General features: G+C 69.8%; 52 protein-coding genes and 1 tRNA gene (2 of these 53 only partly in view). 26 read left to right on the top strand and 27 right to left on the bottom strand.

The window, feature by feature from the left end; genetic code table 11:
- Together VF632_RS07110 and VF632_RS07115 are read right to left on the bottom strand one after the other, a co-directional pair.
- On the bottom strand, positions 1 to 1,168 hold the 5' portion of the coding sequence (locus VF632_RS07110) for a serine/threonine protein kinase (protein WP_331022173.1). It extends 653 nt beyond the left edge of the window; only the first 1,168 of its 1,821 coding nucleotides appear in the window; the start codon lies at positions 1,166 to 1,168; its stop codon lies beyond the left edge, outside the window.
- A gap of 110 nt (positions 1,169 to 1,278) precedes the next feature.
- Positions 1,279 to 1,773, bottom strand: a complete 495-nt coding sequence (locus VF632_RS07115; protein WP_331022174.1) for a carboxypeptidase-like regulatory domain-containing protein — start codon at positions 1,771 to 1,773, stop codon at positions 1,279 to 1,281.
- A 359-nt stretch (positions 1,774 to 2,132) separates the two neighbouring features.
- Between VF632_RS07115 and VF632_RS07120 the strand changes: the two genes are divergently transcribed.
- Positions 2,133 to 3,299, top strand: coding sequence for an acyltransferase family protein (locus VF632_RS07120; RefSeq protein ID WP_331022175.1), 1,167 nt, complete (start codon positions 2,133 to 2,135; stop codon positions 3,297 to 3,299).
- Between the two features lie 61 nt (positions 3,300 to 3,360).
- Here VF632_RS07120 and VF632_RS07125 read toward each other — a convergent pair whose 3' ends face one another.
- From VF632_RS07125 to VF632_RS07135, 3 genes are all read right to left on the bottom strand, one after another.
- The gene (locus VF632_RS07125; RefSeq protein ID WP_331022176.1) at positions 3,361 to 3,567 is read right to left on the bottom strand and encodes a hypothetical protein; all 207 of its coding nucleotides are present in this window, start codon (positions 3,565 to 3,567) and stop codon (positions 3,361 to 3,363) included.
- Entirely contained in the window at positions 3,568 to 4,179 is a 612-nt protein-coding gene (locus tag VF632_RS07130) for an oxidoreductase (protein WP_331022177.1), read from the bottom strand.
- Positions 4,180 to 4,265: 86 nt separating this feature from the next.
- Entirely contained in the window at positions 4,266 to 5,159 is an 894-nt protein-coding gene (locus VF632_RS07135) for a hypothetical protein (protein ID WP_331022178.1), read from the bottom strand.
- 231 nt (positions 5,160 to 5,390) lie between these two features.
- On the opposite strand from VF632_RS07135, the gene VF632_RS07140 reads away from it, so the two are divergent.
- The gene (locus tag VF632_RS07140; protein WP_331022179.1) at positions 5,391 to 5,822 is read left to right on the top strand and encodes a hypothetical protein; all 432 of its coding nucleotides are present in this window, start codon (positions 5,391 to 5,393) and stop codon (positions 5,820 to 5,822) included.
- 58 nt (positions 5,823 to 5,880) lie between these two features.
- On the opposite strand, the gene VF632_RS07145 is transcribed toward VF632_RS07140, so the two are convergent.
- Entirely contained in the window at positions 5,881 to 8,268 is a 2,388-nt protein-coding gene (locus tag VF632_RS07145) for a transglycosylase SLT domain-containing protein (protein WP_331022180.1), read from the bottom strand.
- A gap of 138 nt (positions 8,269 to 8,406) precedes the next feature.
- Here VF632_RS07145 and VF632_RS07150 point away from each other — a divergent pair, with 138 nt between their 5' ends.
- Positions 8,407 to 8,781 (top strand): DUF1622 domain-containing protein, encoded by a 375-nt coding sequence (locus VF632_RS07150; protein WP_331022181.1) that lies wholly within the window; start codon positions 8,407 to 8,409, stop codon positions 8,779 to 8,781.
- Between the two features lie 923 nt (positions 8,782 to 9,704).
- On the opposite strand, the gene VF632_RS07155 is transcribed toward VF632_RS07150, so the two are convergent.
- Complete coding sequence (locus VF632_RS07155) at positions 9,705 to 10,292, bottom strand: phosphatidate cytidylyltransferase (RefSeq protein WP_331022182.1); 588 nt, start codon at positions 10,290 to 10,292, stop codon at positions 9,705 to 9,707.
- A 24-nt stretch (positions 10,293 to 10,316) separates the two neighbouring features.
- Positions 10,317 to 11,210: an alpha/beta hydrolase gene (locus tag VF632_RS07160; protein WP_331022183.1), complete on the bottom strand. Its 894-nt coding sequence runs from the start codon at positions 11,208 to 11,210 to the stop codon at positions 10,317 to 10,319.
- 182 nt (positions 11,211 to 11,392) lie between these two features.
- On the opposite strand from VF632_RS07160, the gene VF632_RS07165 reads away from it, so the two are divergent.
- Both VF632_RS07165 and VF632_RS07170 read left to right on the top strand, forming a co-directional pair.
- The gene (locus VF632_RS07165) at positions 11,393 to 11,806 is read left to right on the top strand and encodes a hypothetical protein (protein WP_331022184.1); all 414 of its coding nucleotides are present in this window, start codon (positions 11,393 to 11,395) and stop codon (positions 11,804 to 11,806) included.
- A gap of 206 nt (positions 11,807 to 12,012) precedes the next feature.
- Positions 12,013 to 12,086 (top strand) — tRNA-Met (locus VF632_RS07170).
- A gap of 58 nt (positions 12,087 to 12,144) precedes the next feature.
- On the opposite strand, the gene VF632_RS07175 is transcribed toward VF632_RS07170, so the two are convergent.
- From VF632_RS07175 to dnaA, 6 genes are all read right to left on the bottom strand, one after another.
- Complete coding sequence (locus VF632_RS07175; protein ID WP_331022185.1) at positions 12,145 to 13,008, bottom strand: DUF4105 domain-containing protein; 864 nt, start codon at positions 13,006 to 13,008, stop codon at positions 12,145 to 12,147.
- Positions 13,009 to 13,023: 15 nt separating this feature from the next.
- Positions 13,024 to 14,913, bottom strand: a complete 1,890-nt coding sequence (locus VF632_RS07180) for an SEC-C domain-containing protein (RefSeq protein WP_331022186.1) — start codon at positions 14,911 to 14,913, stop codon at positions 13,024 to 13,026.
- A 28-nt stretch (positions 14,914 to 14,941) separates the two neighbouring features.
- Positions 14,942 to 15,796: an LpqB family beta-propeller domain-containing protein gene (locus tag VF632_RS07185; protein WP_331022187.1), complete on the bottom strand. Its 855-nt coding sequence runs from the start codon at positions 15,794 to 15,796 to the stop codon at positions 14,942 to 14,944.
- Positions 15,797 to 15,819: 23 nt separating this feature from the next.
- Entirely contained in the window at positions 15,820 to 16,743 is a 924-nt protein-coding gene (locus tag VF632_RS07190) for a hypothetical protein (protein WP_331022188.1), read from the bottom strand.
- Positions 16,744 to 16,824: 81 nt separating this feature from the next.
- Positions 16,825 to 17,937 (bottom strand): DNA polymerase III subunit beta, encoded by a 1,113-nt coding sequence (gene dnaN / locus VF632_RS07195; RefSeq protein WP_331022189.1) that lies wholly within the window; start codon positions 17,935 to 17,937, stop codon positions 16,825 to 16,827.
- A 482-nt stretch (positions 17,938 to 18,419) separates the two neighbouring features.
- A complete protein-coding gene (gene dnaA / locus VF632_RS07200; RefSeq protein ID WP_331022190.1) occupies positions 18,420 to 19,859 on the bottom strand; it encodes a chromosomal replication initiator protein DnaA in 1,440 nt (479 codons plus the stop codon).
- Between the two features lie 479 nt (positions 19,860 to 20,338).
- Here dnaA and VF632_RS07205 point away from each other — a divergent pair, with 479 nt between their 5' ends.
- From VF632_RS07205 to mnmE, 7 genes are all read left to right on the top strand, one after another.
- Positions 20,339 to 20,533, top strand: a complete 195-nt coding sequence (locus VF632_RS07205; protein WP_331022191.1) for a hypothetical protein — start codon at positions 20,339 to 20,341, stop codon at positions 20,531 to 20,533.
- Positions 20,533 to 21,144, top strand: a complete 612-nt coding sequence (locus VF632_RS07210) for a hypothetical protein (RefSeq protein ID WP_331022192.1) — start codon at positions 20,533 to 20,535, stop codon at positions 21,142 to 21,144. The genes VF632_RS07205 and VF632_RS07210 overlap by 1 nt, the downstream gene beginning before the upstream one ends.
- A gap of 135 nt (positions 21,145 to 21,279) precedes the next feature.
- On the top strand, positions 21,280 to 21,432 hold the full coding sequence (rpmH, locus tag VF632_RS07215; protein ID WP_331022193.1) for a 50S ribosomal protein L34: 153 nt from the start codon (positions 21,280 to 21,282) through the stop codon (positions 21,430 to 21,432).
- A gap of 38 nt (positions 21,433 to 21,470) precedes the next feature.
- Positions 21,471 to 21,860 carry a ribonuclease P protein component gene (rnpA, locus tag VF632_RS07220; RefSeq protein WP_331022194.1) on the top strand — a complete coding sequence of 130 codons (390 nt, stop codon included), beginning with the start codon at positions 21,471 to 21,473 and terminating at the stop codon, positions 21,858 to 21,860.
- A complete protein-coding gene (yidD, locus tag VF632_RS07225; protein ID WP_331022195.1) occupies positions 21,857 to 22,054 on the top strand; it encodes a membrane protein insertion efficiency factor YidD in 198 nt (65 codons plus the stop codon). The genes rnpA and yidD overlap by 4 nt, the downstream gene beginning before the upstream one ends.
- A 35-nt stretch (positions 22,055 to 22,089) precedes the next feature.
- On the top strand, positions 22,090 to 23,850 hold the full coding sequence (gene yidC / locus VF632_RS07230; protein WP_331022196.1) for a membrane protein insertase YidC: 1,761 nt from the start codon (positions 22,090 to 22,092) through the stop codon (positions 23,848 to 23,850).
- Between the two features lie 332 nt (positions 23,851 to 24,182).
- Positions 24,183 to 25,556 (top strand): tRNA uridine-5-carboxymethylaminomethyl(34) synthesis GTPase MnmE, encoded by a 1,374-nt coding sequence (gene mnmE / locus VF632_RS07235; RefSeq protein WP_331022197.1) that lies wholly within the window; start codon positions 24,183 to 24,185, stop codon positions 25,554 to 25,556.
- A gap of 149 nt (positions 25,557 to 25,705) precedes the next feature.
- On the opposite strand, the gene VF632_RS07240 is transcribed toward mnmE, so the two are convergent.
- Genes VF632_RS07240 through VF632_RS07255 form a run of 4 tightly spaced genes read right to left on the bottom strand, consistent with a single transcriptional unit; the run spans position 25,706 to position 27,862 of the window.
- Positions 25,706 to 25,981: an acylphosphatase gene (locus VF632_RS07240; protein WP_331022198.1), complete on the bottom strand. Its 276-nt coding sequence runs from the start codon at positions 25,979 to 25,981 to the stop codon at positions 25,706 to 25,708.
- Between the two features lie 4 nt (positions 25,982 to 25,985).
- Positions 25,986 to 26,819 carry a hypothetical protein gene (locus tag VF632_RS07245; RefSeq protein WP_331022199.1) on the bottom strand — a complete coding sequence of 278 codons (834 nt, stop codon included), beginning with the start codon at positions 26,817 to 26,819 and terminating at the stop codon, positions 25,986 to 25,988.
- A complete protein-coding gene (locus VF632_RS07250) occupies positions 26,816 to 27,271 on the bottom strand; it encodes a phage holin family protein (RefSeq protein ID WP_331022200.1) in 456 nt (151 codons plus the stop codon). Before VF632_RS07250 ends, VF632_RS07245 begins: the two co-directional genes overlap by 4 nt.
- A 12-nt stretch (positions 27,272 to 27,283) precedes the next feature.
- Positions 27,284 to 27,862: a hypothetical protein gene (locus tag VF632_RS07255; RefSeq protein WP_331022201.1), complete on the bottom strand. Its 579-nt coding sequence runs from the start codon at positions 27,860 to 27,862 to the stop codon at positions 27,284 to 27,286.
- Positions 27,863 to 28,013: 151 nt separating this feature from the next.
- On the opposite strand from VF632_RS07255, the gene mnmG reads away from it, so the two are divergent.
- The 6 genes from mnmG (at position 28,014) to VF632_RS07285 (ending at position 34,225) form a co-directional block, all read left to right on the top strand.
- Positions 28,014 to 29,885, top strand: coding sequence for a tRNA uridine-5-carboxymethylaminomethyl(34) synthesis enzyme MnmG (gene mnmG, locus VF632_RS07260; RefSeq protein ID WP_331022202.1), 1,872 nt, complete (start codon positions 28,014 to 28,016; stop codon positions 29,883 to 29,885).
- 349 nt (positions 29,886 to 30,234) lie between these two features.
- Positions 30,235 to 31,047, top strand: a complete 813-nt coding sequence (locus VF632_RS07265) for an AAA family ATPase (protein ID WP_349263979.1) — start codon at positions 30,235 to 30,237, stop codon at positions 31,045 to 31,047.
- A gap of 3 nt (positions 31,048 to 31,050) precedes the next feature.
- Entirely contained in the window at positions 31,051 to 31,959 is a 909-nt protein-coding gene (locus VF632_RS07270; RefSeq protein ID WP_331022204.1) for a ParB/RepB/Spo0J family partition protein, read from the top strand.
- A 125-nt stretch (positions 31,960 to 32,084) separates the two neighbouring features.
- Positions 32,085 to 32,888 carry a M23 family metallopeptidase gene (locus VF632_RS07275; protein WP_331022205.1) on the top strand — a complete coding sequence of 268 codons (804 nt, stop codon included), beginning with the start codon at positions 32,085 to 32,087 and terminating at the stop codon, positions 32,886 to 32,888.
- A gap of 4 nt (positions 32,889 to 32,892) precedes the next feature.
- On the top strand, positions 32,893 to 33,330 hold the full coding sequence (locus VF632_RS07280) for a polymer-forming cytoskeletal protein (protein WP_331022206.1): 438 nt from the start codon (positions 32,893 to 32,895) through the stop codon (positions 33,328 to 33,330).
- 136 nt (positions 33,331 to 33,466) lie between these two features.
- Positions 33,467 to 34,225, top strand: a complete 759-nt coding sequence (locus tag VF632_RS07285; RefSeq protein WP_331022207.1) for a Nif3-like dinuclear metal center hexameric protein — start codon at positions 33,467 to 33,469, stop codon at positions 34,223 to 34,225.
- Positions 34,226 to 34,526: 301 nt separating this feature from the next.
- Here the strand turns inward: VF632_RS07285 and VF632_RS07290 are convergent, their stop codons facing one another.
- Positions 34,527 to 35,273 carry an HD-GYP domain-containing protein gene (locus VF632_RS07290; protein ID WP_331022208.1) on the bottom strand — a complete coding sequence of 249 codons (747 nt, stop codon included), beginning with the start codon at positions 35,271 to 35,273 and terminating at the stop codon, positions 34,527 to 34,529.
- 44 nt (positions 35,274 to 35,317) lie between these two features.
- Here VF632_RS07290 and VF632_RS07295 point away from each other — a divergent pair, with 44 nt between their 5' ends.
- Positions 35,318 to 35,977, top strand: coding sequence for a TIGR04282 family arsenosugar biosynthesis glycosyltransferase (locus VF632_RS07295; RefSeq protein ID WP_331022209.1), 660 nt, complete (start codon positions 35,318 to 35,320; stop codon positions 35,975 to 35,977).
- Positions 35,978 to 36,082: 105 nt separating this feature from the next.
- Here VF632_RS07295 and VF632_RS07300 read toward each other — a convergent pair whose 3' ends face one another.
- From VF632_RS07300 to VF632_RS07315, 4 genes are all read right to left on the bottom strand, one after another.
- A complete protein-coding gene (locus tag VF632_RS07300; RefSeq protein WP_331022210.1) occupies positions 36,083 to 38,785 on the bottom strand; it encodes a DUF5916 domain-containing protein in 2,703 nt (900 codons plus the stop codon).
- A gap of 713 nt (positions 38,786 to 39,498) precedes the next feature.
- Positions 39,499 to 40,560 (bottom strand): VOC family protein, encoded by a 1,062-nt coding sequence (locus VF632_RS07305; protein WP_331022211.1) that lies wholly within the window; start codon positions 40,558 to 40,560, stop codon positions 39,499 to 39,501.
- Between the two features lie 71 nt (positions 40,561 to 40,631).
- A complete protein-coding gene (locus tag VF632_RS07310) occupies positions 40,632 to 41,189 on the bottom strand; it encodes a YceI family protein (protein WP_331022212.1) in 558 nt (185 codons plus the stop codon).
- A gap of 135 nt (positions 41,190 to 41,324) precedes the next feature.
- Positions 41,325 to 41,789 (bottom strand): MarR family transcriptional regulator, encoded by a 465-nt coding sequence (locus VF632_RS07315; RefSeq protein WP_331022213.1) that lies wholly within the window; start codon positions 41,787 to 41,789, stop codon positions 41,325 to 41,327.
- A gap of 137 nt (positions 41,790 to 41,926) precedes the next feature.
- Here VF632_RS07315 and VF632_RS07320 point away from each other — a divergent pair, with 137 nt between their 5' ends.
- Positions 41,927 to 42,757: an alpha/beta hydrolase gene (locus tag VF632_RS07320; protein WP_331022214.1), complete on the top strand. Its 831-nt coding sequence runs from the start codon at positions 41,927 to 41,929 to the stop codon at positions 42,755 to 42,757.
- 75 nt (positions 42,758 to 42,832) lie between these two features.
- Here the strand turns inward: VF632_RS07320 and VF632_RS07325 are convergent, their stop codons facing one another.
- The gene (locus VF632_RS07325; protein ID WP_331022215.1) at positions 42,833 to 43,879 is read right to left on the bottom strand and encodes a L,D-transpeptidase; all 1,047 of its coding nucleotides are present in this window, start codon (positions 43,877 to 43,879) and stop codon (positions 42,833 to 42,835) included.
- Positions 43,880 to 43,996: 117 nt separating this feature from the next.
- On the bottom strand, positions 43,997 to 44,980 hold the full coding sequence (locus tag VF632_RS07330) for a quinone oxidoreductase (protein WP_349263980.1): 984 nt from the start codon (positions 44,978 to 44,980) through the stop codon (positions 43,997 to 43,999).
- A gap of 314 nt (positions 44,981 to 45,294) precedes the next feature.
- On the opposite strand from VF632_RS07330, the gene VF632_RS07335 reads away from it, so the two are divergent.
- The 3 genes from VF632_RS07335 to VF632_RS07345 all read left to right on the top strand — a co-directional run bounded on the left by VF632_RS07335 (position 45,295) and on the right by VF632_RS07345 (position 48,818).
- A complete protein-coding gene (locus tag VF632_RS07335; protein ID WP_331022217.1) occupies positions 45,295 to 46,074 on the top strand; it encodes an amidase domain-containing protein in 780 nt (259 codons plus the stop codon).
- A gap of 372 nt (positions 46,075 to 46,446) precedes the next feature.
- A complete protein-coding gene (htpG, locus tag VF632_RS07340) occupies positions 46,447 to 48,474 on the top strand; it encodes a molecular chaperone HtpG (protein WP_331022218.1) in 2,028 nt (675 codons plus the stop codon).
- 71 nt (positions 48,475 to 48,545) lie between these two features.
- A complete protein-coding gene (locus tag VF632_RS07345; RefSeq protein ID WP_331022219.1) occupies positions 48,546 to 48,818 on the top strand; it encodes a hypothetical protein in 273 nt (90 codons plus the stop codon).
- A gap of 130 nt (positions 48,819 to 48,948) precedes the next feature.
- On the opposite strand, the gene VF632_RS07350 is transcribed toward VF632_RS07345, so the two are convergent.
- Positions 48,949 to 49,323 (bottom strand): response regulator, encoded by a 375-nt coding sequence (locus VF632_RS07350; RefSeq protein ID WP_331022220.1) that lies wholly within the window; start codon positions 49,321 to 49,323, stop codon positions 48,949 to 48,951.
- A gap of 248 nt (positions 49,324 to 49,571) precedes the next feature.
- Between VF632_RS07350 and VF632_RS07355 the strand changes: the two genes are divergently transcribed.
- The 3 genes from VF632_RS07355 (at position 49,572) to VF632_RS07365 (ending at position 53,511) form a co-directional block, all read left to right on the top strand.
- Entirely contained in the window at positions 49,572 to 51,857 is a 2,286-nt protein-coding gene (locus VF632_RS07355) for a hypothetical protein (RefSeq protein WP_331022221.1), read from the top strand.
- Positions 51,858 to 51,916: 59 nt separating this feature from the next.
- Positions 51,917 to 52,312 (top strand): cupin domain-containing protein, encoded by a 396-nt coding sequence (locus VF632_RS07360; protein ID WP_331022222.1) that lies wholly within the window; start codon positions 51,917 to 51,919, stop codon positions 52,310 to 52,312.
- Positions 52,313 to 52,440: 128 nt separating this feature from the next.
- On the top strand, positions 52,441 to 53,511 hold the full coding sequence (locus VF632_RS07365; RefSeq protein ID WP_331022223.1) for a hypothetical protein: 1,071 nt from the start codon (positions 52,441 to 52,443) through the stop codon (positions 53,509 to 53,511).
- A gap of 194 nt (positions 53,512 to 53,705) precedes the next feature.
- On the opposite strand, the gene VF632_RS07370 is transcribed toward VF632_RS07365, so the two are convergent.
- Positions 53,706 to 54,854, bottom strand: partial view of a thymidine phosphorylase gene (locus VF632_RS07370; protein ID WP_331022224.1) — the 3' portion only. The gene runs 171 nt beyond the window's last position; only the last 1,149 of its 1,320 coding nucleotides appear in the window; its start codon lies off the right edge, out of view — the gene reads right to left on this strand; it ends in the stop codon at positions 53,706 to 53,708.

Raw genomic sequence — 54,854 nt, forward strand, 5'->3', positions numbered from 1 at the left:
CCATGGCCCACATGCCACCCGCGCCCAGCACCAGCGCGGCGATCAGCACGATCAGCCAGGTGTTGCTGCGCTTCGGCTTGGCCGCCGCGGTGCTGGGCGGCGGCAGCGGATCGCGGTGCTCGGACCCCGTCGCCACGACTGTGGCAACCGGTCGCACCGGCGGAGCAGCGGGTGCCAGCTCAGGCGCTGAAGACGGTGCCGCGGGCGCCACCACGGTGCCATCATCCACGTCGTCGTCCATCGCCGCGACACCCATGGCGCCACCGGCCATCGCCGCGGGGGCGATCGCCGTCTCGTCGTCCTCGCGCACCGCCGCGTCCAGTGCGTCGGCGAACGAGTCCGCGTCGGGATAGCGGTCGGAGGCGCTTTCCGACATCGCCCGCATCAGCACCTCGTCCACCGCGCCGGGCACCTCGGCGTTCAGCTCGCGGATGGGGCGGCGCACCGTCCACGTGGTGGGCACCTGCCCCGCCTCTTCCACGAACGGCCGCTCGCCCGTCAGCAGCTGGTAACCCACCACGCCCAGGCTGAACACGTCGGACGCGGCCGTCAGGTTGCGGTCGCCGCGCAGCTGCTCCGGCGAGGCGAACGCGGGCGAAAGCGGGGTGGAGCCCATTCCCCGGGTGACCGTCTGGTCGTCCTCGATCACCTGGGCGATGCCGTAATCCACCAGGCATACGCGCGGCTCGCCCCCGTGCGCCTCGGCCAGGAAGATGTTCCCGGGCTTGACGTCTCGGTGGATCAATCCCTCGCGGTGCCCCACCGCCAGCCCCTCGGCGGTGTCGCGGAGGATGCGGATTGCCTGTTCGGTCGGTGGCGGCCCGTGTGTGGCCAAGTACTGCGACAGGTTCTCGCCGACCAGCAGCTCCATCACCAGGAAGTCCAGCCCCAGCTCCGGGTCGGTGCCCACGTCGTGCACCGTCACCAGGTTGGGGTGGTGCGGCAGGCTGGCCGCCGCCTGCGCCTCCTGGTGCAGGCGCTCGCGAAGCTGCTCGCGCGCCGCGGCATCCACGGCGGTGAGCGTGATGACCTTTACGGCCACGGGACGGCTCAGGCGAAGGTCGGTGGCGCGGTACACCACCGCGAACCCTCCCCGGCCGATCACGTCTTCGATCTCGTAGCGCTTCACCAGCGTGTGGCCGGTGAGCAGGCCTTCCAATCCAGCCATGGTCTCCTGGCGGGTTTCGCCGCCGGCTCCGCTGCCGGCCAGCCCTTCCCGTTCGGCAAGATGCGAACCGGCGCGCAGCAGCCGTTTACGAACCCCTTCGTTGTGCGCGCCTACCCGCGGCAGCGGAAGGGGTTTTCGTCGGGATTGGCGCTGGTCAGGTCCACGCGCGCGGTGTCGCCGCCACGCACGCGCACGTCGGCCAGCCAGGTCCAGCGCTCGCCGACGACGGTGGTGTCGGCCCAGACGCGGTACTCGCCGGGAGGCACGCTGTCGAACGCGAAGCGGGCCTGCGCGCTGGCCCGGGTGGACCGTGTGCGACGCGCCTGCAGGATGCGCCCGCGCTCCTGCCAGGCGCGCACGTGGGCCGCGGCGAGGGCCGCCGAGTCGGCTGCCTGGCGCGGGGGGCACAGCTTCGCGAGCGCCGAATCGATCTGCAGCTCGTCACCCGTCACCAGGTGAACGGGCATGCCGGCCAGGTTCACCTCCGATTCCAGCTGCACCAGGAACGCATCCCCGGCAATGACACCCGGCCCGTCGTCCCCACACGCCGCGAGGGCGATGACGGTTCCGGCGGCGGCGAGGGAGAGACGTGTGATCGATCGCATTGGTCTGTTGAGACAATCGAGTGAAGGTCGGCGCGTCCTCGATGGACGATCCTGCACGATCCGGGCAACGTATCAGACCGCCGGAATCTCGTCATGCGGTCCCCCCTCCTCCGTGTCCTCCGTGCCCTCCGTGTGAGACCGCCGTCGCAGAGCTCGCAGGTGCGTGTGAGTTCGGGGCGGGGCGCGGAGTGTGTGGCGGATCCCTCGGTCGCTGCCGTCTCCGGCGAACGGGCAGGTTCGGCGTGGCCGCTCCTCGGGATGACATCCCGCTGCTCCCGCGCTCGAACGAGGACGCTTGCGGGGGAGGGTGCAAGGATGCAGAGTGCAGCATCCGCCACGCTCCTCCCCCACGAGCCGCCATGACCGACACGCTTGCCGCACCCCGCCCCCTGGCGCCCGCCCTCGAGCCCGCCGTGCCGCCCAGGCCCGAGCGGCTGGTGTCGCTCGACGTCTTTCGCGGGGCCACCGTCGCGGCGATGCTGCTGGTGAACAACCCGGGAACGTGGAGCGCCGTCTACGACCCGCTGGAGCACGCCGCGTGGCACGGGTGGACGCCCACGGACCTGATCTTTCCGTTCTTTCTATTCATCGTGGGCGTGTCGATGGCGTTCTCGGTGCTCCCGCGCCTGGAGGCAGGCGACGCGCCCGGCGGGCTGTTCGCGCGTGCGGCCAAGCGCTCCGCCATCCTGGTGCTGCTGGGCCTGCTGCTGACGGCTTTTCCCTACTACAACCTGGACGTGGTGCACCTGCGGCTACCCGGCGTGCTGCAGCGCATTGGCCTGGCGTTCCTGCTCGCCTCCGCCGTGGTGCTCTTCACCCGCCACCGCGCGCTGGTCGGCATCACGGCGGCGCTGCTGCTGGGCTACTGGGCGGCGATGATGCTGGTGCCCGTCCCGGGCTACGGCGCGGGCAACCTGAGCAAGGACGGCAACCTGGCGGCGTACGTGGACCGCGCGGTGCTGGGCACCGACCACCTGTGGAAGTCGGCGAAGACGTGGGACCCCGAGGGGCTGCTGAGCACCCTTCCCGCCGTGGCGACGGTGCTGCTGGGCGTGTTCGCGGGGCGGTGGATGAGGTCGGGGCGGTCCCCGGCCGACCGGCTCGTCGGCCTGTTCCTGGCGGGTACCGCAGCTGTGACGCTCGGGTGGATGTGGAACGAGGTGTTCCCCATCAACAAGGCGCTGTGGACCAGCTCGTACGTGCTGCTGACGGCCGGGCTGGCGCTGCACGCGCTGGCCGTCTGCTACTGGATGGTGGACGTACGGGGTTGGCGGCGCTGGGCCGCGCCCTTCGTGTGGTTCGGGATGAACGCCATCGCGGCGTTCTTCCTGTCGGGCATCGTCGCGCGCCTGCTGGGGATCATCAAGCCCGGGGGCGTGGCCCTCAAGCAGCGGATCTTCGACGCGGCGTTCGATTCGTGGCTGCCCGCGCACGACGCGTCGCTGGCGTTCGCCCTGTGCTTCGTGGCCCTCTTCACCGGGCTGATGGGGCTGATGTACCGCCGCCAGCTGTTCATCAAGGTCTGATCGCCGCACCTCCGCGTGGACGACAAGGGCGCGCATCCTTCGAGGGATGCGCGCCCTTCGCTCATCGCGGCGCCACGACGGGCGTGATCCACTCGCGGGTGATAAGCCCGAACACCAGCAGCGCCATCAGCAGACTGAAGACGATGATCACCATCCACATGCAGCCGCTGAATCCGCATCCGCCGGGCGGTCGGTACGCCTCCGGTGGAAGAGGTACCGCGCCGTCCGGCAACTCGTGCTCCCCGCGCCCATCCCCACGATCCGCCATCTACACTCCGCCGATTTCCTGGATCTCGTTAGATTCCATCACGCGCACGCCCGACGGCGCCTGCCTTGCCAGCCGCACCATGGCCCGGGCCACCACCGCCGCGTCGATCGCCCGGTAGCGCCGCAGCGGCCCCACGAACGCCGGCCCAAGCGCCGACATCACCCGCTGCGCCACCGCCTCCAGGGGCCGCCGCTCTCCGCGCTCCCCCAGCAGCTGAGACGGGCGCAGGATCACGGTCGACCCGAACGGAAGCGCGGTCACCGCCTCCTCGGCCTGGCCCTTCACGCGGCTGTAGAAGAAGGGCGAGCGCACGCCCGCGCCCGCCGCCGTCACCAGAAGATAACGCGTGGCGCCCTGCTCCGCCGCCAGCCGGGCGCTCAACGCAACGGCATCCAGGTCCACCGCGCTGAACGCCTCGCGCGAGCCGGCCGTGCGCAGCGTGGTGCCCAGGCAGCAGAACACGTCGTCCACCGCGAACGCGCCGGCGTGCTCGGCAATGCGGTCCAGGGGGGCGACGTGCTCGGTCAGCTTCGGATGACGGAGTCCGGTGGGGCGGCGGCCCAGAACGGCGATCCGCTCGTACGCGGGGACGTTCAGCAGCAGGCGAAGCACGTGGCCACCTACCAGCCCCGTGGCGCCCAGGAGCAGCGCCGACGCGGGCCGGCCGGCGGCCGGTGCAGGGGACGTGTCGGACAGGTTCAGCTCTCCCCGGCGGTGGACTGGGCCTCGGGCTTTTCGGGCTCCATCCCCGGCGTCACGCGGTTGGCGAGCGCGTCGGTGTACACCTGGCGCCACTCGTTCAGCTGCCGCTGCGCGGTGGTGTCGGAATCGGAGGTCATGCTCGCGGGCAGCGCCATCAGCCCGGTTGCGCCGGCGAAGGAGACCGTCATCCACATCTCGTCCGTCACGTTGGGCCGGGCTTGGCGCAGCACCTGGAAGTTGCGTACGGCCGATCCGCCGGCCTGCATCTGCTCCTTGGCCTGCCGCTCCATGTCGTCGGCGTTGCGGATCATCTCGGCGATCTGCTCGTCGCTGAAGCCGGGCTGGCCACGGTACGATTCGGCGCTCTGCCGCATGGTCTGCGCCTGCTGCACCATGCTCTCCAGCATGGGCTTGGTCATGATGTACGCCGAAACCTCGCCCATCCTCGCGCGCGCCCACTCCATCTCGGCGGGGTTGTAGCCCAGCGTGCGAGAGGCGCGCGGGTAGCTGCCCACGATCAGTTGGCTGTAGTCGTTGATCAGGTTGCCCGCCGCGGCCACGTTCCGCAGCCCGTTCATCACCCCGCCCTTCTGCTCGCGCTGCTCCATGGCCATCGCCTGCTTCCGCAGCCCCGGGGCCTCGTCGCGGATCAGATCGTACTGCAGCAGGCTGGCCTTCAGGTACGCCTCCACCTGCCGCGGTGTCAGCACGCTGTCGGCGGGGGCCTGGAAGCTGGCGACTTCCTTTTCCGTGGGGGTGATCGACGTGGTCTGGTCTACGTCCGACGGCTTGGCCGTCATTTCGCCGGGCTCGTCGCCACCGCAGGCGGCGGCAAGGAACAGCAGGCCCGCGGCGGCGGCGCGGCGGGAGAAGAGGGCGGAATCGTGCATGGCGAGGGACCTCTGCCTTCGGGGGAACGGTGCCCGGAACCGGGCGGGAAGGAACGCACGCCGGCCTGGCGCGCGCGTGGAACGAAAACGAACTCGCTAGGGTGCGTGCGGCGGGCCGCGCTGTCAAGTGTTTTCGTTGCAGCCCTGTTCCGTTTCCGGCCGGGCGCGTACAATGCGCGACGCCGGCGGCATCACTCCCGACGGCCGTCCTCCTACCCCACATCGAATCTCATGAAATCGATCCTTGCCGCCACCCTGAGCCTGGGCCTTGCCGCCTGCGCCACGGCAAACACCAGCGCCCCCGAAGCGGCGGCCCCAGCCACCGCTACCACGACCATGACGACCACCGTGGCCACGTCGCCATCGGCCGCGCTGAACCCGGTGGGCGAGTACGAGTTCGCCACGCAGGTCAACGGCGAGGCGGTGACGGGTACGATGGAGATCACCGGCACCCCGGGCGCGTACGGCGGACGCGTCGTCACCCTCAAGTTCCCCGAGTTCACCGTGCGCTCGGCGTCAGCCGCCGGGCAGGAGCTGACGGTGGTGGCCGAGACGCCCACCGGCAACCTGACCCTCCGGATGACGTTCACCGGCGACACCTTCACCGGCGGCTGGACGCTGGGCGGCGACACGGGCGCCATCACCGGCCGGCGGACGCGCTGATCCAGCGGTCGGCCGATCGACGGGGGCGGCTCCAGGTCGGAGCCGCCCCCGTTTGCTTCTATTCCCCTCCCCCTCCGTACAGTCCCCGGTAGATGGCCGTGTTCCGGGTGAGGATCTTCACGTAGTCGCGCGTTTCCTGGAAGGGGATGCGCTCCGTGAACAGCTCCTCGTCGCGGTACTCCGGCAGCTGCCGCCACCGCGTCACCCGCGCCGGGCCCGCGTTGTAGGCGCTGAAGACGCTGGGGAGCGAACCGCGGTAGGCGCGCATCTGGTCCGCCAGGAACCGCGTGCCGAGCGCCACGTTGATCTCGGGGTTGTACAGCAGCTCGGCGTTCCACTGCCGCAGCCCGGCGCCGGTGGCCAGCCCGCGCCCGGTCTCGGGCATCACCTGCATCAGCCCGCGGGCGCCGGGGCCGCTGGTGGCCTTGTGGTTGAACCACGACTCCTGGCGGATCATGGCCGCCACCAGCGCCGGCTGCAGGTTGGTGCGGCGCGCCTCGCCGTCGATGATCCCCCGGTACGGCAGCGGATACAGGATGCGGAGCAGGCGCGCGCTCACCGGCTCGTCCGCCGCCTGCATCTTGATGGCGACGCGGATGCCCGCCGACGTGTATCCCCGCTCGTTGACGGCTTCGGCCAGGGGATACAGGACGGCGCGGTCGTCGCCTGCCTCGCGGATCCGCCGGTCCACCTCGGCGGCGGCCTCGGTGTCCAGCCCGGCCGCGCGCAGCAGGTCCACGCCGTACATCCACCCGGCCACCTTGTCGCGCGCCGCCGCGTCGTCCGCCGGGTCCGGCCGCAGGGGGATGGGCCAATACGGCTGCCGCAGGCGCTCCGCGGACTGCAGGGCGTAGTACGACAGCGGCTCGCGGGTGCGCACCTCGCGGTACAGCACGCCGGCCCCGGCGCTGTCGCCCCGGGCGGCGCGGGCGCGCGCGGCCCAGTACGCCGCCTGCGGCCAGAAGCTGCCGGACGGCGTGCGCGTGCGGTACTGGTCGTACGCAGCCGCCGCCCCCGCGTAGTCGCGCGCCAGGAACGCCATCCCGCCCAGCCGCATCAGCGCCAGCCCTGCGCGTTCCGTGGCGGGAAAGCGGTCCGCCACACGGCGATACGCGGCGCGCGCCCCGGCCGCGTCTCCCGCGTCGTGGCTCATGTCGGCCACCATGAACAGCGCCTCGGCGGCCGGGGCCACGCCGGGAAAGCGCTCCGCCGCGCTCACCCACGTCTGCCGCGCCTGGTCGCGCGCGCCGCGCCGGAACTGCGCGCGGCCGGTGACGTACATCGCCTGCGCCGCCGTCTCGGGCGCGGCGCCGAACAGCGGGCGTGCCGCCGCGTCGACCTCCGCGTACCGCCCGGCCGCGAACAGCGCGTTCGCCAGCCGCAGCCTCACCACCGCGTCCGACGGGTTGGCGGCCAGCCACGCACGGTAGCCGTCCGCCGCGCGCGCCTTGTTGCCGTGCCGGTCGTACACCGTGGCGATCGCCAGCCGGTCCGCCGCGGTCAGCCCCGCCATCCCGCCGATGGTCCGCGCCGCCTCGATGGCGGGCGCGCTCGCTGGCGCCTCGCGCATGGCCGCGCGCAGCAGCTCCATCGCCGCGGCCGCATCGCCCGCCGCCCGCGCCCCGCGCGCCGCCGCCACGGCCATCTCCGCACGCTCGCCCGGCTCCGTCGCCTGCTCGCGGAAGCGCAGGGCCAGGACGCGCGCACCCGCCGGGTCGTTCGCCACCAGGTGCGCCCGAAGCCGCGCCCCCCGCGCCCGAGTGGGCGAGGGAAGGTCGTCGGCGCCATCCAGGAAGGTGCGCACCCGGGCCGTGTCGCCGCGGCTGGCCAGCGCCTCCGCCGCGAGGATGGTCACCCAACCGGACACGGCCGGCACATGGGTGCGAGCGTGGTCCAGCGCGCGGATGCCATCGTCAGCGCGGCCGGCGCGCAGCAGCGCCAGCGCGTGCCTCAGCTCGCCCACGGCGCGCTCGCCGCGCAGGGCGGCCGTTCCCGTGTCGGCGCGCAGCCGCACGTAGCGGGCGTAGGCCTCGGCGGCCTCGTTCCACTTTCCCTGCTCTTCACGCGCGCGGCCCAGCAGGTACCACCCGTCGCCGCCGCCCACGCGCTCCAGCCAGGGCTTTCCCTCCAGCAGCCCGCGGACGTTGTCCCATCCGCCCCACCCCGCCTCGGCCTTGGCGGCCACGAGAAGAAGCTCGGGATCGCTGCCCGGACTGGTGAGCTCGCGCAGCCGGCGAGCCGCGCGCCAGTTTCGGCCATCGCGCAGCAGCTCGGCCACGTCGGGCGGCACGGCGACATGAAGTCCCTGCACGGCCTCCGCGGCGGCGGCCGGGGCGCGGGGGCGCTCGGGTGTGTCGCGCGCGTCGCCCAGGCGAACGGCGGCCCACACCAGGATGGGCACGAGCAGGATGCAGACGGCGGCGACGATCTGGTGACGACGGGTCATGGGCTTGCGCGCGGGTGACTGCTTTCGGTGCGCGCGGCGGGCTGCGAATCGTGTGCCCGGGTGGGCGCGGCACCGTCGTTGCCCGGCTGGACGGTGGGCGATGCACCCGAACAAAGGGGGGAGACCATGGGGGAGCGGATGCCGTGGGTTGAGGCCGCGGCGCACCAGGTGGCGGTGTGGGTGGAGATCGGCGGCGTGCTGATGCTGGTGCTGACGGCCATGGTGGCATCGGTGCTGATGCTGCACGACTGGCGGGCGGGCGGGTTCGCGAAGGCGTACCAGGGCTATCGCCGCAACCTGGGGCGGGGGATCCTGCTCGGGCTGGAGTTCCTGGTGATCGCCGACATCATCGGCACCGTGGCCGTGGAGCCGTCGTTCCACAACCTGGGGGTGCTGGGGCTGATCGTGCTGATCCGGACGTTCCTGAGCTTTTCGCTGGAGGTGGAGATCGAGGGGCGGTTCCCCTGGCAGGGTACGCATCCGCACCACGAGGCCAAGCAGGACCAGATCTGAAGGATGCCCCTCCCCCGGCCCCTCCCCGCACAAACTGCGTGCGGAGAGGGGGGAAGTTCGGTCGTGGTTCGACAGGTTGTTTCGCGGCCCGCCGACGCCCCCCATCCCCAGCCCTTCCCCCGCAAACCCCCGCGGGGGAAGGGCGCCAATCTGGTGCGCTTCGGATGGATGGGAGCCAGGGCGGACTTCGCACGCGTCTCGACCAGGTCCGGCGCACTCCGCGGCTGCCCTCACCCCCGGCCCCTCTCCCGCAAGCGGGAGAGGGGCGAATTCGATCGCGCTTCGGCCGAGGCCGGCGCGGGGGCCTGTCATCCTGAGCCCCAAGCGCACCGTACCGGCCCGTACTCCACCCTCCGCGGGGCGAAGGATCTAGCCGCGGACACCTTGAAGCCGGAGCGCGGCAGCGGGCACCCAGACCCGAGACGCGACCGGAACCACGCGGAACGACGGAGTTTGGCGCATGCCGCGGCGCCCCCCATCCCCAACCCTTCCCCCGCAAAACCCCGCGGGGGAAGGGCGCCAGCCCGGTGCGTCTTGGGACCTCCGGCGCAGCCCCCGGCTACCCACTTCTGCGTTCCCGGCGCACATCCTCGGTGTGCCGCGTGTCAGCGCGGTGGGTGGATGCAGTCCGCGAAGGCGGACTTCGGGCCGTCGTTGCCGCGACTTTAGTCGCCCCAGCGGGGCCGAGGTCCACGGATCGGTGACCGCTGCCGCGCCCGGGCTGAGAAGTGACGCAGGCAAGATCCTTCGGCCCGCGTAGAATCGTGGGCGGGCAAGTGCGGCGTGGCTCGGCCTCAGGATGACAAGCTATCGTGCACCAATGGCTTGAGTGCACATCTCTACTGAAGTGTACCCCCTCTCGCACGCTGTTTGTGGGCGAGGGTGGACGAGCATAAGCGAGGACGGGTGAGGGCCTCCCGGCACTACGACAGCAGCACCATCCCCAGCACGATCGCCGCGCCGCCCGCAAGCGTCACGCGTACGTTGTCGTCCAGCGGCAGCGGGGCGAACTCCACGGTGGAGGCGACGAGCGCCCCGAACGCGGCGGCCGCGAACGGGACTGAGGGGGCCACCAGGCAGACAGCTCCTGCGACCCCCAGGTCCGTCACCAGCCCCGCCGCGAATCCCTCCCAGCTCTTCCCCCACGACGTGCGGTGCCGCCCCCACCGCTTGCCGACGAGCGCCGCCGCCGCGTCGCCCAAGCCGTTGAACAGCATCGCGGCGACCGCAACGGGCTTGGGAAACAGCACCAGCGCCGCCGCGTACGCGACGGCCATGTACGTGGCCCCCGCCAGCCCGTGCCGCTCGTGCGTGCGCAGCATGGTGCGCGTGCGGCGAAGGAAGTGGTAGCGAAAGCCGCGGTGCCGGTGCCGCGCCAGGTCGATCCCCAGCGCGACGGCGGCACCGGGCAGCAGCACCGCCAGCGCCACCGGGCGCGGCACCACCCACACCAGCAGCGGCAGCGCCGTCGACGACACGTGAATCGCCTTCCGCGCCAGTTCGCGCTTCATGCCCGGCCCGTGACGGGACGAGTGCTACGCATGCGAGCTCGCCCCCTCGCGCAGGAACCCGAGCAGCAGCTCGTTCACCCGGTCCGGAAACTCCTCCATCACCCAGTGGCTCGCCTCGGGAAGGTGCTCCACCCGGATGTCGGGGACCCACTTCTCCAGCCCGTTCGTCAGCCGCACCGACAGCGCCGGGTCGCGGTCGCCCCAGATCACCAGCGTGGGCAGCGCGATCCTGCGGGAGCGGGGCGACGAGTGGCGGGCCGCCGCGCGGTAGTAGTCGAGCATGGCCTTGATGGCGCCCGGTCGCGCCGCGGCTTCGCGGTACAGCTGGATGTCCTGGTCGGTGAACGCCCCGGGCCGCACCGCCTCGCCCCGGAAGATGCGTTCGAGCAGCGCGAAGTCGCCCCGGCGGAACGCGGCCTCGGGAAGGATGGGCAGCTGGAAGGCCGCGGCGTACCAGGACCGCAGCATCTGGTCCGGCGTCATCAGCTCCCGGGCGAAGGCCCTGGGGTGCGGCGCGTTCAGGATCACCAGACGGTCCACGTGCTGGGGCGCCAGCATCCCCATCCACCAGGCGATCACCCCGCCCCAGTCATGGCCCACCACGTGCGCCTTCTCCACCCCCAGGTGCCGCACCAGCCCCACCACGTCCGCCATCAGCTGCTCGATGCGGTACGCCGCCACGCGCGCCGGCTTTTCCGACAGGTTGTAGCCGCGCAGGTCGGGCGCCACCACGCGGAAGCCCGCGGCCGCCAGCGCCGGGATCTGCCAACGCCACGCCCACCAGAACTGCGGAAATCCGTGGAGGAGAACCACCAGCGGCCCCTCGCCCGCCTCCACCCAGTGCAGCCGGACGTTGTTCACCACCGCCTCGTGGTGCGTCCACCCTTCCCCGCCCCCCGTCGCCGCTGCGGTCGTCATCGCTCGCCCCTGTTGCCATCGTGTTCGCGCCCGCGCATTGTACAAGCAACGACGGGGCCGGATGATCCTGCAGGCGCCCCGTTCGTTCCCGCGACCTCCGCGCCTCCGCGTGAGACCCGTCACGGTCTGCCCGGCACGAACGTTCCACCCGAAGCATCCAGCCATCCTCAAGGAGAATGACAATGCGCGCAATCCCCCGATCGGCAATCCGCATCGGCCTGGCCCTGTTCTGCCTCCTGACGGCCGCGTGCGCTCCGACGGCCGTAGGCGCCGCCGGCGGCATCGGCTACACGGGACGCGGCGCCACGGCCCTGGTGCACGCGCAGGTGCCCCAGGTGTTCGAGTCCACGGCCGCCGTGTTCGAGGAAATGGGCATCGAGCTGACGGACCGCCAAGGCCGGCCCGGCCGCGGCGGCTCGGCGATTGGCAACGACATCACCATCAACGGCCGGCGCGGCACTGCCGAGGTGGTCGTAGCCGTCGAGCGCGAGACCAACGCGAGCTCCGAGGTGTTCGTCCAGGTGCGCGAAGGCAGGGCCGACTACAACCGCGAGTTGGCGGGCGAGATCCTGTCCCGCATCGTCGCGAAGCGCTAAGCCAGTGGTTGACAATAACTTGGCGCGCTGATACATTCATCGCGTGACGGCGCAGAGAGCTTCACGTTTGAGCCGATAGTTCTGAAGCCGGGGCCTGAGCCCAAGGCAGACGCGGAGTCTTGATTGACATCGCGGAAACCGAGGGGATGGCACCCACCGATACCCAAGTATCTGGCTTCAAACACACTCTCTGCGTTGTCCATGGCCGCGGGGTGGAGCAGCCTGGTAGCTCGTCGGGCTCATAACCCGAAGGTCGCGGGTTCGAATCCCGCCCCCGCTATGTGAAAAGCGCCTCCGTGCCGATTCGTCGGGACGGAGGCGCTTTCGTTTCGGATGATTCACGAACGGATGCGCGTGGAGAAGTCCGGTGCGTGGATGGCCGCCTGCGCGCGTTCGTTCACCTGGAACTTCTGCCGCGCCTGCTCCAGCGGCAGGTCGGTGTCCAGCAGCCCGTGGTCCATCGCCAGCTTGTCGGAGTAGCCGGGAAGCACCACGCGCACGCCGAAGGGGATCTTCTCGGTGGCGATGCGGTTCACCGGCTCCAGGATGCTGGTGGTGCAGTTGTTCCAGAGGGTGTTGTAGAACTCGGGCTCGCGCTCCAGCCGCTGCGCGTGCTTCATCATGTCCACGAAGAGCGCGCGGGCCTGGTCCGGTGTAGCCTTGGCGGGATACAGGTACACGGCGTCCTTCCACGTCACCGCGCGCACGCCGATCACGTCGCGCTCCTCGCCGATGACGTAGATCACCTCGAACCGGCGCAGCAGCCCCTTCCACACCGAGTACTCCTCGCCCGCCTCCCGCCGCGCCTCCACCGACACGCTGACGAACTGCCCGTCGGAAAACTCGAACGACAAAAAGGTGTGCGCCGGCCCGCGCCAGTCGGTGTTGAAGGGCGACAGGCCGAACCACACGCGCTTCATGCGACCCAGGTCGTAGGTGCGGTCGCGGTACCCGGGGGTGAAGTCGGTCTCGGACCGAAAGGTGAAGTCGCGCACGTTCCTCACGTGCACGCGGCCGCCGTCGAACGTCACGGTTGGCAGCACGGCCTGCTCCGGTCGCCACACCCGCTGGTGCGACGGCCGCGTGTTACGCCACCACAGGATGCCGCCCAGGAGCGCCATGCAGAATCCCGCCAGGAGAAGTGTCCGCCGGCGTGGCATGCGGCGCCCGCTCATCTTCCGCACGCCGATCCGGGTGAGCATCGGCCGGTGGCCGGGTCAGAAGATGTCGTCGAGCATCTCATCGTCCTCGTCCCAGTCCTCCGCCTCGCCGGGGTGCTCCCGTTCGAAATCGCTCAACACGCGCTTGGGTGACTGGCCGCCCAGGTCGGGATGCGGAGTGTTCTCCCACTGGCGCTGCCTGCCGACCAGCACGTCGTGCAGATCGCCCAGGTCCGTGATCCCCGACCGCACGGCCTCGTCGTACCAGATCAGCCAGCGGCGCTGCAGTTCCTGCCATCGCGCCGCGGCCGCGCCTGCCATGCTCGTCCAGCCGCGCGTAAGCCCCGGTACGGTGGGCGCCGGGATGAACAGACGCCGCTCGTAGTCCTCCTCCGCGTATCCGCCGGCCGCGTCCAGCACGTCGCGAACGTCGTCCACCCCGTGGGCGATCTCGTCGAGTTCCGCGAGGACCCTGTCGGCCCAGGGGTAGACGATTCTCTCGTGCTCCGCGAAGTAGCGGAACAGGCGGCGCAGCGAGCGCGTGAGGTGCTTGGCGATCGCCTTGGGGATGGGATCGAAGTCGACGACGAACTCGTACAGGAACCTGCGCAGGTCGTACTCGGTGGCGGAGCCGGCGGGCAGACTGGAGGCGACCAGCATGCGCCCCCAGGTGAGCGCCGTTCTGGCCTCACGTTCGCGCGCCGCACGAGAGGGCCGCTGCCCATCCAGCCACGCGAGAAAGCGGTCCAGCCGCTCTGCCTCGTCCGGCCCAACCAGGTCCGGGTCGCCGCGCACCCTCAGCACCGCCTCCGGGTCTGCCCCGGGCCCTTCCGCCCCGATGGCGTGTGCCTGCTCCAGCGGCGGCCATGGCAACGCGCTTCCGGCGTGCAGGAACGCGACCGTGACGCCGGTCAGCGGGTCCACGAAGGGAACCTGGGGCCGTTCCTGGCTCGTGAACGCCGCGATGGCCCGGCTCGCTCTGGCCAGGCGGTTCAGCAGCTCCGCGGTGATGCGGCGGCCCGGCAGCCGCAGGCTGAACAGCGAGGGATATGCGTCGGAGCCCGCCAGCTCCCACCCGGCAGACGCCACCTCGCGCCGCATGGGCCTCGACAGATCTTTCGGCGCGTCGAAGCTGAGCGTCAGCGACCAGCCCCGCATGGCAGAGATGAACTCGCCGCCCGTTGGTTCCTGCTCGGCGAGGATGTCCGGGTCCCTCAGGTCCGAGTAGATGGCAAAGCCGTAGTACATGCCCCCCGCGCCCATCACGCTCACCGCCCAGGGCTCGTCCTCGCCGGGGAAGCGAAGCATGAGGGTGTTGCTGTCCGCCAGCGCCTGCCAGGGCTCCGCGCGGAAGAAGACCGCCGCCGCGCCGTGGAACTCGGCCAGCTCGTCGGCCGTCGCCTCCGTTTCGGCCCACGCCCACAGGGTGCTTGCGGCACCGGTGGCACCCCCGCGCGCCAGGTGCTGGAGCGACCCCTCGATCGCCTCGTCCAGCTCGGCCAGCACGCCGGATTCCACCGTGATGGCGCGGCGTTCCAGCTCCGGCGCCAGCACCTCGGCCAGTTTCGCATCGCGGACGCGCAGGCGCTCGGGCAGCAGCCCCGTCTTCGCGCCCGCCGCCGTGACGGCGCCCAGGACGGCGGCGGCGCGGGCAGCCAGGCCCACGCAGCGGCGCGCCAGCACGTCGCCGGACACGATCATTCCCCCCGCGCCAACGATCACCAGGGACCCGGGTTCGCCGGTCTCGCGAAACATCTCCTGCAGGGGCACCACGTCGGCTTCCCACACGGGCGCGCGGCGGGCGACCTCCGTCACCCGGGCCTCCAGGGCAGCCGGGCGTCCCAGCCTCCGCTCCGCACGCACGGCAGACTCGTCGGCCGCCAGGTGGCAGGCCTTGTATTTCTTTCCCGAGCCGCAGGGGCACGGGTCGTTCCGGGAGGGCTTCATGCGTCGATCGTCCGCCGGCGGCTCCCCATCAGGGGCGCCAGGAGGGCTGGAGGTTGCGGAGGGAGTCGCTGGCGACGGCGCGGATGCCGCTCCCGTCGGCGTTCACCCCGTGCAGCGCCAATCGCCCGCCGCTGCTCCGCACGAAGACCATCCCGCTTCCGTCCGGGGACCAGTCCGGTTCGCTGTCGTCCAAACCCGTCGTGACCCGCCGCACGTCACCCCCGCCAGCAGCCATTGTATACAGGCCGCCCACGTCGGGCGACGAGAGGCCGCTGCGCGAATATGCAATCCGAGTCCCGTCGGGAGACCAGGCCGGCCCCTCGCCGGAACCCAGCGTCCGCGTGTTGGAGCCGTCCGCGTCTACGAGCATGATCTGGCGATCTACCTGAAACGCGATCGTCCGTCCGTCCGGTGACCAGTCGGGCCTCCAGCCCTGGCGCACGTCGCCGGTCAGCTGGCGTTCGCCGCTCCCATCGGCATCGATCACGAAGAGGTGCTGCTCCACCCCCGACCCCCAGCCCGCGAACACGATCCGGGTACCATCCGGCGACCATGCGGGTGACATCTCCCGGCGCGCCTCCGTACGCGTGAGCCGGCGCGTGGATCCGTCCACGTTCCAGACGTAGAGCTCGGCGTTCTGGTCTTTCCAGTTGATGAACGCGACGCGCTTGCCGTCGGGCGACCAGGCCGGCTCCGTGGCGGGGTCCGGCGAGAGCCGCCGCGCCCCCGTGCCGTCCGGGTTCACGGCCGTCAGCCAGCAGGTCACGATTCCGCCGCGGCAGAACACGATGGCGGGAACCTCGGCGGGCGGCTGTTGGGTAGGCCCGTCCGTGCACGCGGCGAACGCCAGCAGGCACACGGAAACCAGCGGTTTGCGGCGCATCCACGCGGCTGCATCCGGCACGGTCAGCGGCCCAGCAGGACGGTGGTGCCCAGGGCCAGCGAGCCCAGCCGCCCCGCGAGCCCGTGCTGAAAGCCGACGAACGACACGCGGGCTTCGGCATTCAGGAGCATTCGCGCGCCCACTCGTACGTCGACGCCCGCGCCCGCGGAAGCCGCCGTGCCGGTCTGGGAGAGCGCCGGGTGCAGGGTACCCGCCGCTTCCCAGTTCACCTGGTGAAGCCCCAGCAGGGCCGTAAGGAACGGCGCGTATGCGCGGGATCCTCCGCCGTACAGCTTTACGCCGACCTCTCCACTGAGCACGGTGGCGGCCTCTTTCGGCGCACCCTCGAAATTCCTGCACGAACAGGTCTCGTCCAGGTTCGCGTATCGAACCGAGCCCATCAGCATGGTTTCGGGACCCAGGGGAAGCGAGCCGGTGACCGCCGCTCCGGGGCCTTCCATGAACGCGAAGTAGTTGTGCCCCCACACCGGCTGCAGGTGCAGCGCCGACAGCGAGAGCCCGGCACCGGGATGGAACCCCGGCTTGGCGGGAAGTGGCGGGTGCGCCGCGGACAGCGGCAGCCGGGTAGAAACGTGCAGGGCGCCGGACCGGTTGAGCGAGTCGAAGCGTACGCGCGCCTCGGCCGGCGTCGAGTACTGCACCCACCGCACCTCGTGCGGCTGCAGCGTCCGCAGCACGGCCGAATCGCGGGCGAGCACCGAATCCACGTACACCTGCACGAACTGGTCGGCCGACCTGCGGAACCGCAGCCACTGTGGCCGCAGCCGGCGCACGGCGGCCTCCACCGTGGGCCGGCCCGTGGCGACCAGCTCGTCGCGGGTGAGGATCGCCTCGGGCCGGGTGCTTTCCTGGGCGCGGGCTTCGAGGGGGGCGCAACAGAGGAGGAGGCCGGCTGCCAGGAACCGGCAGGAGGTCAGGAAAGACATGTTCTGTGAGCGGCTGGGTTGGGGGAGACGAACGCACCCGGATGGTGCCGCCGGCGAACGGATCGCCGGCGGCACTACCGGTCAGCTCAGGAGCCGCAGGGGCATCACCAGGCACAGGTAGTCGGGCGTGTCCTCGTTGCCGATGGGCTGCATGGTGGCGGCGCGCTCCGGTGCCTTGAAGCTCATCTTCACCTCGTCGGTCGGCATGTAGCGAAGCAGCTCCAGCAGGTACTGCGCGTTGAAGCCGATTTCCAGCGGATCGCCATCGTACTCCACCGGCAGCTCCTCGGTGGCCGTGCCCACGTCGGGCGTCTCCACCGCGAAGCGCAGCATGGGGCCGCCCAGCGACAGGCGGATGCGGTGCGTCTGGTCGCTCGCCACGATGGCCATGCGCCGCACGGCCGCCTGCAGCGCGCCCTTGTCGGCCACCATCGACTTGTCGTTGTCCTTGGGGATGACCTGCTCGTAATTGGGGTACGGCCCCTCGATCAGCCGCGTGAAGATCTGCACGTCGGTGCCGCGGAAGCCGATGTGGTTCTCGCTGCGCCCCACCTCCACCGTCTCGTCCGGCCGGAACAGGCGCTGCACCTGCCCCAGGGCCTTGGGATGCACGATGAAGTCGCCCGGCGGCACCGCGGCGGCGCCGTTCTCCACCGACAGCGTCATCTTGGCCAGGCGGTGGCCGTTGGTGGCCACCATCCGCATCTCGCCCTCGCCCAGCTGCCAGAGCACCCCGTTCAGGATGGGCCGCGTCTCCTCGGTCGACGCGGCGAACGACACGTGGGTGATCAGCCGCTGCAGCTCCTGCCCGGTGACGCGCCAGCTCTCGGCGAAGTCCACCTTGGGAAAGGCGGGAAACTCGTCGCGGGGCAGCCCGTTCAGCCGGTACTTGGTGCGGCCGCTGGTGATCTGGATGGCGTCGCCCTGTGTGCCGAACTCCACGGTGCCGGGAAGCTCGCGGGCAATCTCCTGGAGCTTCTTGGCAGGCGCGGTGATGGCGCCGGCCTCGGCGACGTCGGCGGCCACCCGCACCGACACCGCGGTGTCCAGGTCGGTACCGCTCATCCTGACGGCACCGTCCTCGGCCTCGATCAGGATGTTCGACAGCACGGGGAGCGTGGTGCGGGTGGGAATGCTGCCCGCCACCGCGCCCAGCCCCTGCTGCAGGTTTTCACGCGTGATCGTGAATCGCATACGTCGGTCGCCAACGCTCGAGGGTGACCCGTTCTCCACGGGGAAGGGTTCTTACCACCATATAGATATCCAATCTAGTATTGGTAGTAGAGGGTGTGGATCTGTGGATACCGCCCCTCGCGCCCTACCAACCTGTGCTCTCGCAACCACCTGAACCGGTTCGGACCCTGTGGACTGAGGTTGTGGAGAACTGCCCGATTCCCCACGCTATACCCATTCCCACACCCGAGCCCGGTACTCCACAACTTCTCCACGAACTTCCCACACCGGTTGTCCACGGTGTTTTCCGGCGTCTCCCCGTCCGGATCCAGGCCTGCTTCCGGACAGGGATGACGCGTCGTCGACCCCGGGACCCGCCGACTGCGCGGGCGAATGAATTCGCTGCAACAAGCACACGAAGTCCACCTTCGTGGACTGCACGCTCTCGTGTGCCCTCGGCTATCGTGCGCGCCTGTTGCCGGCTCCTCGCCGGGTCTGCGCCCCTACCGGAGCGACGCGCGCAGCTCGTCTACCTTGCGGCGCAGCTCGGGGTCGGCCACCAGGTCCTCCTCCACCTTGGAGACGGAGTGGATCACCGTGCTGTGGTCGCGCCCGCCGAACAGCCTTCCGATCTCCACCAGGGCCAGGTCGAACATCTCCTTGATCAGGTACATCGCCACCTGTCGCGGGATGGTCAGGTCCTTGGTACGCTTCTTGGACTGCAGCGCCTCGCTGGTGGTGTTCCACGCCTGCGCCACCTTGTCGCGCACCCGCTCGGGAGAAACGCCACCCGGCGCGCCCGACGCGTCGGTGCCCAGCGGGTTGCCCAGCGCCTCGCGCGCCAGGGCCAGGTCGATGGGGCGCCGCGTGAGCGACGAGTAGGCCAGCAGCTTGATGACCGCGCCCTCGATCTCGCGCACCGACGAGGTGCGGTTGCGCGCGATGAACGACAGCACGTCGTCGGCGTCGTGGATCTCCAGCCGGTCCTCCTCCACCTTGCGGCGAAGGATCGCGATGCGCGTCTCGAAGTCGGGCGGCTTGATGTCGGCCACCAGCCCCCATTCGAAGCGGCTGACCAGGCGGTCCTCCAGCCCCGTGGCGTTGGGCGGACGGTCCGACGTCAGCACGATCTGGCGCTGGGCGTCGTGAAGCGCGTTGAAGGTGTGGAAGAACTCCTCCTGCGTGCGCTCCTTGCCCTCCAGGAACTGGATGTCGTCCACCAGCAGCAGGTCGATCTGCCGGTACAGCCGCCGGAACTCGCCCATCGTCCCCTCCTGGATGGCGCTCACCAGCTCGTTGGTGAAGCGCTCGGAGGAGATGTACAGCACGCGCTTGTGGGGCTCGCGCTCCAGCATGGCGTGACCGATGGCGTGCATCAGGTGCGTCTTGCCCAGCCCTACGCCGCCGTAGATGAACAGCGGGTTGTACGCGCGCGCCGGCGCCTCGGCCACCGCGTGCGCCGCGGCGGCGGCCAGCTGGTTGTTGTTGCCCACCACGAACCGCGTGAAGACGTAGCGCGGGTTCAGCGGGGCGGCGTGGCCCGCCGGTGCGTTGGCGGCGGACGGCGCGGGCGCGGTGTCCACGCGAGGCGCGGGCGCCGGGGGCGGAGCGGGCTCTGCGAACTCGATGGCGGCAGGCACGGATGGGACCTTGCCGTTGCCCTGGTACTGGACGGAGAGGGTGAAGCGGCGCCCGAACAGGTGCTCACCGATGCGCGTGAGCAGGTCGGCGTACTTTTCCTCTACCCATTCCACGGCGAACGGATTGGGAGTGGCGACGACGAGAAGATCGTTGGAGACGGCGATCGCCTGCGTGGGCGCCAGCCACGTGCGGAAAGCCTGGTCCGGCAGCGCGGTCTTGGCGCTCTCCAGAATGCGCGACCAGATTTCCCCGGCAGTGAGCTCCATCACATCCAGCAGCAGGACGGCGACCGCAGACGACACCCGGGCAACGTAGAACTGCCTTGTGGATAAGTCAAGAAAGCCCGCTAAGTGCCTGGAGTTACCTGCGTTTGTGACCCAGGTACGAGCGGTGTCGCCTCCGGGCCGCCTGCGGATTCGGCAGGCTTCCGAAGCTCCCCCGAACAAGCATCGGGAATGCGACCAGCGTGGGTGCGCTGAACGGGTAGCAGACAAATCGCGAGCGGATGATTATGAGCAGCCGATGGATCTCCGTCGCGAAGGCGTGCGTTCGGCGAGGGCGTGCGTGCGCTGGCGGGGAGTGGGAAGTCGTGATGCGCCGACACCGGAGTTCTGTCGGGGGGAGTGGCGGCTTCGGCCCACACGTGGTGTCGTAGCGACTGGCCCAGCCGTGGCGGGTAAAAAGCCTTGGAGAGCGCGGTCCAGAGCGGTATTTTTAGCTCGTTCAGATCACCGGATCTGCGCATCCGGAGCACGGAATCTACGGTACCAAGGAGGAGAGCGTGAAGAAGCGGCTCCCGGAGCTTCAGCCGGCGCACGAGAGTTCCCGCGTAACCGTTGCGCAAGCAGCCGCCGCGTTCCGCAAGGTCCGCGGCTCGAATCCCAAACCGGGTCTGTGGGGCCCCGATGATCCAGTGAACGATGCGGATCAGTCCGGTCCGGAGAACGGACGTCCCCACAAGGACGGGGCCGACTGATGGCGCGCTCCTACGAGAACAGTGTGTTCGTCAACTGCCCCTTCGACCGCGAGTACTGGCCTCTGTTCGAGGCGCTTACTTTTGCGGGTTACGAGTGCGGGTACTATCCGCGGTGTGCTCTGGAGGTCGACGACAGCAGCCAGGTTCGGATCGAGAAGATCATCTCGATGATCGGCTCCTGCCGCCTTTCGGTCCACGACATCTCCCGCGTGGAGTCGGATGGCGAACCCCCGATGCCGCGGTTCAACATGCCGCTCGAACTCGGCATCTTTCTGGGCGCGAAGGCATTCGGGGCGTACGACCAGACGAGGAAGGCAGGGGTCGTGCTGGATGCGGAACGGTTTCGGTACCAGCGGTACATCTCCGACATCGCGGGCCAGGACATCCGTGCACACCGGGGAGAGGCAGCCGAACTGATCCGACACGTTCGCAACTTCCTTCTGTCGCACGCAGACGAGACCGTCTTCCTTCCAGGCCCCAGGCGCATCGCGGAGCGGTTTGAGGATTTTCGACGTGATCTACCGGCATCGTGCGCCGAGTTGCATCTGGACCCCAACGATCTCACGTTCGGCGACCTGACCCGTTTCATCATCGGCTACCTCGAGTCGTGACCGCAGGGCGGGAAGCGGGAGTGCCGCCCCCTGGTTGACGGAACCGGCCACCTCCGCTACATTCACTGTCTTTGCCACAAAGGCCTTCCCGGCCCTCCATTCTCGTTACGACGCAGCACCCGAAGGGGTTGACCGATGAAGCCGAGTTATCGTCCGCGCAACCGCAAGCGGATCAACAAGCATGGGTTCCGGGCCCGGATGGCCACCAAGGGCGGCCGCGCCGTCCTGAACGCCCGCCGCCGCAAGGGGCGCCACAAGCTGGTGGTCGAAGTTCCGAGCAAGTACTGAGCGGCGTTCCGAACGCCGCGCGCAGCGCACCCCGGTCCATGGACTCGGACGGCGCGGGCGAACGGCAGGGCTTCGGCCTGCCCAGGCGGGCGCGGATCACCTCTTCGGATGAGATCCGCGCATTGTTCAGACGGGGGAAGAGGAGCAAGACGCGCCACCTGGACGCGTTCGTCTCCCCTTCCCCCGCTCCGTTTGCGCGCTTGGGCGTCGTGGTTCCCAAGCACAAGCGCACCATCGTAAAGCGAAACCTGGTCAAGCGCCGGCTTCGCGACCTGGGGCGCACCGTGGTGCTGCCAGCACTCCGAAACCGCGGGCTCGCGTTGGACGTACTGTTCCGTGCCCGCCCCGAAGCCTACACCGCCTCGTTCGCGGACCTTCGCGACGAGGTGGCCGCGCTCACGGAGGAGCTGTGCTCGCGCGCGCGATGATGTCAGCCATCCGCTTCTATCAGAAGGGGATTTCGCCGCTGAAGCCCCCCGTCTGCCGCTTTCATCCCACGTGCTCGCACTACGGGCTGGAGGCGCTGCAGCGATACGGCGCAGCGCGCGGCTCGTGGCTGCTGCTGAAGCGGCTGCTGCGCTGCAACCCCCTGTGCAAGGGTGGCTTCGACCCCGTTCCCTGAGCGGGCCGACCCGTACCCGGTGGAACCACCACAAGATGGATCAGACCAAGCGGCTCATTCTCTTCATCGTCCTCTCGACGGCGTTCATCTTCGCGTGGGAGGCGCTCTTTCCACGCACCCCCCCGGCACCCGTGCGCCCCCCGGCGGACTCCGCCGCGGCGGTCGCCCCGGCCCGGACGCCGGCGCCGGGGCTGGCCGCCTCGCTGCCGTCCACCGCGCCGTCGCAGCCCGGCCAGCCCGAGCGGTTCGTCCACGTGCGTTCGCCGCTGTACGACTACCGCTTCTCCACGCGCGGCGCGGCGCTGAACGCGGCCACCCTGCCGCTCTTCGCCAGCTACGTTCAGGACGGCGGCAGCGTGCAGCTGGTGCCCCGCAGCGCTCGCGACGTGCTGACGCGCCGCGTGGCGGTGGGACGCGACACGCTGGACTTCCGGCGCGTTCACTTCACCCCCGACGCCGCCTCGCTGCAGCTGCGCGCGGGCGACGGGCCGCGGCAGCTGCGCTTCGTCTCGGATCCGGTGGGCTCGGTGCGTGCCGAGCTCACCTACACCTTCCGGCCGAACGACTACGCGGTCGACGTGCAGGGGCGCTTCATCGGCCTGCCCGCCGGCGCCCAGGCGCAGATGGTGACGGAACTGGGCACCGGGCTGGCCCCGCACGACTCGCCCGAGCACGGCTCGGCCAACGAGCTGGCGGTGGTGGGATGGAACCGCGAGCGGGTGGAGCGCGAGGCCATCCGCGGGATCCAGGCGCCCGACACCCTCGCTGGCCCGCTGGTGTGGACGGGGATCAAGGACCGCTACTTCCTGATCGCCCTCATCAACGCCGGGCGCGAGCAGTTCAGCCGGGTGGAGATGGAGCCGGCGCGCGACATCAAGTACACGCTCGGCGGCGACACCCTGCAGTCGCCCCGCGCCCGTGCCCGCGCCGTGCAGCCGCTGGGTGCCGACGGCGCGTTCCGGCAGCAGGCGTACCTGGGCCCGCAGGAGCACGCGCGGCTGGCCGCGGTGGGGCATGAGCTGGAAGAGGTGAACCCGTACGGCTACCGCTGGCTGCGGCCGGTGGTACGGCCCATCGCCGCCGCCGTGCTGTGGACCCTGAACGGCCTTCACAACACACTGGGACTTCACTACGGGTGGGTGCTGATCCTGTTCGGCTTCCTGGTGCGTGGCGTCACCTGGCCGCTGAACGCGCGGGCCATGCGCGCGCAGATGAAGAACATGGCCGTGCAGCCGGTGCTGCAGTCGCGGATGAAGGAGATCCAGGAGCGGCACCGCGGCGACCCGGCGAAGATGAACGCCGAGATGATGGCGCTGTACCAGGAGCTGGGGGTGAACCCGCTGTCGATGATGTCGGGCTGCCTTCCGCTGCTGATCCCCATGCCGGTGATGATCACGCTGTTCTTCGTGTTCCAGAGCGCCATCGAGTTCCGCGGCACCAGCTTCGCCTGGTTCCCCGACCTGTCGCTGCGCGATCCGCTGTACCTGCTGCCGGTGTTCCTGGTGGTGTCGATGTTCGGGCTGCAGTGGGTGAGCACCAAGCTCAGCGGGATGGAGCAGAACGAGCAGACGCGGATGATGATGTACATGATGCCGGTGATGATGGGCATGTTCTTTTTCGCCATGCCGTCGGGACTGAACCTGTACTATGCGTCGACGAACGTCGCCTCGTTCCCGCAGCAGATCCTGATCGCCAACGAGCGCCGCCGCGCGACGGAAAAGCAGAAGGCCGAGCAGAAGGTGGCCGTCAAACACGATGCGCTGAAGCGCATTCCGGCGAATCGGAAGCGCAAGTAGCGCCAGCGTTGGACGTCGCCAGAGCGCCCGCTCTCCTGGTTGGAGGGCGGGCGCTTTTGCATGGGTTGCGGGTATCGCACCTGCACGTGCATCCCGGACCGCAGCGACCGAGGGATCCGCCACACAGCCCGGGGCGAGCCCCCATCGTCCGCCTCTCACGAGAACAGGCCAGTCCGCGAAGGCGGACATCGTGTGGTTGTTGCAGCGACTTTAGTCGCCCAGGGCGGAGCCCAAGCCGCCATAACCGCTTGGGGGCTCAGGATCACGCCCCGTGAGCGGCTGAACAGGAGCCCTCCCTTTCGCATGCCTCCGCCCCGCCCCATCATCCCGCCATGCTCTCGCTCCCCTTCCCCGCCGACACCATCGCAGCCATCGCCACGCCGCAGGGCCGTGGCGCCGTCGCCGTCCTGCGCGTTTCCGGTCCGCGGTCGCTCGACGTTCTTCGCGCCGTCGCGGCCGCCCCGGGCGAGGTCGCGCCGCGGGTGCAGCGGCTGGTGGCGCTTCGGCATCCTGAGACGGGCGAACTCCTGGATCGCGGGCTGGTGACGTACTTCGCCGCGCCGGCCAGCTACACCGGCGAAGACACGGTGGAGATCGCCACGCACGGCGGCGTGCTGACCCCCCAGCTGGTGCTCGATGCGCTCCTGGCCGCGGGCGCGCGTGCGGCCGAGCCGGGCGAGTTCACCCGGCGCGCGTACCTGAACGGCAAGCTCGACCTGCTGCAGGCCGAGGCCGTCGCCGACCTGATCGACGGCCGGTCGCGCGCCCTTCACCGCGCGGCCGTGCACCAGATGGAGCGCGGCCTCTCACGGCGCATCGGCGAGCTGCGCGACGCCATCATCGGCACCGAGGCGCTGATCGCGTACTCCATCGACTTTCCCGAAGAAGACGAGCCGCCCGTACCCCCGGCCCGCATCCGCGCCTCGGCCGGGGACGTCATCGGGAGGATCGATGCGCTGCTGGCCACCGCGCCAGAGGGCGAGCTGCTGCGCGAGGGCGCGATGACGGTGCTCGCTGGCCGCCCCAATTCCGGCAAGTCGTCCCTGTTCAACGCGCTGCTCGGAACGGAGCGCGCCATCGTCACCGACATCCCCGGGACGACCCGCGACGCGCTAGAATCGTCGGTATCGATCGAAGGCTATCCATTCCGCCTGGTGGACACGGCCGGACTGCGGGAGACGGTGGACATGGTGGAGGGCATGGGGATCGAGGTTGCGCGCCGGTACCTGGCGGTCGCGGACCTGGTGCTGTTCTGCGTGGAAGCGGGACGGGAGATGGAGGAGGACGAGGCGGCGTTCGTCGCCAGCGTCGAACCTGCGCGCCTGGTGCTCGTGCGGACCAAGCGTGACATGCCCGGCGGCGCGGCCGTGGACCCGTCGGATACGATGGCGGCCGTGTCTGTCTCGGCGCTGACGGGGGATGGTCTGCCGGAGCTTCGGCAGACTTTGCTGCCGAAGGCGTTCGGCGGGATTCTCGGCGAGCCGGGCGAGGCGCCCCTGGTTACCCGCGAACGGCACGCGCGCGCGCTGCGGACCGCGCGCGACGAGGTCCGCGACTTTCTGGTCGCACTGGACGACGAGGTGCCGATGGAGTTCGCGGCGACGCACCTACGCGCTGGTGCGGGGGCGCTGGAGGACCTGGTGGGCGCGGTATCGGTGGATGACGTGCTCGACCACGTCTTCGGCAGCTTCTGCGTGGGCAAGTAGCCTCGCGAGACGCTGCTGGATGGAAATTTCGCTCGAAATTCGCTTTTATCGCGCGTGGGACGGCGAGACGAGCCAGAGTATTCCTGAAAACCGGATCGCGCGTTCTTCGCGAATCTCGAAGGCCGATTTCATTCGGGGTAGCTTCGGAATTAGCGGACGATGGTGAACTCACCGTCGCGGAAGCCGTCGGCGGAGAATGGGAGGGGTTCGACGGCGTCGACCAGGGCGCCGGGCGGACCCTTCGCCAGTTGCGCGCGCAACTCCTCCAGGCGCGCCTCGGACGCACGAGCATGGACGACGACGGCACCGTCCGGCAGGTTGCAGACGGTGCCGGAAACACCCAGCCGGTTGGCGAGGGAGCGGGTCCACCAGCGGAACCCCACTCCCTGCACCCGGCCGGTTACGCGATAGCCGGCTTCGGCCATCCCCTCAGAGGTCTTCCTGGTGGCTGGGAGGACGCGATCCGCCCGTGCTCCCCGCCCCCGATCCCGACGTCCCGGTACGGCTGGCACCCGCGGTCGAGCCGCCGCCGCCGTATCCGCCCGCCGACCCGCCACCGCTGGCCCCGCCCGTCGATCCGCCGCTGCTGGACCCACCCGTCGACCCGCCGGAGCGTCCGCCCGAACTGCCGGCGCCCGCGCTGCCGCTGCCCGAGGCGCGGCTGGTGGGGCCGCCTGCCGATCCGCCCTGGCTGCCCCCGCCCTGCTGGCCGCCCATGAAGCCGTCGATCAACTCGGCCAGGAAGCCGCTGCCCTGGTTGTTGGTCTGGCTGAGGAACCCACGCGCGCCCTGCGCGATGCCGGCGCTGATGCCGCCCATCAGGGCACCACGAAGCTCCCGCCGCGCACGCGACGCCTTCGACGTGCCGTAGTCATCGTCGTCGTCATCGTCGCGGGCCGCCAGCACGAAGCCGATCGCGAACGCCACGCCCAGGATGGGGAGCGGGTTGTCGCGAAGGCGGTCTACGAGGCCGCGCTGCTCCATCGCGCGGTTCGCCCGCTCGCGGGTGCTGCTGGCCGCTCGGGCCACCCGCGGCCCCACACCGCCGGCCAGGTTGCGGGCACCCTCGCCCACCCGGTCGCGGATGGCCTCGGCCGCGCCGCCCAGCCGGCTGCGGCTGCCGCCCTCTTCGCTGCCCGCGAACTGCAGGCCCTCGTACTGGTCGCCGCCGCCGGCGCTGTGCAGGCCGCTGTGCACTTCGCCCGATCCGCTCTTGTCGCCCATCGCGGCCGAGCCGCCGGCGTTGCGTCCGGTGCCGCTCATGCCAGATCCCGCTTGGCCTGCTTTATCTCGCTCTGAAGCCATTGCTTGTCCTCCTTGAGAGTCTCGAGGGTGCGGGTCGGCGCCACGCTCTCGTGCTTGAGCTTGTTCAGGTTGCTCTTGGCGAGCAGCCCGCCGACAATCACGAACAGCAGTCCGACGATCAGCGCGCCCAGCCAGTACTCGTCGAGCGCGTCGCCCACCGCCAGCACCAGGAACAGGATCAGCACCATGGCGCCGATCAGGGCGACCACGCCGCCGACCGCCACCATGATAATGTCGCGAGCCACGCTCTTGACGTTGCCCACCAGCTCGGCCTTGGCCAGCGCCACCTCCTGGCGAACCAGCACGGCGCTGTCCTGCGCCAACTGCCGGATCAGGTCGCCGAGCGGGGCATCTCCCGATCCCGTGCCCATGCCGTCGGACCGGCCGGGTGTGGTGTGAAGGTCCGCCATGGTTTCCTCCGGTTAGCGCAGGACCTTGCCAGCCACGAAGCCGGCGCCCACCGCCAGCAGCAGCGTGCTCAGGGGGCGGGTGGCAACGATGCCGCCCAACTCGCGTTGCAGCGAGGTGGTGTCGTTGTCCCGCAGGTAGCGCGCGATGCTTTCCAGCGTGTCGGCCGCGGTGTGGCCGTACTGGTTGGCGCGCTCGCCCACGCCCTTCTTGGGGATCAGCCCGGCGACGCTGTCGAGCTTTTCGGCCACGTTCTCCAACTGCTCGGCCGCCTGCTCCAGCATCTGGTCGGCGCGCTCCTGCAGCTGCTCTACGCCGCTCACGCGGTTGGTGCCGCCCGCCGATCCACTCGTGCCGGTGGAGCCGGTGGAGCCCGCCGACCCGCTCAGGGTCGCCGCGCCGCCGCCCAGCCCGGAACCGCCGCCGGTGCTTCCGCCGCCGCTGCTGCTGCTCGCGGTGCTGGTGGACGATCCACCGCCCGCGGAGCCGCCTCCGGCGGTGCTGCCCGTCGCGCCCAGCCCACCCGTGCTTCCGCCCGTCGAACCGAGGCCGGAGCCACTGCCCCCCGTCCCGGTATTCCGTTCGTCTTGCATCCTCATCCTCCCCGTTGCTGGTTCCCGTCTTGGGGTCGCCTGGGGGTGCAACACGTATGCCAAGGGTTGGTCCGCAGCAATGTTCCACGTGGAACACAGCCCTGCTCACGATGTACAGGACAGCACCCATCATCACACGCACGGGTAGGGAATGGAAACGCGCTACGACGTGATCGTCATCGGCGGCGGGCATGCCGGAGTGGAGGCCGCGGGAGCGGCCGCCCGCGTCGGCGCGCGCACGCTGCTGGTGACGCCCAACCTGGAAGGTATTGGGCAAATGAGCTGCAACCCCGCCATCGGGGGTGTAGCCAAGGGCACCGTCGTGCGCGAGGTAGATGCGCTCGGGGGCATCATGGGGATGGCGACCGACCGTTCGCGCATCCAGTTTCGCATGCTCAACCGGTCCAAGGGTCCCGCCGTGTGGGCACCGCGAGCGCAGTGCGATCGCGGTTTGTACCCCCGCGCAGCCCGGGCACTGCTGGAGCGGAGCCCCGGCCTGCACTTCTTCCAGGGGATGGTCGGGTCGCTGCTGATGGATGGGCAGCGTGTCGCCGGGGTGCGCACCGAGGCAGGATATGAGTTCCGCGCCCCCTCCGTGGTGCTGACCGCCGGCACCTTTCTCCGCGGCCGCATCCACGTCGGCAAGTCGCCCTCGGTGCCCGCCGGGCGCGCGGGCGATCACCCGTCCGTCTTCCTGGCCGAGCAGATGGAGGCGCTGGGGATGGAGGTGGCGCGCTTCAAGACGGGCACGCCGCCCCGCGTGGACGGCCGCTCGGTGAACCTGGATGCGCTGGAGCTGCAGCCGGGCGAAACCCCCGAGTACCGCCTTTCCGTCTGGGAGCGCGCGCCGCTGCTGCCTCAGCTTCCCTGCTGGATCACCTGGACGGGAGAGCCGCTGCAGGAGATCATCCGCGGCAGCCTTCACGAGTCGGCGCTGTATGGGGGCGAGATTGCGGGCCGGGGACCGCGCTACTGCCCGTCCATCGAGGACAAGATCGTCAAGTTCCCCGACGCCGCGCGCCACCAGGTATTCCTGGAGCCGGAGGGGCTGGACACCCACGAGCTGTACGTCAACGGCCTCTCCACTTCCCTGCCCGGCGACGTGCAGCTGCGGATGCTGCGCAGCATTCCGGGGATGGAGAACGTGCGGATGACCAAGGTGGGGTACGCCATCGAGTACGACTACTATCCTCCCCACCAGCTGCGTTCAACCCTGGAGTGCAAGGCGCTGGACGGACTGTTCCTGGCGGGCCAGGTGAACGGGACCACGGGATACGAAGAGGCGGCCGGCCAGGGATTGCTCGCGGGCGCCAACGCGGCCTTCGCGGCGCTGGACCGCGACCCGCTGATCCTGGAGCGCGACCAGGCGTTCGTGGGGGTGCTGGTGGACGACCTGGTGACGAAGGGCACCGATGAGCCGTATCGCCTGTTCACCTCGCGCGCCGAGTTTCGCCTGACACTGCGGCAGGACAACGCGCTCCATCGCCTCGCGCCCATGGCCGCCGAACGGGGCCTGCTGACGGATGAGCAGATGGCATCGCTGGACCGCCGGCTGCGCTTGGCGGAGCAGATGGACGGCTGGCTGAAGGCGACCAACGCTTCGCCCGCGCAGGTGAACCCGCTGCTGGAAGCCGCGGGTTCCCCCCCGCTCCGCGAGCCCACGCGCCTTGCGCTGCTGATCAAGCGGCCGAACGTTCCGGCGGCGGCGCTGGTGGATGCGGTCGGTGGCGCGCCGGAGGCGGAGGCCCACGAGTTTGCGGATGCGCTGACCACGGCCGAGATGGAGCTTCGCTACGAGGGCTACCTGGTAAAGGAGCGCAACCGCGCCGAGGCGCTGCGCCGGCAGGCCGACTTCGCCCTGCCCATGGCGCTGGCGTACACCGAGCTGCACTCGCTCTCGTTCGAGGCGCGGCAGAAGCTGGACAGGATCCGTCCGGCCACGCTCGCCCAGGCAGGGCGGATCCCCGGCGTCAGCCCGAGCGACCTGCAGAACCTGGTGATGGAGGTTCGCAAGCGGGGTTGACGGTGGCGCGGGTTCATGCGGGTTAAGCCGCGTCGCAGAGAACGGGCACCCTCCGCCAGCTGACACCGATTCCGAATACCTGCCGAACAAACTCGGCTTCTCAGGATCGTTTATAACCCACAAGCGCGCACTTCCGAGGGTGGCGCGTCGGCTGCGGGGCTGAAACACGATAAAAACGATTCTCGCGCGAAACTCTCGCCGGTGTTCCACGTGGAACATCTCTGAAGCGCCTCCATCCGGCGGCTGCGCGGTGATCGTGCTCTCGCCTTGCTCTTCCACTTCTTTCCACGCGCGCGCGCGCGTATATTGCCCGGGCAGCATCCAACCCCACCTCATCGTGAGGACGAGCGTGTCGCGCATCATCGCCATCGCGAACCAGAAGGGCGGCGTCGGCAAGACCACTACGGCCATCAACCTGGGCGCCTGCCTGGCCGTGGCCGAGAAAAAGACGCTCGTCATCGACATGGACCCGCAGGGCAACGCCACCAGCGGCTTGGGCATCGACAAGGAAGAGGTGCAGCGGTCCATCTACGACGTGCTCATCGAGGGGATGAAGGCCGACGAGGCCATCATTGGGAGTGTCCACTTTCCATACCTGGACGTGCTGCCCGCCACCCGCGACCTGGTGGGCGCCGAGGTGGAGCTGGTCAACCGCACCGGCCGCGAGAACATCCTTCGCAACGCCATCGCAACGCTGCGCGACCGGTACGACTACGTCCTGATCGACTGCCCGCCGTCGCTGGGCCTGCTGACGCTGAACATCCTGGCCGCGTCGGACTCGGTGCTCATCCCCATCCAGTGCGAGTTCTACGCGCTCGAGGGGCTGTCGCAGCTGCTGAACACGGTGACCATCGTTCAGAAGAGCCTGAACCCGGGGCTGCAGATCGAGGGCGTGCTGCTGACCATGTTCGACAGCCGCCTGAACCTGTCGCGCCAGGTGGCCGACGAGGCCAAGGAGTACTTCGGGCCCAAGGTGTACCGCACCACCATCCCGCGGAACGTGCGCATCGCCGAGGCGCCCAGCTTCGGGAAGCCCATCGTCCTCTACGACGTGATCTCCGTGGGCGCCAAGAGCTACCTGGCCCTCGCCAAGGAGGTCATCGCCCGCAAGGGTCGCAAGGGCGCCGCGGCCGAGGCGCCGGCGCTGGCGGCGGGGGAGTAGGCCATGGCGATGGCAAAGAAGGCCCGGCTGGGCCGCGGCCTGAGCGCCCTGATGGGCGAGTACACCGACGAGCCGCCGGCCGAGGTGGTCGAGCAGCCCAGCTCGGTTCCCACCTCGCACATTACCCCCAATCCGTTTCAGCCGCGCCGGGAGTTCACCCCCGAGCAGCTGTCGGAGCTGGAAGAGTCCATCCGGCAGAACGGGCTGCTGCAGCCGCTGGTGGTTCGCCGCGCCAGCGCTGATGCGCCGGACGGGGCGGCGTGGGAGCTGGTGGCGGGCGAGCGCCGCTGGCGGGCCGTCCGCCGCCTGGGGTGGACCGAGGTGCCGGTGGTGGTCCGCGAGCTGGACGACCGCGCCATGCTGGTGGTGGCGATCGTCGAGAACGTTCAGCGCGCCGACCTGTCGCCGCTGGAAGAGGCCGCGGCGTATCGCCGGCTGATGGACGAGTTCAGCTTCACCCAGGCCGAGGTGGCCGAGAGCGTGGGGCGCGAGCGGTCCACCGTCGCCAACCTGCTGCGCCTGCTGGCGCTGCCCGCCTCGGTGCAGCGGCTGGTGAACGAGGGCGCGCTTTCCATGGGCCACGCACGGGCGCTGCTGGGGCTGGAGGACGAGCGCGAGATGGCGGACCTCGCGCGCCAGGCAGCCGACACGGGGATGACGGTGCGCGCCGTGGAAGACCGGGTCCGCACGCGGCGCCCTGCCGGCAAGGGCAAGGCCGCCGAGCCTCCCGCGCGCGCCACCGGCGGCGACGCCGAGGTCCGCCGCCTGGAGGCGGAGCTGCAACGGGAGCTCGGCACGCGGGTACGTATCCACCAGCATGGCACCTCCGGACGGATCGAGATCCCGTTCCTGAACGTCGACGACTTTCAGGGACTGATGGAGAAGCTGCTCGGGCAGGACAGAACGAGATAGTGCGTGAGTGCGGTAGTGCGTGAGTGCGGAAGTGAACGGCACCGCGCCTGGAGCTCCGCACTTGGCCCACGCACCGGGCCCACTCACGCACTAACGCACCTCGCACTCACGCACTGCAGTTCAAAATGCCGGACGAACGCCGGATGACGGTCATCGTGGTTCCCAACGACCGCGACAACACCCGCACCTTTGAGCTGACCTACCGTCGGCTGAGGCGGCTGGGGGTTGGCGCGGGCGTCACCGCGTTCGTGCTGCTGATGATGGCGGGGTCGTGGTTCTGGCTTGCGGGGCAGGCGGCGCGGGTGCCGGGGCTGCGTACCGAGGTGCGCGAGCTCAGGCGCGACCGCGTGCAGATGCAGCAGCTGTCGAAGCAGCTGCAGGAGATCAGCACCGAGTACGCCAAGGTGCGGGGCATGCTGGGGGCCGACTCCATGGCGCTGCCGCGGGTGGAGGATGCCGGCTCCGCGGCGCCCGCGGCCGATACTGCCTCAGGCGACTCGGCCGGGGAGGGCGACCCAGCCACGGCGGCGTCACGCGCTTCCCTGCCCCGCCGCTGGCCGCTGGCGGCGCGCGGCTACGTCACGCGCGGGCAGCGGCGCACGCGCGGCGGGCTGCACCCCGGCATGGACATCGCGGTGGCCTCGGGGTCGCGCATCCTGGCGTCGGGCTCCGGCGTGGTGTCGGAGGTGGGCGAAGACAGCGTGTACGGCCGCTACGTGCGCATCGCGCATCCCGGCGGGTACGAGTCGCTGTACGCGCACGCGTCGGAACTGCTGGTGAGGGCGCGGCAACGGGTGCCTGCGGGCGAGGTGATTGCGCTCAGTGGCAGCACGGGCGTCTCCAGCGCGCCGCACCTCCATTTCGAGATTCGCCGGAACGGGCAGCCGGTAGACCCCGTTACGATGATCCACAACCCGAACACACAGTAGCCGAATGCTGGGACGGAAGGGCGCGGACGATCGCACGGTCGCGGCACGTGCGGCGGCGGGAGAGGGGTCGATGTCCATCATCGGGCCCGGCATGAGCATCACGGGCGACCTGGTGACCGAGGGCACCGTGCGCGTAGAGGGCCGCATCGAGGGCACCGTGCGCGCCGGCAAGGCCGTGATCATCGGAAAGAGCGGCGAGGTGGTCGGCGAGGTGATCACCCAGGATGCGGTGATCGGTGGGCGGCTGCGCGGCACCCTGGTGGCCGAGAGCCGTCTGGAGCTGCAGGCCACCAGCGACATCGAGGGGCAGATTCGCGCCCCCGCGCAGCACCTGCAACTGGAAGAGGGAGCGCGCTTCAACGGCCAGATCCAGATGCTGGACCAGGGCCAGATGGCGGCGCTTCCGCCGGGCACCAGGGAAGAGAACTCCACAGAGGCGTAAGGTTTATCCACATCCACGCCGAACAGGTTCAAGCCGTTGCGCCGCAACGGCTTGCCTGTTTTCCACAGGCAGGGTGCCCCGTTTTCCACCGGGGTTTTCCACATTTTTGTGGGAAGGCCCACAACCCGTTCCCAACGTGGAGCTTCGCGCCCTCGTCACCTACCTGGACCGGTACCTTCGGGCCACGGACGTACCCGACTATCCGAACGCTCTGAACGGGCTGCAGGTAGATTCGCGCCGCACGGAGGTACGGCGAATCGCCGTTGCCGTCGACGCCGCGCAGGCCACCATCGAGCGCGCCATCACCGGCGGGGCCGACCTGCTGATCGTGCACCACGGCCTCTTCTGGGATGGAAATCGCACCGTCACCGGCCGTCGCTACGCCCGGCTGAAGGCGCTCTTCGACGCCGACCTGCCTCTCTACTCGTCGCACCTGCCGCTGGACGTGCATCCCGACGTCGGCAACAACGCCGTGCTGGCCCGCGAGCTGGGCATCGACATCCAGGGCGGCATGGGCGACTTCAAGGGCATTCAGGTGGGCGTCTGGGGAACGATCGAGGCCATTCACCGTGACGAACTCTCGGCGCGGCTCGTCGCGCTGCTGGAGGGCCCGGTCACGGTGGCGCCCGGCGGCCCGGAGTTGGTCCGTCGCGTGGGGGTGATTACGGGCGGAGCGGGAGGGAGCGTAGGGGACGCGGCGGCGCTGGGATTAGATGCGTTCATCACCGGCGAGGGGGCGCACCACAACTTCTTCGACGCGGAGGAGGGAGGCGTGAACCTGCTGCTGGGTGGCCACTACGCGACGGAGACATGGGGGGTGAAGGCCCTGGCGCGACACCTGGAGGCGGAGTTCGGCATTGAATGGTCGTTCATTCACCATCCTACGGGGCTTTAGACCGCGGGGGGTACTTCAGGGCTGGGTGCGGACAGGCAGGCCCGGCGCTCGGGCCGGCTCCCCCATCCCCAACCCTTCCCCCGCAAACTGCGCGGGGGAAGGGAGCCAGTGTGGAGCGCTACCCACACCTATGCTCACCTCCAGCTGTCATCCTGATGAGGCCCAGGCGCGCCGAGCCGGCCCATAGCACAAGCTTCGCGGGCCGAAGGATCTAACCGCGGATGCGTACAAACTTGGGCGCGGCAGCGGTCGCCACCTACCAGAGGGCCTCGGCGGGTGGCATCTGACCGAGGGGTTGCGGCTACTCGGTTACGCCGGACGCCGCGTTGCGCTCCGCGAACAGGTCGCGCTCGGCAACGTCGTTCCAGCGCTCCCGCACGGCGGGGGTGTGGACCAGATCCACCAGGCCGGGATCGAACTGCGAGCCAGCGCCCTTCCTCAACTCCTCGAGCGCGTCTTCCAGCGGCATGGCGTCGCGGTACTTCCGCGGCTGGGTCATGGCGTCGAAGGCGTCGGCCAGGGCGATGATGCGGGCCCCCAGCGGAATCTCGTCACCTTTCAGCCCGCACGGATAGCCGCTGCCGTTCCAGCACTCGTGGTGCGAGGAGACGATGGCGCGGATCCCCGGATGCTCGGGCTCCAGCGGCGCCAGGATATGGGCGCTCTCGTGCGGATGAGACTTGATCTCGGAGCGTTCCTTCTTGCTCAGCCGCTTGCGCGAGTGCACGATGTGAAAGAAGCGGTCGTCGATCTTGCCCATGTCGTGAAGCAGCGCGGCGACGCGAAGCGTAGGCAGATCGCGGCGCGCCATCCGGCAGGCCTGCCCCAGCGCATAGCTGAGATCGGCGACGCGGCGGCTGTGGCGTGCGGTCACGGGATCGCCGGCGCTCAGTGCGTTCAGCGCCAGCTCCACCATCCGCCGGTGCATCATGCGCGTGCGGTTCTGCCGGGCAGAGGCTTCCACCATCCATGCGAGGCCCACCAGGCCCGCGCTGACCATGGCGACGGCCGCCGTGCGCGTGCCCTGCCCCGCTTCTGAATTCGGCATTCCAAGTGAGTGATCGAGGTTCCCGCCACGCTGCAAGGCCCTGCGTGTCTGCACAGGACATTCCACACGCGCGGGCGGCGGTCCTGGTGTTCGTGCGCGCCCCCGAAGCGGGCCGGGTGAAGACGCGCCTGGCCGCCTCCATCGGCGCCGACGCGGCGCTCGGCGTGTACCGCCGCCTGGCCGAGCACACGGTTCGCGAGGCCCTGGCCGTCGCGGGCGCGGAGGTGCGGGTGCACTTCACCCCGGCGGACGCGGAGGCGGCCGTTCGCGCATGGCTGGGGGATGGGCCCGCGCTGCTACCCCAGGCCGATGGCGACCTGGGCGGGCGGATGCGCGACGCCTTTGCCCAGGCATTCGCGGATGGACATCGGCGCGTCATCATCATCGGGTCGGACCTGCCGGAGATACGGACCGACCTGCTGCGCCAGGCGATCGCCCTGCTAGCCGATCACCCGGCCGTGATCGGACCCGCGCGGGACGGGGGATACTACCTGCTGGGACTCACGCGGCTGGTGGAGGGCATCTTCGAGGGGATCGCCTGGAGCACGCCGGGCGTCCTCCAGGCCACGCTGCAGCGACTGGAAGCGTTGGGCATCATCCCCGCCCTGCTGGAGCCCCTGACGGACGTGGACGAGGTGGGGGATCTGCCGCCAGGATGGCTGGACGCGCGCGCGTTTCACGTGGAACACGACCGACTGTCCTAGTTTCACGCAGAGGACGCAGGGACAAAAGAGAGGACGCAGAGAAAAACACCTTCTTTTCTCTGCGTCCTCTTCAGTTCTCTGCGTCCTCTGCGTGAAATGCAGTAATCAGCGGCCGATCCAGTACGTGGCTTTGATCACCAGCACATTGTCGGGCTTGGAGTCGAAGATCCCGTTGGCGTCGCGGCCGAACTCGAAGTCGCCGTACGCCTGCCCATCCGAACGCTGCTGCTGCCACACCAGGAAGAGCGTGCTTCCTGGCCGGTACTCCCACCGCAGCACGGCGTTTCCGCGCAGCGAGCGCACGTTGAAGTCCGGGTTGTCGAAGCGAAAGTCCTGGTCCGCCGCCGGGTCGCCGTCGGTGTCCAGGCGATACGTGCCCGGGGTGCCGTCGGCGCGCGTGGCGGCTACGGACAGCTCCGTGTCGGTGAAGGTGCGCCGGTCCAGGCTGCGCGGCCGCTCGAACTCCTTGAAGTTGCGGTAGTCGCCCGCGGCCACGAACGGCTGCGCATACAACTCCAGCGACAGCGTGGGCGAGAACGTCCAGTTCAGGCGCGTGCTCATCGACACGGTGTGCTGCTCCAGGTCGGCGAACACGGCGCGCCGGCCGAACATGGCCGTCGCCGTCGGGTCCGTGAACTGGCGGACGTAGGCGGCCCGGCTGTCGCTGTAGTTGTACGCCGGCGACAGGGTGAGCTGCACGTTGGTGCTGGGCTTGAAGCGAAGGCTGGCGTTCGCCTCCACGAAGCTTCCCCCATCGGCCGACCCGCCGAAGCCGGGGTTCATGGACAGCACAACCGGCTTGCGCGAGTCGGTGCTCATCCGCGGGCCCATGAACCAGCTGGCCGCACGGCGGACCACGGCGCCCCCGCGGGTGGCGCGGTCGGAGTACACCTCGGGCCTATAATGTCCGTAGAGCCCCGCCTCCCAGTAGTTGTGGAAGGTGCCGCTGACGAACGCGTGCACCTGCGCGTCGGTGCGGTCGCCGTCGAAGTTCACCTGGTTCTGCCCGCCCGCGCCCACCACCGCGTTCCGGTACCAGCTGCCCGGCTGGGTCCACTGCCGCAGCACGTTGCCGTGCATCCACACGTAGTCGGCCTGGGTGAGGAACGCCATGTCGTTCACCTCGAACCCCGGGCTGCGGTAGTTGACCGACGATTCCCACAGCCAGTCGCCGCTCTCCTTGCTCAGCCGCGCGTATCCGCCGAAGCCGCGCAGCGCGGTGGCGCCGGTTTCGTACCGGTCGCTGAACACCCCGTTCGAGCCCTGCCCGCGGTCCGGCCGGTTGAAGTAGCGCGCGGACGAGCGCTGCAGCCGGTCGATGGCGAGCGAGTCGCCCATGACGTTGCTCAGGGCCACGTTGCCCATCAGCCGGTACGTCTGGTTCTTCCAGTACAGGTTCCAGTCGGCGCCCAGGGCCTCGGCGTGCGCGGGAAGCTGGTTGCGCAGAAGGCCGTCGCCCTCGCCGAAGCGGCGGACCACGGAGGTGGCCATCAGCCCCCAGGTGCGGGCGCCGCCCGCGGTGGTGCGGCGCACGCGGCCCATGAAGTAGTTGGTCATCGGCTCCACCGTGTGCTCCGCCACGGGTCCGGTGAGGTTGCGCACGCGCGACACCTCGCGCGCCGTCACCGCCTCCAACGCGCCGATCTGCCATCCGCCCGCCGTGCGCCCGGTGAGCTTGGCGGCGCCGATCAGCCGGGCGTTGGCGGGCCGGTCCTCGTACTCGTACTCCTCCGGCAGCCCGCCCTGCGGCGACCGGCCGATGCGGCGCGAGTAGAACAGCGACATCCCGCTGACGTTGCTGCACGTGAAGCAGTTGAGCCCGCCAAAGCTGAGCAGGCCGCTTCCCTCCACGAAGAAGGGGCGCTTCTCTTCGAAGTAGCTTTCGAACGCGCTCAGGTTCACCACGGCCGGGTCCTGCTCCACCTGCCCGAAGTCGGGGTTGATGGTGGCCGACAGCGTAAGGTTGGAGCCCAGCAGCGCCCGCACGTCGGCGCCGATGCGGGTATCGTACTCGCGCTCGTGCTGGAAGGGGCTGCCCGGCTGCGTGGGCGTAACGTACGACGCCCGGCTGACCGCGTACGGCATGATCTCCAGCCCGCGCGGACGGCTTTCCACGCGAATGCCGGCCAGGTGCCCGAAGCGCGGCGGACCGCCCGTTTCCTTGCTGCCCCAGAACGACCACATCGACGTTTCGTTCAGCCGCTGCGCCTGCCGCCAGATCTGCATTCCCCACGTCTGCTCGACGGCGCTGGAAAAGCGCAGCTGGCTCCAGGGGATGCGCATTTCCGCCGTCCATCCCAGCGAATCGATGTGCGTCTCGGCCACCCACACCGGGTCCCACGAGGGGTCGGCGTTGGCGGAGGCCTGGCCCGCATCGTACTTGACGCCCGACGGGTTCACCTGCAGCACCGTGCGGCCGGCGTGGTCGTGGAAGGTGTCGAACACCAGTTGGATGTAATCGCTATCCACGTTCTGGTCGCGCCGCGTGAGCTGCCTGCGCACGCCGGCGGCGCCCAGCGAGTCGTACATCCGCGCACCCACGTACAGCGCGGCCTCGTCGTAGGCGAAGCGCACCTCGGTGCGCTGCGTGGCGGGCTGCCCCTCGTTGGGCTCCAATTGGCGGAAGTCCGTGGCCGGCGCGGGCGTCTTCCACACGTCCTCGCTGAGCTTCCCGTCGAGCACGATGCCTGCGGCACGGTGGGCCGACACGCTCGGCGTGCCCGAGGGGTGTGCGTCCTGCGCGGCGACGGGTGATGCAAGCACGCCCGCGGCGAGCAGGGCCGCGATGGTGGTCTGGATACGCTTCATGGACGCTGCCCCGAGTCTGGATGCTGCACGGTCCTGCAGAACGGATATTGGATGCAGCAAGTGGCCAAGTGGTTTACTTCGGGGTGCTACGGGTTTAGCAGGGCAGGGGTTTCAGGATGGGTCGAGAGGTCGCCGCAGCCCGCACGCGATATTCGGCAGCGTCGGATGGCTCGGCAGGCGCGGCGTGCGTGCAGGTGAAGCCCCGAGCGGAACGCACCGAGGCGTCGGGGTCGGTGCACGCTGCCGCGCCCGGGCTGTTACGTGCCCCATGCAAGATCCTTCGGCCCGCGAGGGATGCTCTGCGGGCGAGTGCGGTGCGCCTGGGCCTCTGGATGACAGGGCATTGAGTTGCGGAGATTTACGGTGACGCACCGGGCTGGCTCCCTTCCCCCGCGGGGTTTGCGGGGGAAGGGCTGGGGATGGGGGGCGCCCGGGGCATGCGCCGGGTTGCCGTGCCCCGGGGTTGTACGTGTCCGCGGCTGAATCTTCGGCCCGCGTGGTCTTGTGTGCGGGCAGCTGCGGTGCACCTGGGCCTCAGGATGACAAGGTGTGGTGCTACAACGACTTGCAGGCGCTCCCAGGTCTGAAGTGTACACCTTCTCCCACGCTGTTTGTGGGAGAGGGTGGACGAGCATAAGCGAGGACGGGTGAGGGCCCCGCGGAGCCGAGGACTTGCCTCGCACTCCGCACCCCCACCCGTCCATCTGTTCCACTCACCCCAGGGGCGCCAGCGCCGCGCCGATCTCGTCGCGGTCCGGCTCCAGCCACGCCGGCAGCTTCAGCTCCGTCCCCAGCGCCTCCTCGTCCACCCCGAAGCCGGGGCCGTCGGTGGCGATCTCCAGCAGCAGCCCGTCCGGCGCGCGGAAGTAGATGCTGTTGAAGTACGTGCGGTCCATCACCGGCGACGGCTGCACGCCCAGTGACCGGAGGTGGTCCACCCAGGCCCCCTGCTCCTCGTCGTCCCGCACCCGGAACGCCACGTGGTGCGTCTGCCCCACGCCGCCGCGCGCGCGGTTGTAGTGCGACGGCCAGCCGAAGAGCGTCCACGAGCTGTGGGGCGCCACCGTCTTCCCGTCGTAGCTGCCCCAGAAGTAGTGCAGCATGTCGGGCGCGTCGCGGTTGGTGGTCTTCTTGATCATCTTCAGCCCCAGCACGGCCTCGTAGAACTCGCCCGCGCGCTCCAGGCTGTCGGTGATGCCGCTGATGTGGTGAATCCCCTGCAGCGCCATGTCGGGGGTGATCGCCGGCACCGGCTCCGGGTGCGTCAGCGCCGCGATGGACGCCTCGTCGCGAAAGCCGCGGACGATGCGCTGCGGCGGAATCATCAGCTGCCGGCCCAGCGCCTCCGCCGGCTCGTCGATGTCGTAGCCAGGCCCCTTGCTGGCGATCTCCAGGATCTGCCCGTCGGGGTCGCGAAAGTACAGGCTGGTGAAGTAGCCGCGGTCGTACGGCCCGCTCACGTGCACGCCGTGGTCCGTCAGCCGGCGCTTCCACTTCAGCAGCGCCTCGTCGCTCTCCGCCCCCAGCGCCAGGTGGTGCACCCCGCCGATGCCGGGACGGCCCGCGGGCGCATCGCCCCACTCGAAGAAGGTGAGAATGGTGCCCGGCCGCCCGCCCTCGTCGCCGAAGTACAGGTGGTAGGCGCCCGGATCGTCGAAGTTCACCGTCTTCTTCACAAGCCCCAGCCCCAGCACGCCGCGGTAGAACTCCAGCGTGCGCCGCGCGTTGGACGAAACCATGGTGATGTGGTGAAAGCCCTGCGTCTCCAGCTTCATCGTCGCCTCCTTCCCGGTCCGGCGCCCCTCCCCGGGCCGGGGAGGGGCGAAAGCTCCGCGCTCGCTCCTGGTCAGTCCGCCTGCTTCACGGCCTGCACCTCGAGCGTGATCTTGATGTCGTTGCTCACCAGTACGCCACCGGTCTCCAGCGCCTGGTTCCAGGTGAGCCCGAAGTCGCGCCGGTCGATCTTGGTCGTGGCGCTGAACGCCGCGCGCTCACCGCCCCACGGGTCGCCGCCGCGGCCCTCGTCCGTCACGTGAAGCACCACCGGGCGCGTCACGTCGCGGATGGTCAGGTCGCCGGCCACGTCGAAGCCGTCGCCCGCCGGCGTCACGCTCACGCTGCGGAAGCTGAGCGTGGGATGGTTCTCCACGTCGAAGAAGTCCGCCGAGCGCAGGTGCGCGTCGCGCTGCTCCTGGCGCGTGTCGATGCTGGTCGTGTCGATCTCGGCCGTGACGGTGGAGGCGCTGGGATTGGTCTCGTCCAGCACGATGGTCCCGCTCACGGCGCCGAAGCGGCCGCGCACGGTGCTGATCATCAGGTGCTTCAGCGAGAACTCGACGTTGGTGTGCGCCGGGTCGATCTGCCACGTGGTCGTGGTGCTGGTGCTCTCGGTCGTGATGCTCATGGTAGCGTCCTCGTTGTGTTGGTTCGGTCGCGTGGGCCCATCTCTCCTTTCGCGGCGGCCGGGCCGTTCGACCCGCCGCGATTGCTTCACTGCTTTGAATCTTAGAACTAAGATAGTCGTGCAAACGAATTTTGTCTAGGCCGGCTTCTCCGCCTCCGCCGCGTGCCGCCCCAGCTTGCGGAGCAGCTCCGTAACGGTCTGCTTCTCCTCGGGCGTCAGCCCGCCGAGCGCGGCCTCGAGCGCGGCCGCGTGGGCGGGAAAGATCTCGGTGATCAGCGCCTCGCCCTCGGGGGTGAGCGCGGCGTAGTAGGCGCGCCGGTCGTGCTCGCACCGCCGCCGCTCCGCCAGCCCCTTGGCCGCCAGGCGGTCCAGCAGGTAGGTGACGCCCCCGCTGGTCACCAGGATCTTCTTCTGCAGCTCTCCCAGCAGCAGGGGGCCCTTGTGGTGCAGCGCCTCCAGAATGCCGAACTCCATCAGCGTCAGCCCGTGCCGCGCGATGTCGGCCTGCGCGTGCGCCGCCACGGCGCCGTGGGCGCGCGACAGCACCACGAACAGCTTCAGCGCCTGCTCCGTCGATTCCTTCGTTCTCGTGTTGCTCATCGTCGTCGCCTCGTCATTTATCTTAGAACTAAGATAACGGAAGGGCATCCCAAGATCAAGGGTCGCGGAGGGCCCTGGCGCGTGGTACAATGACGCCCGTCCGCCCGACGCACAACGGTCCAGGGGTCCGAAAATCGATGACCGATCCGCAGATTCCAATTCTCGCGCACACTCGCGTCACCGGGAAGGATGCCACGCCCACGCGATGGCTGCTGGTGCTTCACGGCATCTACGGCAGCGGCCGCAACTGGGGCACCATCGCGCGGCGGCTGGTGGAGGCGCGGCCGGAGTGGGGCGTGCTGCTGGTGGACCTGCGCAACCACGGGGGCTCCAGGGGCTTTCCCGGCCCCCACACCCTAGCCGCCACCGCCGAAGACGTCGACCGCTTGGTGGAGCACCTGGGGATCGACGCCACGGCGGTGATGGGGCACTCGTTCGGCGGCAAGGTGGCGCTGGTCTACGCGGCGCACCACGGCGGGGCGGGCCAGCTGCGGCAGGTGTGGGTGATGGACAGCACCCTCTCCGTCCGCGAGCCCGAGGGCAGCGCCTGGCGGATGATCGAGGTGATCCGTGCCCTGCCGCCGGAGTTCGCGTCGCGCGCCGAAGCGGTGGAGGGGATCGCGCGGGCCGGGTACGACGAGGCGCTGGGGCAGTGGATGGCCATCAACCTGGAGCTGGTGGATGGAACGTACCGCTGGCGCCTGGATTGGGACGTGATCGAAGAGATGCTGCGCGACTACTTCCGCACCGACCTGTGGGAGACCGTGGTGCGCCCACCGGGGGAGGTGGAGATCCACATCGTGAAGGCGACGGAAAGCAACTCGCTGGATGACGAGGCGATCCGCCGCGTGGAGGCGGCGGGGACGGCCAACCCTCGCGTGCACCCTCACCAGCTGCATGGCGGGCACTGGATCAACACCGACAATCCTCAGGGCGTGCTGGCCCTGCTGGCGGGCAGCCTGCCGTAGGGCTCCCCGCCCCCGGCCCCCATCCCCCGCTGCGCAGGGGAGGGGGAGACCTGAATCGCGCTTTGGCCGGCGCCGTCAGGGCTCGTCGTCCGCGGAGACGGGGGCGGCAGCGCTATCCGTGGCTGGGGCGGCCACCTCGGCGGCGGGGGCAGGGACGGACGCGCCGGCGAGCTGCGTTGCGGCGCCCACCGTCGGCGTGCCCAGCAGCGCGGGCCCGCTCTCGGCGGCGGGGCGCGGCGGCTCGGGGCGGAGGTAGGGGATGTCGGCCAGCGCGAACGAGGCGCCGCCGCGCGCGGCACCCTGCCGCAGGCGCGCCATCGCCAGCGACGGCACCTGCGCGGTGTCCATCCCCGCGCGCGCCATCTCACGCTTCACCGCCGCGGCGAATCCGACGTCCCTGCCGTACACATTGGGATAGACGTGCAGCCGGTCGCCCCGCAGGCTCGCCACTTGGTAGGTAACGCGCATGCGGATGGACCGCGCCATCACGGTGTGCCGCTCGTTCTTCCCCGGCCGCGCCAGCCGCTCCAGCTCCGCGCTGTCGGCGTTGGGCGCGGCGATGCGGTGAAGGCGCTTGGCCAGGTCTACCACGTCGGCGTTCGACATCCGGATGCACCCGTGCGAGGCCGGCGCGCCCAGCCGCCCCTCGGAGGTTGTGCCGTGGATGTAGATCAGCTCGTCCATGTGCAGCTTCACGCGGCCCATGGGATTGCGCGGGCCCGGCGGCTCCGGCTTGCGGTTGCGCGCCCAGCCGCTTCCCGGCGGCGGATTCCACCAGGGGTTCCAGATCACCGTCGCCAGCAGGTATTCCCCCACGGGCGTGGCATATCTCGCCGATCCCACGGAAACCGGGTAGGTCTGCACCACGCTCCCCGCCTCCCACAGCTCCAGCCGCCCGCTGGGGATGTTCACCACGACCTCCACGTCCGGCACGATCTCCCGCTTCGGCTTGGCCGGGACGGTGTCGGCGGCGGCGCTGTCGCCGCGCTCGATGCCCGGGACGGCGCCAGGGCGCAGTCCGTTGACGGCGGTTTCGGCGGCGGCATCACAGCCGGAAAGGCCCGTCGACAGCGAGGCTGTAGAAAGGAGAAGCAGGCCCAGGGAGCGAGCGCGGGACCACATGGGAAGAACGCCTTCAGGGGAGGTACGCGCGGGCGCCGACGTGGTGCCCCTGCTAAATAAACATCCTTTGTGCCCACGATACAAGCGGCATGCCGTTCCAGCGGGAACTCGGGCCTGCTACTCTGCCCCGCCGCTCACGTTCAGAAGCACCTTCCCCGTAGTCCGCCGGCCCTCCAGCGCGCGGTGCGCCTCCGCCGCGTCGGCCAGAGCGAACTCGGCGCCGATGCGTACATCCAGCTCGCCCGCGGCCATCCAGCCGAACAGCTCGCCCGCGCGCCAGAGCAGCTCGTCGCGCGTGGCCACGTAGTGCCCCAGGGTGGGGCGCGTGAGGAACAGCGACCCCTTCTGGTTCAGCAGCTGCGGGTCCACGGGCAGCACGGAGCCACTGGACTGGCCGAAGAGCACCATCATCCCCCGCGGCGCCAGCACGTCGAGGCCGGCGAGGAAGGTGGTCTGCCCCACGGAGTCGTAGATCACCTGCACGCCGCGCCCGTCCGTCAGCCGCTCCACCTCGCCCGCGAAGTCCTGCCGCGTGTAGACGATCACCTCGTCAGCCCCCGCCCCGCGCGCCAGCTCCGCTTTCTCGTCGCTCCCCGCCGTGCCGATGACGATGGCGCCGCGGCGCTTGGCGATCTGGGTGAGCAGCAGCCCCACGCCGCCCGCCGCCGCATGGACGACGCAGACGTCGCCCTCGCGCAGCGGCCAGGTGGATGCGGCCAGGTAGTGCGCGGTCATCCCCTGCAGCATCACCGCCGCGCCCAGCCGCGTGCTGACGCCGTCGGGAAGCGGCACCAGCCTGGCGGCCGGCACCACGGCAAACTCGGCGTACGCGCCCATGTGGCCGGCCCACGCCACGCGGTCGCCCACGCTCACCTCCGCCGCCGCCTCGCCCACGGCCACCACCGTCCCGGCGCCCTCCTCGCCCAGCGTGGCGGGGAGCGGCACCGTGTACAGGCCGGTGCGCTTGTACACGTCGATGAAGTTCACCCCCGCGGCCCCCAGGCGCACCAGCGCCTCCCCCGGCCCGGGCTGGGGAACGGGCACCTGCTCCACGCGCAACGCGTCTGCGGAGCCGGGCTGGTGAAGGCGGATCGCCTGCATGGTCGCGCTGTCGATCATCCGAATGGCTCAGAGTGGTTGCGGGCTGCCGCGCGTCGGTCATTGGAAGAAGCGGGCCCCACGGGCATTCCACGGCGGAGTTGCACATGACCCGCGCGCTGGCAGGGGCTTGACAATCAAGGAACAACGGTTTACCGTGCAAGTGAGCGTATCGTCGCCTTCGGGCCGCGTGCGTCCCCTCCTTTCTTCTGCTTCAATCATACGCGCGTTCGCGCGCGCTATCCCCTGCCCATATCCCATGGGCGGCGTTGGCTTTGCCGACGACCAATTCATCTCCGTAGTGATAAGGAGATCCAATGTCCCAGACATGGTCCAGAAGCTGGACGCTCGTCCTGCTCGCTCTCGTGTTAACGCTAGCGGGCGCTTGCAGCGACGCGATAACCGAGACTACGCGTCCGGACAGTCCAAGCTTTCAGCGGACTACGGGGAAGATCGCCGTCAACCGTGCACTGGTCGCTCAGTATGCCAGGGCCCACTGGAACCGCGCGTACGGGACGGGAAGTACCCACAACCCCTTCTGCAATTACGAGAAGGAAGGAGGGAACTGCGCGAATTTCGCGAGTCAGGCGATCATGGCGGCACTCGTAGGTTCTACTGACCCTCGAACCGTCATCAACCGTCGTCGTGAGTTCCAGATCGATCGTGATCCGCGATACAAGGCGAGCTATCAGTGGTATTTTGAATCGTGCCAAGACAAGGGACCGGCTTGGGGCGGGGCTCACAAATTGTACGAATACGCAAAGTACAATAAGCCGACCTACAAGAGCTTGCATTTTCAGTTGGTGACGTACGATACGCCGACCAAGTTCATGGACTACAAGCTCGTCCAGCCCGGCGATATCATCTTTATGGACGTTGAGAACAATGGGCACTTCGATCACACGATGATCGTAGTCGCGTACAACAGCACCTCCGTATTCAAGCGTGGCTACGATCGCGTCCGCGTTGCATACCAGAACGCGATCGGCCTTCCGAGCGTCGGAGACCGGGGCCTCGGAGAGATCAACGAGGCGTACAAGTTTAAGGCAGTCTTCCACGTCTATCGCCCGATCGACTACAGCTACGAGGGGCAGTAGCTCGCCCTAGCGACCCGACAGCCGAGGCAGCCGCAGTCTCTGTGCGGCTGCCGACCCTAGCCGTCGCTCGGGTTCTGATGGGCCGCGTGCCGGCGCACCTCTCAACCGCAGCGCGCTAATAACCTGCCACACACCAACTCTCCCACTAACGCTAGCACCCCTCATCAGCGGTCGCGCATGCTACGTGGGATGCACCTCGGGACACGCGCATTCTCCGGCTGCTGCTCGGCTCCCCCTAGTAAGGCATCGCCTTCCGCCACTTGTTGCATCCGCAGCGGGATCATTAAATTCCCAGGCTGTCCGCGGGCTTGATGACGCCGCGGAGCGTGATCGACATACACATCATCCGAACGCAGCCCACAGGAGGATAGCGTGCCCGAGCAGGCCCAGCAGTTCGCCTTCCAGGCCGAGGTGCAGCGGCTCCTCGACCTGGTGATCCACTCGCTGTACACCGACAAGGAGATCTTCCTCCGCGAGCTGGTGTCCAACGCGTCCGACGCCATCGACCGGCTCCGGTTCGAGGCGCTCACCAACTCTGAGCTCCTTCCCGAAGGGCACGAGCCCCAGATTCGCCTGGTGCCCGACAAGGAGAACCGCACCCTCACCATCGAGGACGACGGCATCGGCATGACGCGCGACGAGGTGGTGCAGAACATCGGCACCATCGCCCGCTCGGGCACGCGCGAGGCGCTGGAGCAGCTCAAGGAGCAGGACGGCGCCGCCAACCTCATCGGCCAGTTCGGCGTGGGCTTCTACTCGTCGTTCATGGTGGCCCACCGCGTGGAGCTGGTGACGCGCAAGGCGGGAACCGGCGAGGCCGTGCGCTGGGAGTCGGCGGGCGACGGCTCGTTCACCGTTACCGAGGCCGAGCGCGACCGACCGGGCACCACCATCACGCTTCACCTGAAGGCGGTGGACAGCGAGAACGGCATTGAGGACTACGCCGACCGCTGGGTGCTTTCGCGCATCGTCCGGCAGCACGCCGACTTCATCACCTATCCCATCATCCTGCCGGCCGAAAAGCCGGAAGAGGTGCCGGAAGGCGAGACGCCGGAGCCGGAAAAGCCGATCAACTCCATGAAGCCCATCTGGTCGCGCCCCCCGCAGGAGGTGACCCAGGAGGAGTACGCGGACTTCTACAAGCAGATCTCGCACGACTGGTCGGATCCGCTGGAAACCATCCACACCCGCGCCGAGGGGCTGGTGGAGTACCAGGCCGTGCTCTTCCTGCCGTCGCGCGCCGCCACCGACATGTACTACCCCGGGTTCAAGCCCAACCTGCGGCTGTACGTCAAGCGGATGCTGGTGCGCGAGAACAGCGAGGAGCTGCTTCCGCGCTGGCTGCGGTGGGTGCGCGGCGCCGTCGACTCGCCCGACCTGCCGCTGAACGTGTCGCGCGAGATGCTGCAGAGCGACCGGCACGTCCGGCAGATCCGCCGCGCGCTCACCAAGAAGGTGCTCGACACGCTCAAGAAGATGCTGGAGAGCGACCGGGCCAGGTACGAGACCTTCTGGCGCGAGCTGGGACGGGCCGTCAAGGAGGGCGTGGACAGCGACTACGAGAACCGCGACACGCTGCTGGGGTTGCTGCTCCTGGGCTCGTCGCGCGAGGCCGAGGCGCTGACCACGCTCAAGGAGTACATCGAGCGCATGCCCGAGGGGCAGTCCGACATTTGGTACCTGACGGGCACCTCGCGCGAGCAGATCGAGAACTCGCCCGCGCTGGAAACCTTCCGCGACCGCGGCTGGGAGGTGCTGTACCTGACCGACCCCGTCGACGAGCTGGTGGTGCAGTCGGTGACGGAGTACGAGGGCAAGCGCCTGCGCTCGGCCGGCAAGGGTGCGGTGGAGCTGGAGGCGGGCGAAAAGAAGGAGGAGGGCGAGGAGCAGAAGAAGGAGTTCGAGCCGTTCCTGGGCACCCTTCAGAAGCGCCTGGAGAAGTGGGTGAAGGAAGTCCGGCTTTCCGGCCGCCTGACGAAGTCGCCCGCGGTGCTCGTCGTCTCCGACCACGACTACTCGCCGCAGCTGGAGCGGCTGCTTTCGCAGGGCCGCGACGGCGTGCGCCAGCGCCGCATCCTGGAGCTGAACGCGGGGCACCCGCTGGTGCAGGGCCTTCGCCGCCGCTTCGACGCCAACCCCAACGACGCGGTGGTGGGCGACTACGGCGAGCTGCTGCTGGGCTGGTCGCTCCTGGCCGAGGGCAGCGAGCCGCACGACCCCGTCCGCTTCACCCAGCTCGTCGCCGGGCTGATGGAGACGGGGCTGGACACGGCCCCGGTTGCGCCGAGCGCCACGCCCGAAGCATCGGCGGAGGAATCGGCCGACGAAGCACCGACGGAAGCACCGGTGGAGTCCGAGCCCGAATCCACGTCAGAAGAAACGACGACGACCGCGGGGTGATGCTGGCTCCCGGCGTCGCCGATTGATCGTGTTCGGTAGAGCAGTATCCACGCAGGCAACGGAGGAACCAGGTGCGGGCGACCATCGTGGCTTCGGTCGGTGCCGATGGCGAGCAGGAGGCCGCGACCGCATGGCTGGCTCGCTGGCGTCCGCACCTGACGTACTGTTCAGAAAATCAGGGCTGTGGCTGCTGCGTCGACATCTGGGACGTCGACGCTCCCGCCGAGGCTCTCACGCAATTACCCCAGACGCTGCAGGCGATGAGCGAGTGGACACATCCCGATTTTCCCAAGCTAAACGCGAACACCCGATCGTTCGTCGGGGCCGACGCTTTCTTCGTATGAAGCGGAAGGGCAACCTCGCCCGGTAAGAATGGATGGCTGAGCGATGAACGATCAATGACGAAGCCCTCCCCCGACGCGGTCGGGGGAGGGCTTCGTCAGTCGGCCCGCGTCAGTCGGCCCGCGTCAGATCTCAGGCCGCCGCGTCCACCAGCGTCTTCACGTGGGACGCGATCACGTCGGGGGGGCAGGGCTTGAGGAGCACCGCCGAGCACAGGCCGCGCATCCGCTCCTGCTCGATGGCCGACTGGGAGCCCGTTACCGCCACGATCGGCATGCGATGAGTCGGCCAGCGCTCGCGAAACGACAGGGCCGTGTCTACCCCATCCAGCCCCGGCATCATGATGTCCATCAGCACCACGTCGGGCCGGTGCGTGTACATGTGAAGAATCGCTTCGCCCCCGTGCGCCGCCTCCAGCACGTGGTATCCGCAGTCCAGCAGGAACGCGGCGTACGCCTGCCGCGTGGGCGCGTGATCGTCGACCACCAGCACCGTCTTTCGATCCATCGGCATCCTTTACCGTCGCAGGTCATGGGCCGGCGCTGGCCGCGCCCCAACCCGCCGTTTGGCAATGACTTGGATGATAGTGGACAATCTCGCGCCGCGGCATCCGGAAAGAGGGAACGGGTGTAGGGAGAGTTCCCGACACGCCCGAGGGCAGCTTTCACCGCCGGATTCCAGGCGTGGCGCGGCGCTTGCCGATTCACGAAGTGAGCACGCCGTGGGGGCGTGCACGGAAATCGGTATCGGATTCCATGAAGCTCCGCATGTTCCTGTGCGCGGCGCTCGTTCTGGGCGTGGCGCCTTCCGTCGCAGCCCAGCGCGACACCCTTCGCATCGGCACGCCGCGCGACAGCGTGCGCAGGGGCGCGCCGGCGGACTCGGGGCGCGCTCCCCGCGACAGCGTTCGCATTCGCATTCCCGGCGACGTGCGGCCGCTGGACACCACGCCGTGGGTTCCGGGGCCGGGCAACGAGCCGCTGACGGACAGCATTTTCGACGCGCCGGGCACGCGCGAGCTGGTGAACCGCGTGATCCGCTCCGGCAGCGCCGTGCCCGCCGCGCTGGACGACTACCGCGCCGACATGCGCGCGGCCATCTACCTGGCGCTGGCCTCCGACACCACCGACGCCGCCGAGCTGCCGGTGACCGTCGACGAGGTGGCGGGTGCGGTGCGCTGGAACGAGAGCGGCGCGGTGGAGCAGACCATCAGCGGGCACCGGATCAAGTTGCTGGCGCCCACGCCGTACACCATCGGGTCGCTGCTCGAGGCGCCGTGGATCATCCCGCACCTGTACGGCAACACCATCACCGTTTTTTCGCTGGCGGCGGCGCCCAACGCGCGGGCGCCGCTGGCGCAGGCCATCCACCCGTTCTCGTTCCGCGGCATCGACTTCTACCAGTACGAGACGGGCGACACCGTTCGCGTCACCACGCAGGAGGGACGGCTGACCCTGGTGCCCGTGCGCGTGCGGCCCCGCGGCGACGCGATGGAACGCGCGGGAACCCACCGCGTGGTGGCGGGAACCTTCTTCGTGGACGTGGACCGCGCCGCCATCGCCCGCGCCCGCTTCGGGTTCGTGGAGCACAGCGGGCGCTTCATGGTCACCGAGACGGGATTGTTCTTCGAGCTGGAGAGCGCGCTGGTGGAGGGGCAGTACTGGCTGCCGGTGCGCCAGCGGCGCGAGATCCAGATCGGCTCGCCGCTGCTGGGGGGGACGGCGGCCGTGCGGCTGGTGACGGTGCTATCCAACTTCGACCTGAACACGGGATGGATGCCGGAGGCCCGCGGCTCGCGCCTGGTGTGGCGGCTGGAGGATGGTGCGTTCGCGGGATGGCGCGGCGTGGGCGACGACACCGACGCCACGGACGTCGCCGACTTCGCGGACCTGCGCGCCCAAGTGCGCCCGCCGGAAAGCACGCGCGGCGTGCAGGCGGCCCTGCGCTACGAGCAGAGCGGGCACCTGTTCCGCTACAACCGGGTGGAGGGCCCGTTCCTGGGCCTCGGCACCGTCATCACCCCGCGAAACCCGGAGCGCCGCGACTGGGACGTGTACGCGCACGCCGGCTACGCGTTCAGCGAAGGCGTGCCGCGGGGCGAGCTCTCGTTCCGCTGGCACCCGGGACAGGGCACCGTTCCCCTGGGACCGCGCTACAGCGCCGTCGTGGGCGGCTACCGGCGGCTTCGCGACATGACGTCGTTCCGCCCGCCCCTGCAGTGGGAGCTGGGGTACGCGCTGACCGCCGCGCTGGCCGGGTACGACGTGCGCGACTACTACGACGCGCTGGGCGCCGAGGCGTTCGCCACGCGCCGGCGCGACCGCTGGACGGCGCGCCTGGGCGGGCGCTGGGAGCGGCACGATTCCGTGACGCTCAACACCGACTCGTACGTGTTCGGCACGGCGGGCGAGTTTCCGTCCGTCGCGGCCGCGGAGCCGGGGACGCATGCGGCGGCGGAGGCGATGCTGCGCTACGCCCGCGGCACCGGCTCCTTCGGCGTGGGCAGCGGCCTGGTCGCGCAGCTCACCGCCGACCAGGGCTTCGGCGACTTCGGCATCACGCGGGCGCAGGCGCTGCTGTCCGTGCGCTTCCCGACGAAGTACGTCACCGCCATCGGGCGGGCGGACGCGGGGACCATCGCCGGGCGTGCGCCCGCCCAGTTCCTGTACCGCTTCGGCGGGATCGAGGGGCTGCGGGGGTACGAGCGCAACGAGTTCGGCGGAACGACGGCGGCGCTGGGGCGCGCGCGGATGCTGCTTCACCTGCCGCCGTACTCCAGCGAGCCGCTGTTCCGCGCGGGTGTGTTCCTGTTCCCGCCGCTGCGCCCCGCCTTCGTCGTTTCGGGCGACGCGGGGTGGTCCACCATCAACGACGAGTCGGCCCCGGCGCTGGCGCGCCTGGGCGCGCGCGAGACGGACGGGTGGCTCACCTCGTACGGGGCAGGACTCAGCCTGTTCGAGGACGCGGTATCCATCGAGTACGTGTGGCCCGGCAACGGTGGCAAGGGCCGGTGGTACACGGGCTTCGTGGCGTATTTCTAGCGAGCATCGTCAGGCCGACGAAGCTTTGACCACAACCAGGACCGGAGCCGGAGCAACCCATGTCGTCCATCAACCGCCCCCTCGCGGGACCCGTGCTGGCCTTCGACCTTGCCGAGCAGATCGCCTCGATGCGCGCCGAGGATCCATACAGCCGCAGCGGCCGGGTGGGGCGCACGCTGGCCAAGAGCGGCCGCTTTCGCCTTACGCTCACCGTGATGAAGTCAGGCAACGAGATCGGCACGCACCACGCCGACAGCCCCATGACGCTGCAGGTGATCGAGGGTGGGCTGCGGTTTCGCACCGACGGGCAGGAGTACACGCTGGGCGCGGGGCAGGTGCTGTTCTTTGGCCCCGGCGAGGCGCACGACATCCGTGCGGACCAGGACAGCGCCCTGCTGATCACCGTCTCCGCAATCGGCGACGACTACCGCCCGGGCGAAACCGCCAGCGCCTGAGTTCGTTCGAAGATGGGCTCACGCGGAGGCGTCCCCGCGTGAGCCCGTCTCTCGTCCGGACGTGACGGATCGCGGCGCGCGGCGTTATGATCCAGGAAGACGATGCACCGCCACAGCCCGATGATCCCATGACCCGCCTTCGTTCGCGCTTCTCCGCCGTGCTTGCCGCCGCAGTCCTGGCGGGCGCGTGCGACAATCCCGGCGGTCCGCACCGGCCCGGCGAATACAACCTCCAGGTGATGGGGGTGCCGCCGGGCGCGTCCAGCTTTACCCCCGCGGACGTGGACAACCGCGTCGTCGTCGGCGCGGCCGAGGTGGGGGGGCGGATGGTGGCGGCGCAGTGGAACGGCGGCGGGTGGACCCTGCTGAACCCGGGCGCGCCGGCCGGGTGCGACTCGGAGGCGACGGCGATTTCCGGCGGCAACGTGGCGGGAGAAATCTCCTGCGGCGCCGACACGTACGGCTGGGCGACGGGGATCGCGGGGCGCGTGGACCCGGCGCCGCACACGTTCGTGGACATCAACGCCGAGGGCACCGTGGCGGGCACCCGCGGGCGCGCCCAGGCAGACCTGCGTGCCTTCGTGGCCCGCAGCGGCTCGTACACCGTGCTGCTGCCGCCGGGCGCCGAGGCCAGCGCCGCGGCCGGCATCGCGGATGACGGGCAGGTGGCGGTCACGGGCTTCAGCGGCTGTGGCGGCGCGGGGTGCACGCGCAGCAGCGTGTGGGTGTGGCGCGCGGGAGAGTGGTCCGAAGCGCCCCTTCCGCCTGGCGCCGATCGCAGTGAGGCGGTGGCGGTGAGCAGCGAGGGGCACGTGGCCGGGTTCGGCATTCGCGACGCCGACCAGGACAGCATCCTCGACAACGACCTGCAGCCGGTGTTCGTGTGGGAGCGCGACGACGACCTGGATGGGCTGCCGGTGATCCCCGGGACGCGCGTGGTGGTGCGCGACGTGGCCAGCTCGGGGTTCGTCGTGGGCTCCGCGCTGCGCCCGGACCGTCCCGCGCAGCCTACCTACGGCGTGATCTGGGGCGAGGGGCGGCTGTACTATCTCACCGAGCGGATGATGCGGGAGTTCGAGGACTGGCAGATCGAGGCGGCGCTGGGCATCGACGACGAGGGCCACATCGCCGCCATCGGCACGCACCGGGAGACGGGGGAAACCGGCGCGGTGCTGCTGATCCCCGTCAACCCGCCCTGAGGGCCCCCACCCGGACTGTGTGGCGTTCGGCGTGGGCCGGCGCATGCCTCGGCCGCCCCCCATCCCCAACCCTTCCCCCGCAAACTGCGCGGGGGAAGGGAGCCAGTCTGGTGCACCACGCATAACTCCCTGCGGCACCAAAGCTTGTCATCGTCAGGCTCGGCCCAGCCCCTCTCATCCACCGGAATCGCGGATCAGCCGACCGTTTCGTAGGCGTCGGGAACGGGCTCCGCCGGGCGGACGGAAAGCACGAAGGCGGAGCGCAGCCGCTCGATGGCTTCGCGCGCCGCCGACTCGGAGCGTGCGTGCACGTCGGCCAGCGGCTGCCCCGCCTCCACGCGGTCGCCGATGCGCGCGCGGACCACGATGCCCACCGCGGGGTCCACCGGGTCGGCCTTGGTCTTTCGCCCCGCGCCCAGGGCCAGCGCGGCGTCGCCGATCGTACGCGCGTCCGCCTGGGCCACCCAGCCGGGGAGGTCGGTGGTGTAGGGGTGGATCACCGGAGCCGACGGGAGGAGGTCCGGCTGGTCCACCACCCGCTGATCGCCGCCCTGCGCCTCGATCAGCGTCTGCAGCGTGCGCGCCCCCGCCCCCGAGTCGCGCAGCCAGGTGAGCGCGGAGCGCCCCTCGTCCGCGGACTTCGCCAGACCCGACATCTCCAGCAGGTGCGCGCCCAGCTCCAGCGTCAGCCGCCACAAATCCGCCGGGCCGCGGCCGTGCAGGGTGTCGATGGCTTCGCGGATTTCCAGCGCGTTGCCCACCGTGCGCCCCAGCGGCTGGCGCATGGGGCTCAGCACGGCCCGGGTGCGCCGCCCCGCCCCGTTGCCGATGGCCACCAGCGTGCGCGCCAATTCCCGGGCATCGTCCAGGGTCTGCATGAAGGCGCCGGAGCCCCACTTCACGTCCAGGACGATGCTGCGGGCGCCGCCGGCCAGCTTCTTTGACATGATGCTGCCGGCGATCAGCGGCATGCTGTCCACCGTTCCCGTCACGTCGCGCAACGCGTACAGCTTCTTGTCGGCCGGTACCAGCTCGCCGCTCTGGCCCACCAGCGCGCAGCCGATGCGCCGCACCTGGGCGCGCATTTCGTCCAGCGGCAGCTCGCAGCGAAAGCCGGGGATGGCCTCCAACTTGTCGAGGGTGCCGCCCGTATGCCCCAGCCCCCGCCCCGACATCTTCACGAAGGCGGCCCCGGCGGCGGCCATCAGGGGAACGAGGACGATGGACGTCTTGTCGCCCACGCCGCCGGTGCTGTGCTTGTCTACCGTGGGGCGGTCCAGCCCGGGCCAGTCCAGCGTTTCGCCACTGTCCACCATGGCGCGGGTGAACTCCAGCGTTTCTGC

The organism is Longimicrobium sp., from assembly GCF_036388275.1.
Classification (GTDB): domain Bacteria; phylum Gemmatimonadota; class Gemmatimonadetes; order Longimicrobiales; family Longimicrobiaceae; genus Longimicrobium.

What these genes read in the sequence shown, in the direction of transcription:
- VF632_RS07115 (WP_331022174.1), bottom strand. Translation starts at nt 1,773, where the DNA reads ATGCGATCGATCACACGTCTCTCCCTCGCCGCCGCCGGAACCGTCATC.
- VF632_RS07120 (WP_331022175.1), top strand. Translation starts at nt 2,133, where the DNA reads ATGACCGACACGCTTGCCGCACCCCGCCCCCTGGCGCCCGCCCTCGAG.
- VF632_RS07125 (WP_331022176.1), bottom strand. Translation starts at nt 3,567, where the DNA reads ATGGCGGATCGTGGGGATGGGCGCGGGGAGCACGAGTTGCCGGACGGC.
- VF632_RS07135 (WP_331022178.1), bottom strand. Translation starts at nt 5,159, where the DNA reads ATGCACGATTCCGCCCTCTTCTCCCGCCGCGCCGCCGCCGCGGGCCTG.
- VF632_RS07140 (WP_331022179.1), top strand. Translation starts at nt 5,391, where the DNA reads ATGAAATCGATCCTTGCCGCCACCCTGAGCCTGGGCCTTGCCGCCTGC.
- VF632_RS07145 (WP_331022180.1), bottom strand. Translation starts at nt 8,268, where the DNA reads ATGACCCGTCGTCACCAGATCGTCGCCGCCGTCTGCATCCTGCTCGTG.
- VF632_RS07150 (WP_331022181.1), top strand. Translation starts at nt 8,407, where the DNA reads ATGCCGTGGGTTGAGGCCGCGGCGCACCAGGTGGCGGTGTGGGTGGAG.
- VF632_RS07155 (WP_331022182.1), bottom strand. Translation starts at nt 10,292, where the DNA reads ATGAAGCGCGAACTGGCGCGGAAGGCGATTCACGTGTCGTCGACGGCG.
- VF632_RS07160 (WP_331022183.1), bottom strand. Translation starts at nt 11,210, where the DNA reads ATGACGACCGCAGCGGCGACGGGGGGCGGGGAAGGGTGGACGCACCAC.
- VF632_RS07165 (WP_331022184.1), top strand. Translation starts at nt 11,393, where the DNA reads ATGCGCGCAATCCCCCGATCGGCAATCCGCATCGGCCTGGCCCTGTTC.
- VF632_RS07175 (WP_331022185.1), bottom strand. Translation starts at nt 13,008, where the DNA reads ATGCTCACCCGGATCGGCGTGCGGAAGATGAGCGGGCGCCGCATGCCA.
- VF632_RS07180 (WP_331022186.1), bottom strand. Translation starts at nt 14,913, where the DNA reads ATGAAGCCCTCCCGGAACGACCCGTGCCCCTGCGGCTCGGGAAAGAAA.
- VF632_RS07185 (WP_331022187.1), bottom strand. Translation starts at nt 15,796, where the DNA reads ATGCGCCGCAAACCGCTGGTTTCCGTGTGCCTGCTGGCGTTCGCCGCG.
- VF632_RS07190 (WP_331022188.1), bottom strand. Translation starts at nt 16,743, where the DNA reads ATGTCTTTCCTGACCTCCTGCCGGTTCCTGGCAGCCGGCCTCCTCCTC.
- dnaN (WP_331022189.1), bottom strand. Translation starts at nt 17,937, where the DNA reads ATGCGATTCACGATCACGCGTGAAAACCTGCAGCAGGGGCTGGGCGCG.
- VF632_RS07210 (WP_331022192.1), top strand. Translation starts at nt 20,533, where the DNA reads ATGGCGCGCTCCTACGAGAACAGTGTGTTCGTCAACTGCCCCTTCGAC.
- rpmH (WP_331022193.1), top strand. Translation starts at nt 21,280, where the DNA reads ATGAAGCCGAGTTATCGTCCGCGCAACCGCAAGCGGATCAACAAGCAT.
- rnpA (WP_331022194.1), top strand. Translation starts at nt 21,471, where the DNA reads ATGGACTCGGACGGCGCGGGCGAACGGCAGGGCTTCGGCCTGCCCAGG.
- yidD (WP_331022195.1), top strand. Translation starts at nt 21,857, where the DNA reads ATGATGTCAGCCATCCGCTTCTATCAGAAGGGGATTTCGCCGCTGAAG.
- yidC (WP_331022196.1), top strand. Translation starts at nt 22,090, where the DNA reads ATGGATCAGACCAAGCGGCTCATTCTCTTCATCGTCCTCTCGACGGCG.
- mnmE (WP_331022197.1), top strand. Translation starts at nt 24,183, where the DNA reads ATGCTCTCGCTCCCCTTCCCCGCCGACACCATCGCAGCCATCGCCACG.
- VF632_RS07240 (WP_331022198.1), bottom strand. Translation starts at nt 25,981, where the DNA reads ATGGCCGAAGCCGGCTATCGCGTAACCGGCCGGGTGCAGGGAGTGGGG.
- VF632_RS07245 (WP_331022199.1), bottom strand. Translation starts at nt 26,819, where the DNA reads ATGAGCGGCACCGGACGCAACGCCGGCGGCTCGGCCGCGATGGGCGAC.
- VF632_RS07250 (WP_331022200.1), bottom strand. Translation starts at nt 27,271, where the DNA reads ATGGCGGACCTTCACACCACACCCGGCCGGTCCGACGGCATGGGCACG.
- VF632_RS07255 (WP_331022201.1), bottom strand. Translation starts at nt 27,862, where the DNA reads ATGCAAGACGAACGGAATACCGGGACGGGGGGCAGTGGCTCCGGCCTC.
- mnmG (WP_331022202.1), top strand. Translation starts at nt 28,014, where the DNA reads ATGGAAACGCGCTACGACGTGATCGTCATCGGCGGCGGGCATGCCGGA.
- VF632_RS07270 (WP_331022204.1), top strand. Translation starts at nt 31,051, where the DNA reads ATGGCGATGGCAAAGAAGGCCCGGCTGGGCCGCGGCCTGAGCGCCCTG.
- VF632_RS07275 (WP_331022205.1), top strand. Translation starts at nt 32,085, where the DNA reads ATGCCGGACGAACGCCGGATGACGGTCATCGTGGTTCCCAACGACCGC.
- VF632_RS07280 (WP_331022206.1), top strand. Translation starts at nt 32,893, where the DNA reads ATGCTGGGACGGAAGGGCGCGGACGATCGCACGGTCGCGGCACGTGCG.
- VF632_RS07290 (WP_331022208.1), bottom strand. Translation starts at nt 35,273, where the DNA reads ATGCCGAATTCAGAAGCGGGGCAGGGCACGCGCACGGCGGCCGTCGCC.
- VF632_RS07300 (WP_331022210.1), bottom strand. Translation starts at nt 38,785, where the DNA reads ATGAAGCGTATCCAGACCACCATCGCGGCCCTGCTCGCCGCGGGCGTG.
- VF632_RS07305 (WP_331022211.1), bottom strand. Translation starts at nt 40,560, where the DNA reads ATGAAGCTGGAGACGCAGGGCTTTCACCACATCACCATGGTTTCGTCC.
- VF632_RS07310 (WP_331022212.1), bottom strand. Translation starts at nt 41,189, where the DNA reads ATGAGCATCACGACCGAGAGCACCAGCACCACGACCACGTGGCAGATC.
- VF632_RS07315 (WP_331022213.1), bottom strand. Translation starts at nt 41,789, where the DNA reads ATGAGCAACACGAGAACGAAGGAATCGACGGAGCAGGCGCTGAAGCTG.
- VF632_RS07320 (WP_331022214.1), top strand. Translation starts at nt 41,927, where the DNA reads ATGACCGATCCGCAGATTCCAATTCTCGCGCACACTCGCGTCACCGGG.
- VF632_RS07325 (WP_331022215.1), bottom strand. Translation starts at nt 43,879, where the DNA reads ATGTGGTCCCGCGCTCGCTCCCTGGGCCTGCTTCTCCTTTCTACAGCC.
- VF632_RS07330 (WP_349263980.1), bottom strand. Translation starts at nt 44,980, where the DNA reads ATGCAGGCGATCCGCCTTCACCAGCCCGGCTCCGCAGACGCGTTGCGC.
- VF632_RS07335 (WP_331022217.1), top strand. Translation starts at nt 45,295, where the DNA reads ATGTCCCAGACATGGTCCAGAAGCTGGACGCTCGTCCTGCTCGCTCTC.
- VF632_RS07350 (WP_331022220.1), bottom strand. Translation starts at nt 49,323, where the DNA reads ATGGATCGAAAGACGGTGCTGGTGGTCGACGATCACGCGCCCACGCGG.
- VF632_RS07355 (WP_331022221.1), top strand. Translation starts at nt 49,572, where the DNA reads ATGAAGCTCCGCATGTTCCTGTGCGCGGCGCTCGTTCTGGGCGTGGCG.
- VF632_RS07360 (WP_331022222.1), top strand. Translation starts at nt 51,917, where the DNA reads ATGTCGTCCATCAACCGCCCCCTCGCGGGACCCGTGCTGGCCTTCGAC.
- VF632_RS07365 (WP_331022223.1), top strand. Translation starts at nt 52,441, where the DNA reads ATGACCCGCCTTCGTTCGCGCTTCTCCGCCGTGCTTGCCGCCGCAGTC.